We start from the raw sequence: 57,671 nt of genomic DNA, 5'->3' as shown, positions 1-57,671 counted from the left end.
CGTAGCCGATCCTGCTATATACGATCTGAATATGTTAAGTGCCGGATTGAGAAAATCCGCGCTTAACAAAATTTAGCAGTACAGGTAAAGTCTTTCTTTACCTTAAGCCAACAAACTCCACCGCGGCTATTCTTACTTTTGCGGCAATGCTTACAACATCTGCCATAACAACTCCGCAACTCAAAAACCAGCGAATTTCTACCGTACTGGCTTTTGCCTTGCTTCCGCTCTCCGGTTTTGCTACTGATATTTATATACCGTCATTACCCAGCATGGGTGCCGATATGCACATTAGCAGTATACAGGTACAATTAACCCTGACCCTGTTTCTGATCAGCTATGGCACCTCTCAACTTTTTTTAGGAAGCATCCTTGATTCTTATGGTCGGTATCGCTTTAGCATGGGTGCACTTGTGGTATTTATTTTGGCCAGTGTAGTTATTGCCATCACCCGTAATATTTATTTGATCTATGCCATGCGTATTATTCATGGTATCACCGTAGCCATGATTGTAGTGGCTAAACGCGCTTATTTTGTTGATGTTTATGAAGGCGATCAGCGAAAGCATTACCTCAGCATGTTTACCATTATCTGGTCGGCGGGCCCTATTGTTGCGCCTTTTTTGGGCGGATATTTTCAAAATACCTGGGGCTGGCAATCAAACTTCTATTTCCTGGCTGCTATGGCCTTTGTGATTATGGTGCTGGAAATAATTTATAGTGGCGAAACCATCAAAACCCCTGCGGAATTTCATTTGAAAAAGATAGCTAAGCTATACGCAGAAATGATCAAAACAACAACCTTTAGTCTGGGTATACTCATGTTAAGTTTTGCTTACTCCATGGTAATTATGTATAACATGACAGGGCCTTTCATCATCGAACATCATTTTAAATTTACCCCGGTTGTGGCAGGTTATTGCTCATTGATACTGGGTTTAGCCTGGATGATAGGCGGATTTATTGGCAAGGCATTGATTAACCGGCCTTTTGTAGGTAAATTATTTGTCAACATCTTATTGCAGCTGGCTTTTGTGGTGATAATGATTATAAGCTTTAGGTTTATCAGCAACCTGTATGCTATGGTGTTCTTCGCCTTCCTGATACATGTAGGCGCGGGCTTTACTTACAATAATTATTTTACCTATTGCCTGGGGCGTTTTCCTAAAAATGCGGCTATGTCAGGCGGTTTAACCGGTGGAATGGTGTACGTTATTCTGTCGTTACTTACTTATATCGTTGTAGCGGTTATTCCCGCCAAAGACGAACATAATTTAAGTTATAGCTACCTGGTGTTTATCCTTTTATCGGTGGTGGTAATGCTGGTATTATTCAGGTTGAACAAAAAGCCATCAGCAGAGATCTAATTAAATTTGACAGCAGGTTCAGGGCGCTGGAAGTGGCGGTATGGTATTCCTGATGGAATCGACGCCTTTCCATATCACTGCGGCAATCTCTCGCATACCTTTATTGCTGGGGTGGAATTGAACATCGGGGTTAGGATACAAGCCCCAGGAATAATTACTCATGTCTTCGCCTAATTTACTTAAAGACACAAACGCCGAATACTTTTTCATGACGTTATCTATAGCCGTTCTGCCTGTCCAGAATGAGCCTACTGCATAAATATGTACATCAGGATTACCTGTCTTGAAATAAGTGATCAGGTCTGAGTACCTTTTATTGAACACTACCGAGTCAAAATCTGCAGGCACGTCCTCACCTATCCTAATGATGATCAGGTCCGGCTTACTATCACGATAACTTCTCAAACTATCATCGATACTATAAGCCTCAGGGAATATTTCAAAACCGGCTATGTTTGTAGCCGCAGTATCGCACCTATTGTTTAGCGCCAAAAACTTTCTGCTTAATATGTGTACATAGTCGCTGTCTGCTACAGTCGCAGCCATTCCCCAATTACCTGTCCATGAATAGACGGGATCTGTTTTGGCGCGTGTTATACTATTGCCTAAAATAAGGACATTACTAAAATAATACTGGCGCTTAATAGCAGGTAATGTGGTCTTTTTACATGCTATTACAAAAAGTGTTACAACTACCAGAGGTATTATCTTTTTCAAATCATTAAAAACTTGATTAAAGGTAATTTTTCTGTGTGACATTACCCAATTATTTGCTTCCATCAAGCATAACAGACAGTATAGGTTGCTCATCATTTTGTTATTTGCCTATATTAGCCATTGCCAATTATCCATTAATTGCTTCCGGCAATATCGGACGCTTATATCTATATGAAAAAAAACCTCCTTAGTGTTCTATTCTTTATTATCGCTGCTATAACTCAGGCTCAAAATATTACCAATCCAACAGCGGCAGCTTTAAAAGCCGGGTTTCTTAATCCGCCTGCATCTGCCAAACCCGGCGTTTACTGGTATTTTATGGATGGCAATATGAATGCAGAGTCGATAACGAAAGATTTGGAGTCGATGAAAAAAGCGGGCATTGGCAATGTGATATTTTTAGAAGTAAATGTGGGCGTACCCCGTGGCAAAGTCGATTTTTTAAGTAACGAATGGCAGGAACTTTTTAAACACGCGGTGCGCGAAAGCGAGCGCCTGGGTATCACCATAACATTAGGCATAGGCCCCGGATGGACTGGCAGCGGCGGCCCCTGGGTAAAACCGGAGGAGTCCATGCAGCACCTGGTTTCAAGCGCTATCACGGTAAAGAGCGGCCAAAAAGATAAAATAATATTACCGGTACCATCACCCAAAGCGCCTTATTTTGGCGATGGCGCCTTCACGCCTGAGCTAAAAGCTCAATGGAATGCATTTTATGAGGATGTAGCCGTGTTGGCTTATCCCACACCCGCCGAAAGTAAAAAGATAGCTGACATTGACGAAAAAGCTTTGTATTACCGTGCGCCTTATTCGTCTGCACCTGGGGTAAAACAGTATTTGCCTTCACTGGCCGAATATTCTGCAGATAAACAAACGGCTGTCGACAAAAAACAGATTATCGATTTAACCAAATATTTAAAAGCCGACGGTACGCTGGATTGGGTACCGCCCAATGGTAATTGGACAATTATGCGGTTTGGCCGCCGTAACAATGGCGCCATTACCCGCCCTGCCCCGGTGCCGGGTTTAGGCTTCGAGTCGGACAAGTTTGACACAGTTGCATTGAATAACCATTTAGATAACTACATTGGCAAATTACTACGCAAAACCGGCGGCGCCAACCCCAAATTACAAGGCGGACTAAAACGCCTGCACATGGATAGCTGGGAAATGGGTTCGCAGAATTGGACGGGTAACTTCCGCGCCGAGTTTATGAAACGTCGCGGTTATGATCCACAGCCCTTCTACCCTGTTTATGCAGGTCAAATTGTAGATAACGAAGAAATAAGCGAACGATTTTTATGGGATCTGCGCCAAACATCGCAGGAATTGGTATTAGAATATCACGCGCAAGCGGTAAAAAAATATGCTCATAAAAACGGCATGACACTCTCTATTGAACCTTACGACATGAACCCCACTGCGGACCTGGAACTTGGCGCGGTGGCCGACGTACCGATGAGTGAATTCTGGAGCAAAGGTTTTGGCTTTAATTCGTCATTCAGCGTGGTTGAAGCTACTTCGATAGCCCACGTTAACGGGCGTTCGCTCACCCCTGCCGAATCATTCACTGCACAAAACGATGAAAGCTGGAAACAATTTCCCGGCTCCATGAAAAATCAGGGCGACTGGGCATTTGCTGCAGGCATTAATCAGTTTGTTTTTCACACGTTTGAGAATCAGTTTTTGGCCGACTCATTACGCCCCGGCGCTACGATGGGCCCATATGGTGTGCATTGGGACCGTAACCAAACCTGGTGGCCAATGGTAAGTGCCTATCATGAATATGTGAGCCGTTGCAGCTATATTTTACAACAAGGCAATACCGTTGCCGATGTTTTGTATTTAACACCCGAAGGATCGCCGCATGTTTTCAGGCCACCATTTTCTGCCTTGCAGGGTAATGACACTATCCCCGACCGTCGTGGTTATAATTTTGACGGATGTTCGCCGGGACTATTATACAAAGCGAGTGTAAAGAATGGCAAAGTTATTTTCCCGGGTGGTGCCAGCTATCGCATTTTGGTGCTGCCTTTGGTAGCAACAATGACACCGGCGCTCTTGACCAAAATTGAACAATTAGTTAAAGATGGTGCTACGATTGTTGGCATGCCGCCGATAAAATCGCCAAGCTTAGCTAACTACCCTGCATGCGATGCGCAGATCGCTCATCTGGTAGATGCTATTTGGGGTATTCATCACATACCGGCGGATGCGGCCACCTTTTATTATCGTAATTACGGAAAGGGCGAAGTGGTTTGGGGTGGCGGCCTGGCTTATCAACAAGACAATCTTTATCCAAATTATGGCGTGACTACCCGCATCCTTAAAAGTATGGGTGTCGCTGAAGATTTTAAGGCCGACGCTCCTATCCGTTACACGCATCGCGCTGGTGAAAATTGGGATGCTTATTTCATCGCCAATACAACAAATCAATCAGTTAATGCCGATGCAACTTTCAGAATTGCAAATGGTTCGCCGCAACTGTGGGATGCTGTAAGCGGTAAAATCATAACGCTACCAGAATTTAAACAAACCGCAGGGCGCACTACGATTCCCTTACAATTAGTGCCTTATCAAAGCTATTTTGTTGTCTTTGCTAAAAGCCCCGCTGTTGCATCTACCAGGCACAAAAACTTTGCTACAATAAACAAGGTAGCAACCTTAACCGGGCCATGGAATGTTTCTTTCGATCCGAAATGGGGCGGCCCGAAAAATATAGCATTTGATGCTTTAACAGATTGGACACAAAATGGTGATGCTGGTATCAAGTATTATTCGGGCACGGCGGTCTATAATAAAACATTTGACCTGCCCACTAGTATAAATCTGGCTAAAGGAGATAAATTATTGCTAAACCTGGGCGAAGTGTATGACCTTACCCGCGTAAAATTAAACGGCAAAGATCTTGGTGTTTTGTGGACAGCACCATGGGCAGTCGATATTTCATCGGCACACAAAAAAGGAAATAAACTGGAGATTGAAGTGATTAATCGCTGGCCTAACCGTTTAACCGGCGATAGGCAAGGCAATGGTAAGCATTATACGCATACCACTTATAATCCATACACCCAAAATTCGCCCTTGTATAAATCCGGGCTGTTAGGGCCGGTAACTATCGAGATGAGTCGTTAATTCTATAATTATAAAAACAATGTCAGCATCTAAAAATACACAACCGGTAAAAATTGGCCTTTTCGGCATTGGGTTGGATACTTATTGGGATCAGTTCGAGGGATTAGAACAACGCCTTCGCGGCTATGTCGACCTGGTGGGGAATAAATTAAATCAATTTGATATTGAAGTTGTAAATCTTGGTTTAATAGATAATGCACAAAAAGCTTTTGAAGCCGGCAGAACCTTTAAACGTGAAGATGTTGAGCTGATATTTTTGTACGTAACTACTTATGCTTTATCGTCAACAGTGTTGCCGGCAGTTAAAAAATCCGGGGTGCCGGTAATTGTTTTAAACCTGGCTCCTGAAGCAGCTATCGACTATAAAACTTTCAATAATTTAAATGACCGTACCAAAATGACAGGCGAATGGCTGGCCTACTGTTCTGCTTGCCCGGTGCCTGAAATTGCCAATGTATTTAAACGATCTGGTATTCCCTTTTACCAAATTACCGGGCTGCTGAATGATGACCCGCATGTGTGGCGCGAGGTTGAAGAATGGGTAGCTGCAACTAAAGTGGCTAATGCGATGTACTACAATACGTTGGGTGTAATGGGTAATTATTATGGTGGCATGCTGGACATCTACGCTAATCTTACGCTGCAATGCGCCACTTTTGGCGGGCATATTGAAATTATTGAGGTAGATGAGTTGTCGGGCCTGAAAGGTGATGTCACCCAAACGGAAATAACTGATAAGATTGCCACCATCCAAAAATGGTTTGATGTACAATCAGATTGCCCGGAGGATGAAGTGAAACGCGCTGCTTTGACGGCTGTAGCATTGGACAAACTTGTCTACAAATACAACCTTGGCTCCATTGCTTATTATCACAAAGGCAGCGGTAATGCAACTAATGAAGATACCATGAGTTCGGTGATTTTGGGCACCTCGTTGCTGACCGGTAACCATATCCCGGTAGCCGGCGAGTATGAGATCAAGAATGTGCAAGCCATGAAGATCATGGACAGCTTTGGCGCGGGCGGTTCATTTACCGAATACTATGCTATGGATTTTAACGACGATGTGGTTTTAATGGGTCATGACGGCCCCTGCCATCCCGCCATCGCCGAAGGCAAAATAAAAGTAAAACCGCTGCAGGTTTACCACGGCAAGGTAGGCAAAGGTTTGTCGGTCGAAATGTCGGTAAAGCATGGGCCGGTAACATTGCTATCGGTAGTCGAGACTGCAGACAATAAGATCATGTTGCTAATTGCTGAAGCTGAATCTGTGCCAGGACCTATTTTGGAGATCGGTAATACCAATAGCCGCTATAAATTTGCTATCGGTGCACGTGCTTTTGTGGAAAGCTGGAACGCGTATGGACCCGCCCATCATTGTGCCATTGGCAAAGGGCATATTGCCTCAAAAATTATGAAGCTGGGTAATTTGCTTAATTTGGAATCTATAAAAGTTTGTTAAATTTTTGAAAATGAAATGTAATCCTAATAATATTTGGCCTGTAACTAAGAAATTACTTTTAGTGGTTTTATTGTCTATCTCTGTTTTAACAGCTTCGGCTACCGACCTTAAGATCATCATACAAAAACAATATCTTAATATTCCCGTGGGCCGCCAGGCACGCATGAAACTGATCAAAATCAATGTCGGCGGCAAGAGTTTGCGCGAGTTCCCGGTGCAACTGGCCGAGGGTACCACAGATTATTGGATCTATATAGACGTAACCGAATTTAAAGGAAAAGCGGTTACATTATCGTGTCCTGCTAAGATAAAGGACATCAAACGGATTTACCAGGACGACAAAATAAACGGCAGCGACAGTTTGTACAAAGAAAGCTACCGTCCGCAATTTCATTTTACAGTTAAGCGTGGTTGGAGCAATGATATTAACGGATTAATTTATATCAATGGCACTTATCACATGTATTGGCAGGCATTCCCATTTGGTTTATCATGGAATACCGGCTATATGTATTGGGGCCATGCTACCAGTAAAGATATGCTGCACTGGACCGAACACGCGCCTGCGCTGATGTTGGATAGTCTTGGTTCTCCATGGTCAGGCTCATCGGTCATTGATAAAAACAATGATGGTGGATTTGGCAAAAACGCTTTGGTGATATATTATACAGCCTATGATCTCACATCCTTTAAGCAGGTGCAGTGCATCGCTTACAGTATCGATGGTGGCAAAACTTATCATCGATACAAAGGTAACCCAGTGTTGGACAGCAACTGGGATGTAGACAGCAAAGACACCCGCGATCCCAAGGTTTTTTATTATGAACCAACCCAAACCTGGGTAATGGTTTTATTTGAGCGCGATGGCCTGTCTATCTACAATTCAAAGGATATGAAGAGCTGGAAAAAGCAGAGCCATGTACAAGGGTTGTACGAATGCCCGGACTTTTTTGAGTTACCTGTTGATGGTAATATATCCAATAAGAAATGGGTGCTGCATGGTGGTAGCGCCGATTATATGATCGGCACTTTTGATGGAAAAACCTTTACCCCCGAAACGCCAAAAATGCGTTATGCCGAGGGCCGCTCCTGGGGCGGGGACGATATGTTGTACGCTACCAATTCGTTCTCGAATATGCCCGATGGCCGCCGTGTACAGATAGCCTGGGGCCGGGCGCAGCACCAGGGCATGCCCTTTACGCAGATGATGTTATTTCCAACTGAGTTTTCGATTACTACTGATGATGGCAAACTTAAGTTGGTAGCTAATCCCATCAAAGAAATTGAAAAACTGGATGCAAATACTATAACCTGGAAAAATATATCCGCCGAAACTGCCGATAAAAAATTGGCCGATATTAAATCCGGCTTGCTTCATGTAAAAGCCGATTTGAAAATTGAAAAAGGCCGCCGCTTGATGATCAGTTATAATGGTGAAGAACTACTAAACTTACCTGCGGCGGAGCTTAACCCGAATGATAATACTTTGGAAATATTGATCGATAAAACATCATCAGAAATATTTGTCAATCATGGCCGTCGTTATATCGTTAAAAACTTAAAGCCATCAACTAATAATACGGGCTTGTCTTTTGGCGACAAGGATGGTTTGAATATTAAGTTGTTAACCGTTTCTGAAGTACGTTCTGTTTGGAATAATTAAAACTAAATCAACAATGTCATCTTTTAAATCCATTCACTACTTCATTGCCTTAACAATTTGTTCAGTCGCAGTCTCTATCACCCAGGTTTGCGCACAAGATGTTTATGCCGCTTATCGCAAAGATTGGCTCAAAAAGGCCGAAGAGTTTAAACCGGTTTTACAAGAGACTATTAAGAAACCGATAGGCATAGTCCGCATGGAAAAAGATGCATCTGCTTTCCAGGGATGGAAGGCGGTTAGCGCGGGCGGCATGGATCAACTATACAATTCATCGTTTAACAAAAAGAATAGCGGCATTGTGGTTGATTTTGGCGAACATTTGACTGGCTATTGCACCATTACCCTAAAAACCCGCCGCAGCGATATGGATGCACCGTTAAGGTTAAAACTAACTTTCGGCGAAGTGCCCGCAGAGTTGATGACGCCCTTTGATCCTTATCCCGGAGGCTTGAGCCGCGCCTGGCTGCAGGACGAAACTATTACCGTTACTGTTTTACCTGCGACTATAACTATCCCCCGCAGGGTTGCTTTCAGGTATTTAAAGATCGACTGGCTGGGTTCATCGTCTAATTTTGAATTCGGTATTGCTGATATTAGTTTTAAAGCAAGCACGTCAGTTACCGTTACACCTTCTGCCCTTTCGGCCAGCACCTCACCTGTAATTAAAGATATTGACAGGGTTGGTTTAAACACCTTAAAAGAATGCATGCAAACGGTTTATGAAGACGGCCCCAAGCGCGACCGTCGCTTATGGATTGGCGATACTTACCTGGAATCGCTGGCCAATAATTATTCGTTTCATAACGATAAGCTCACTAAACGTTGCCTTTACATGTTAGCGGGATTAGCTAATGATGATGGTTTACTAAATGCCGATGTTTTTGAGTACCCCGAACCACATGCGCAGAAAACCGATTTGCTTGATTATTGCTTTTTGTATAATGTGGCGCTAAAAGAATATGTAGCCGCTACCGGCGACAAACAAACCGGGCTTGACCTTTGGCCCGTCGCTAAAAAACAATTGGATATAGCCCGAAAATATGCCTTGCCTGATGGCATGATGGATTACGAAAAAGCTAACCGCGAATGGTGGGTGTTTTTTGATTGGAAAGATGGCCTTGATAAGCAGGCGCCCTTACAGGGTATTACTATTTTCACCCTTAACCAAACTTATGAGTTGGCTAAACTATTAGGTAAAGAATCAGAAGTGGCCGATCTTCCTGCTTTCGCGAAAAAATTAAAAGATGCAGCGCACAAGAACTTGTATGATAAAAGTTCAGGACTGTTTGTAAGTGGAAAGGATAAACAAATCTCCTACGGCAGCCAGGCCTGGATGATATTGAGCGGAGTTGCTTCAAAACCCGAAGCGCAGCGCGCATTAAAAGCTTTACCAGGCGTCAGTAATGCGGTTAAACCCGGCGCGCCTTACATGTATCACTATTATATAGCTGCGCTGATTGCGAGCGGCTTAGATGCCGAAGCTAAACAAGCCATGATTGATTATTGGGGTGGGATGATAAAAAAAGGTGCTGATACGTTCTGGGAAGTATATGATCCTAACGATGACTTTAAATCGCCTTACGGCTTCTTCCCTGTTAACAGTTACTGTCATGCCTGGAGCTGTACGCCTGTATATTTCATCCGTAAGTATCCGGAAATCTTTCAGCGGTAGTTCGGTTAAGTCATCAATCAAAATAAATTAGCGTAGTTCAACACAAATTTTTATTTTGTGTTCATGAAAACTGATCTTACTTATCGTAAAAACTATCGCTTAAAAATCGGCCTCGCTATAGCCGGTATTTTTATTGGAAGCGCATCCTTTGCACAATCACCACAATCTGTCGTTGATGGCATTATGCAGGAAGAAACAAACAATTCACAATTACAAAAATTAGCTCAAGAACTTTTCGACGGCGTAGGCCCGCGCCTGGTGGGTACGCCTCAAATGGATAAGGCCGGCGATTGGGCCGTAGCTAAATACAAAAGCTGGGACATTGCTGCCAAAAAAGAAAACTGGGGTGTATGGCGCGGCTGGGAACGTGGCATTAGCCATATCGACATGATCTCGCCGCGGGTAAAATCTCTGGAAGGCACCCAATTGTGCTGGAGTCCGGGTATGGGCAAGAAGACAGTAACTGCAGAGACTATTATTATTCCTGACCTGGCGGATTCTACCGCTTTTCAAAAATGGCTGCCTAATGTTAAAGGCAAAATCGTGTTAATCTCGATGTGCCAGCCAACCGGCCGCCCGGACGATAACTGGAAGGAGTTTGGTTTGAAAGAGTCTATCGACAAAATGAATAATAACCGCAAAGCTATGGCTACGGCATGGACGGCCCGTATCAAAAAAACTGGCTATACTTCGCGTACGTTGCCTGTTGCATTAGAAAACGCAGGCGCTGTTGGTATTATCAGCAATTATTGGTCGGCCGGTTTTGGAGTCGATAAAATATTTAGCGCTTATACTAAAAAAGTGCCTACGGTTGATGTTGCATTAGAGGATTACGGCGTGCTTTACCGTTTAACAGAAGCCGGCACTCCTCCTACCCTTAGTTTACATACCGAATCAAAAGAATTAGGCGAAGTGCCAACCTTTAACACCATTGCCGAAATTAAAGGAACCGAAAAACCCGATGAATATGTAATGCTATCTGCACATTTCGACTCTTGGGATGGCGGCACAGGCGCTACTGATAATGGTACCGGAACGTTAACCATGATGGAAGCCATGCGTTTGTTGAAGAAGTTTTACCCGCACCCAAAACGCACCATTTTGGTAGGTCACTGGGCCAGCGAAGAAGAGGGCTTAAACGGCTCGCGCGCTTTTGTTGAGGATCATCCCGAAATAGTTAAAAACCTGCAGGTTCTTTTTAACCAGGATAATGGTACCGGGCGGGTTATGAATATATCCGGAGCAGGTTATGAGGATTCTAAAGATTTCTTCACCCGTTGGTTAGCGCCGGTGCCTGATACTATTAAAAATAGAATTAAGTTAGACTTTCCGGGTAAGCCAGGTGGTGGCGGGTCTGACTTTGCCTCGTTTGACGCGGTTGGTGCCCCGGGATTTGAATTAAGCTCGTTAAATTGGTCCTACGGTGCTTATACCTGGCATACCAATCGCGATACTTATGATAAGTTGGTTTTTGATGATCTGAGAAACAATGCTATCCTGACAGCCATACTGGTATACATGGCTAGCGAAGATCCTGAGAAAACCAAGAATATTAAGGTTCAGGGCATTAAATGGCCCGAACCTGTTAAAGCTAATCGTCGCGGTGGGCTGGATAAGTAGCCCTAAGGAGCTAAAACAAGAAGCCGTTCCGGAAATCCGAAACGGCTTTCTTGTTTTATATCATAATCTAATTAGAAAAACCAAGCTTTGCCTTTACCAGCTCAAACACAAACGCGGGGCCGTAGTAAAGGTATCTTTTAGCCATACGTTTAGGTTCTTTTGCCAATCTAACGGCCCACTCTAATCCCAGGTTTACCCAAAAATCAGAGGGACGGGTTATGGTCTCGGCATAGAAATCAAATACTGCACCTATAGCACATATAATCGTTGTATCTAATTGATCTTTAAATCTATATGACCATTTTTCTTGCTTTGGCGCAGTCATCCCCACAAATAAAACTTTTGGTTTAAAAGCGTTTACAGCATCAATCATGCCCTGGTTCTCTTCGTCGCTAAACTCGGCTTTAAAAGGCGGAGAATAAGAGCCCACTTTAATCTTTGGATAGTCTTTAGCCAAACGTTTCTTGATCAGCTCTAAAGTACTTTCTGAGGCTCCCAGGTAAAAACAACTTGCACCTTCCTGGTTAAGTTTTTGTAAAAGATATTGATGGATATCGGCCCCCGCAATTTTCTTTACGTTATCACCGGTCATCATTTTTGCAGCGGCAACTATACCCACGCCGTCGGGCAGTAATATATCAGAACCGATAAGCGCTTTTTTGAAATCTTCGTCTTTTTCGGCAATCATATAAGAGTACTGATTAACCGTGGTTATCAGGGTCTTTTTATCAAAATTAAGCTTACTGAGACTACTGTTAAAGATCGAATAATCTAATACGTCTACTGTAGAATATTTTAAGACATCATCAAGATTATATCCTGCCATATTTAGCGGTTGGTTGTTTATTACGATATGGGCAAAAACAGCACCTAAGTTAAACAAACTAATTTTAGTTAGCCAAGTAAAACATAGAATATTTAGCTAGTGTTTTTAATAAAAAAAGCGCCCCTGTATTACTTGAGGGCGCTCTGATCGTTATATATAAGTTTTATCAGGCAATGGCATGCGGGCGCACAACGCTATGTTTGCGGGCGCCCGGCTTATGAAAAACCGACGTTAGTTTGGCCTTAAATAACTCGTACACAAATAAGGGCCCGTAGTAAAGGTAACGTCTGGCCATACGTTTGGGTTCTTTGGCCAAACGCACAGCCCACTCAAGTCCCAGATTGATCCAGAACTCTGAGGGGCGTGTTACTGTTTCGGCATAAAAATCAAATACAGCGCCTATGGCACAAATAACAGTAGCATCTAATTGGTCTTTGTACTTAGCGGCCCATTTTTCTTGTTTAGGAGCGGTCATGCCAATAAACAGTACCTGTGGTTTAAAAGCATTAACCGCATCAATCATTGCAGCATCCTCTTCGGCGTTAAATTCGGCCTTAAAGGGCGGCGAATAACTGCCTACTTTAATTTTAGGGTATTCTGTTGAAAGGCGTTTTTTTATTAACGCCAACGTATTTTCAGAAGCACCTAAATAAAAGCAGCTACCTCCCTCCTCATTTAGCTTTTGTAATAAGTGTTGATGGATGTCGGCACCGGCAATTTTCTTTACTGTTTCACCATTCAACATCTTTGCAGCTGCAACGATGCCAACACCATCGGGTAATAATATGTCAGAAGATATCAGCGCTTTTTTAAATGCTTCATCTTTTTCGGCAACCATATATGAGTATTGATTAACCGTAGATATCAGGCATTTTGTGTCGAAATTGATTTTGTTAAGGCTGCTATTAAAAACAGCATAGTCCAAAACGTCTACAGTTGAATATTTTAAAATGTCTTCTAAAACAAACGGTGCCATAATTAGGGGTGTTAAGTATATTGCTTGTAAGGCAAATACTACACCTAAATTATATCAATGTATTAAATAGCTTAAAAACAGCATTTTAAGCTGTAATTTATGTACATTTTTTTGCAGTGTGGGAATTAACCAAAGGTTTACTTCCACAAAGTGTGGAATTGTTTCCCACAAGTTTGTTACATAGTGGCGGGTGTGGGTTATTTGCACCGATAAAGATCGAATGATTTCTAGGTGTCAAATCAAGTTATACAGAATGTCTCGCACCGTGATTTGATATCGCGGCAAGCATAGATACCATTAAACAACACGCATTTACGTATATATTCTTATTTACTGTTGTGGTATAAAAAATAAGAGGTTACGATAACTCCAAGCGCCGAGATAACGGCCAAAGTGGTGTTCAATGAACGATATCCCAAATCAAGCGGAGCGTATTTGATACGATCAGGCTCAACGTATATCACGTCGTTATTTCGTAAATAATAATAGGGCGATGAAAAAATATTTTTCGATGTAAGGTCTATCGGCAAGTATTGACGTTTGCCATCAACTTCTCTTATTAATAATACGTTCTTACGTTTAGCGGTGATATTCAGGTCGCCGGCAAGGCCAAGTGCCTCCATAATAGTGATACGCTCGTTTTGTACACTAAATACATCCGGCCTAAGCACATCGCCCAAAACAGAAACTTTAAAATTTAATACACGGACACTCACTACCGGTTGTTTAAGATATTGCTCTAATTGCGGGGCCAGTTTGGCAGCAATCTCATCAGTAGTCATCCCGCTTACTTTTAGTTTACCTAAGTAAGGGACAACGATCTCGCCGTCCTGGTTAACTCTATACCCATAAACCGGATTTGGATTTGCATTATCAGTACCTTGTGGAACATTAGCCCTGGAGGTACTTGCATTGGGTAAGTTGGTGCCTGTAATACGTTCATTAGTGTTAAACTCGTTTTCGGGAGTTAAACTGGCAACGGTAATGCCCAGCAGATCGCCGCCTTGTATCTTAAACGGCGAGTAATTATTAATGCTTTCTTCTGATATTTTTTTATGGTCAAGATCCTGAAAATAAGGTAATTTACTGTAGTTAGAGCATGAAAAACAGAACAGCATTAGTACCAAAAAAAATACTTTATTTAGGTTAGATCTCATCGTCTGCAAGCATTAAATATAGCTGTTTCGAAATTAGCAATTACTTTGGTACTGTCTATTGGATTTTATTAACAAAACCGCATTTAATTAACACTTGTATAAACCCATGAAAAACAGATAAAGATCCTCCGCCATTTATTCATCATGATTTAATCTGTAAATTTGAATAACGATTTATCATTGACCGCCCATGAAACCAACCATAACCATTGAATATTGCCCAAAATGCCATTGGCTGTTACGTGCAGCTTATATGGCGCAAGAACTACTTACCACTTTTGAGGACGATTTGTATGGCGTAACCTTACACCCCAGTGAAATTGCCGGGCGTTATAATATCAGCATCAATAACGAAAAATTGTTTGACCGTAAAGAACAAGGGCGTTTCCCCGAGGTCAAAGAATTGAAACAGCTGGTGCGCGATAAAGTTAACCCTAACAAGAGTTTAGGTCACTCTGATTCAATTGTAAAATAAGTATAGTAAATCGGTATTCTTAATTCCATTAGTTATATTTGCGGGTTATTAAATTTAAAAATGCTATCGAAAAAAACTAAATATGCTATCAAAGCATTAGTGATCCTTGGGAAGAACATGGACAAACCTCCTATGCAGATCTCGAAAATTGCAGAACAAGAACGTATACCAAAAAAATTTCTTGAACAAATATTGCTCGATATGCGTAACGCCGGCTTTCTATACAGTAAAAAAGGCGCCGGAGGCGGTTACGCTTTAAATAAAGATCCAAAAGATATTTACCTGGTAAGTATTCTGCGCATTACTGACGGACCGGTGGCTATGTTGCCTTGCGCCAGTTTAAATTTTTATCATAAGTGCGACGAATGCCACTCTGAGGTTAGTTGTGGCATACGCGATGTGTTTGTTGATGTGCGCGATGCCACGCTTAAAATACTGTCAGAAACCAGTATTGCCGATGTGATTGCCCGCGAAACCAAGCTGATCAACGTTTAAGTTGATTATTCATCTGATTGTTAAAATTCACGTTTTTTAAATTATATTCTACCAGTTCCATATACTATAGGTATATTTGGAAAGTAATAAATACCTCGTTCCGGTTATGAACAGAGGCCTTAATTTTATACCAGATTTAAGTCTATGCAAAGCTTTAGAACAGAGCTCGAAAATCCAGTTGTTGAACAAGATATAATCAATCTTGAAAAGAAGATCCGCGAATTTCGTGAAGGAAAAATTAATGATGAGAAATTTAGAAGTTTACGTTTAGCCAGGGGGATCTATGGCCAACGCCAGCCGGGCGTACAGATGGTGCGCATTAAGCTACCGTTTGGAAAAGTAACCTTTAAACAACTACTGCGCATTGCTGAAGTATCAGACGAATATGCAAGCCGCAACCTGCACTTAACTACCCGCCAGGATATACAAATACACTACGTTAGTTTAGACAGAACGCCCCAACTTTGGGCCGATCTTGAAAAAGACGATGTAACACTTCGCGAAGCTTGCGGTAATACCGTACGTAATGTTACAGCCTCTCCTACTGCCGGTATCGACCCGAATGAGCCATTTGACGTTTCGCCATATGCTTACGGTACTTTTGATTATTTATTACGCAATCCGGTTAACCAGGATATGCCGCGTAAATTCAAAATTTCTTTCTCGGCAAATGATCAGGATACCGCGTTCTCATTTATACATGATCTGGGCTTTATCCCTAAGATAAATGAAAAAGGCGAGCGTGGTTTTAAAGTGATGCTGGGCGGTGGCCTGGGTGCACAACCTATCCTGGCTAATATCGTTGAAGAATTTTTACCTGAAGATCAGTTGATTCCTTATACAGAGTCAGCTATCCGTGTGTTTGACCGTTATGGTGAGCGTAATAACCGTAATAAAGCGCGTTTTAAATATGTTATCCAGAAATATGGTTTGGAGGAAGTATTGCGCTTAATGCAGGTTGAAAGAACAGCAAACAAAACAAAATCTTACAAAATAGATATTGAAGCGGTTGAAGTGCCTGCTTTACCTGCCGAGCAACAATTTGGCGATGTAACCATCAGTAATCCGCTGGGTTATGAGCAATGGTTGGCTACCAACGTATTTGAGCAAAAGCAAAAAGGTTTTTACGGTGTGTACATCAAAGTACAAACCGGCGATATCCCAACTGATAAAGCCCGCAAACTAGTTGCCTTATTGCAACCTTTAGCCGGCGACGAGATCCGCGTTACGCAGAACCAGGGTTTATTGTTAAAGTATGTTCGTAAAGAGGCATTTGCAACCCTATATAACGGCCTGGCCGAACTAGGCATGGCTGCTCCGGGTTTTGACAGCGTTGCCGATGTAACCACCTGCCCGGGTACCGATACCTGTAACCTTGGTATCTCCAACAGTATGACTTTTGCACGTGTATTGGAAGATCTGATCTATAACGAATATGAAGATCTGATTTATAATCGCGATATTACTATAAAAATAAGCGGCTGTATGAATTCATGCGGTCAGCATAGCATGGCGCATATTGGTTTCCATGGCAGCTCATTAAAAGCCGGTGCTAAGGTATTGCCGTCAATGCAGGTAATGCTGGGCGGTGGTGTTGTTGGCGATGGCGTTGGCCGTGCCGGCGACCGTGTGATCAAGATCCCTGCAAAACGTGCTACACAAGTATTAAGAGATCTGTTAGATGATTATAAAGCTAATTCTATAGAGAACGAACTTTTTAATGACTATTACGACCGCCAGGGTAAAGACTATTTCTATCAAATGCTGAAACCATTGGCAGATCTGACCACCTTAACCGATGAAGATTTTGTGGACTGGGGCCATGTAGAAAGCTATGAAAAAGCAATTGGTGTAGGCGAATGTGCCGGCGTAGTAATTGACCTGGTAGCTACTTTGCTTTATGAAAGTGACGAGAAATTAGAATGGGCAAATGAATCTTTCAAAGGTGGTGCCTGGGCAGATGCTATTTACCACTCATACAACGTATTTATTAACTCGGCAAAAGCGTTATTGTTAGATAAGGGCGTTAACTCCAGCACACAGATTGGTATCATGAAAGAGTTTGATGCTCAATATGTTGCTACCGGGGAGTTTGCTTTGAACGGCGACAACTTTAACGAGTTAGTTACTCAAATTAACCAACACGAACCATCTGAAGAATTTGCTACCCGTTACAAAGCTTTGGCTACAGAATTTTTGGCTAACGTAAAAGCTAAAAGAGAAACTGTATTGCAATCGTAATAAATCATTTATATGGCGTTGCTATCAGAAAATAACGAAACGATTACAGTGCAGGACGAGAAAAACAGCGGCAACCAGTTGTTCCCGGTTTTTTTAAAATTGAATAAGTTGCATACCGTACTGATCGGTGCCGGCAATGTTGGCCTGGAAAAGCTGAACGCTATTTTACATAATAGCCAGCAAGCGCGCGTAACCATTATTGCCAAATCTGTAATTCAAGGCGTTTATGACCTATCAGCAACTTATCCTGCTATAAAAATTATTGAAAAAGCTTTCAGTGATGATGATCTGGACACTGCGGACCTGGTTATTGCCGCTACGGATGATTCTATACTAAACGCCTATATCCGCGATTCTGCGCATCAGCGTAAACTGTTAATCAACGTAGCAGACAAACCTGACTTATGCGATTTTTACCTGGGTTCTATCGTCCAAAAAGGCGACCTAAAAATCGGTATCTCGACCAATGGTAAATCGCCTACTATAGCTAAACGCTTACGCGAAGTATTGGACGAAAGCATCCCTCAGGAATTGGACGACTCGTTAAAGCATATGAGTCAGCTACGCGAAACGCTATCGGGTGATTTTACCGATAAAGTAAAAAAGCTAAATAAAGCAACGTCTGTACTGGTTGAACGGCAAAACAAACCAAAGAACTTGAAGTGGTTAATCTGGCTATCGCTGGTGTTTGCCATTGCTGTAGCAGGCACAGCATTATGGTTCAACGAGCCTGCGTTTAAAACTTACGTTCAGCATATCAACCCTATATTTTATTATTTCTTAGCCGCTGGCTTTGTATTTGGGTTGATTGACGGCGCTATTGGTATGTCCTACGGTGTTACTTCAACCACATTTTCATTATCAATGGGCATCCCTCCCGCTTCAGCAAGTATGGGTGTGCATTTGTCAGAGATTATGAGCAACGGCATTGCCGGTTGGATGCATTACCGCATGGGCAACATTAACTGGAAGTTGTTTTGGCTGTTACTTGTACCCGGTATCATAGGTGCGGTAAGCGGTGCCTATATATTATCATCACTTGAACATTACAGTGCTTATTCGAAACCATTTGTGTCGCTATACACGCTTATTTTGGGTGTGGTAATTTTCTTTAAAGCGATTAATCTAAAACGTAAAAGAACAGAACGCCCAAAGAAAATCAAGCGAATAAGGTTATTAGGTTTTGGCGGCGGATTTATTGACGCGGTTGGCGGTGGTGGCTGGGGCTCTATTGTATTATCAGCGCTGATAGCCGGTGGCCGTAATGCACGTTTCTCATTAGGTACTGTTAAGCTATCGCGATTTTTTATCGCTTTAATGAGCTCGCTTACGTTCATCACCATGCTAAACGGCAAACATTGGGAAGCAGTAGCCGGATTAGTATTTGGTAGCGCTTTGGCGTCGCCTATAGCAGCTAAGATCTCTAACAAAATTTCAACTAAAGCTATTATGATATCGGTAGCGGTTATAGTTGTTCTGATAAGTTTAAAAAGCATTGTTACCTTTGCAATGAAGATTATATAATGAGCACCCAGGCAGAAAATATCAAACAGTTAACAGCAGGTCTTGATCCTATTGCTGCGTTAACTAAATTAGCCGATGAGTTTCCGGGGCAAGTTGTTTTTTCGAGCAGCTTCGGCTGGGAAGATCAGGCTATAACGCACATGATCTTCGCCAATAACCTGCCTATCAAAGTATTCACTTTGGAAACTGGCCGTATTTTCCCGGAGACCTATTATGTGTGGAACCGCACCATGGAAATCTATGGCAAGACTATTTTTGCTTACTATCCGCAGCATGAAGCTGTTGAGAAAATGCTGAATGAGAAAGGCCCAAGCAGTTTTTATGAATCGGTAGAGAATCGTAAAGAGTGCTGTGGTATCCGTAAAGTTGAACCTTTAAACCGGGCGCTTGCGGGCAATAAAGTTTGGATTACCGGTATCCGTGCCGAGCAGTCTGTTAACCGTCACGACATGCATAATGTAGAATGGGACGAGCCACATAACCTGGTAAAGTTCCACCCTGTTTTTGACTGGACTTTAGCCGATGTAAAAGCATACATCAAACAATATAACATACCTTACAATACACTGCATGACCGCGGTTTCCCAAGTATTGGGTGCCAACCATGCACAAGAGCGATACAAGAGGGCGAAGATTTTAGAGCAGGACGCTGGTGGTGGGAAGACCAATCCAAAAAAGAATGCGGACTGCACGAGTTAATAATTGATAATAAGTAATTATTGTATAAGCGACTGTAAACGCTTATGTAATAACTGTAACCAACCAACATGAGTAAACATAATCAGCTGGACTATTTAGACCAACTTGAAGCAGAAGCAATACACATTCTGCGCGAAGTAGCCGGCCAGTTTGAGCGCCCTGCGCTATTATTTTCAGGAGGAAAAGATTCGATCACTTTAGTACGTTTGGCTGAGAAAGCTTTCCGTCCGGGTAAATTTCCTTTTCCGCTGGTACATATTGATACCGGCCACAATTTTGTTGAGACTATCGAATACCGCGATGCCATGGTTAAACGCTTAGGCGAAAGGCTGATTGTGGGCAACGTGCAGGATTCTATTGATCAAGGTAAAGTTGTAGAGCAAAAAGGCAAGAATGCAAGCCGTAATGCTTTGCAAACTGTTACGTTGTTAGATACTATTGCCGAACATAAGTTTGATGCTTGTATAGGCGGCGCCCGTCGCGATGAGGAAAAGGCCCGTGCTAAAGAACGTATTTTTTCAGTACGCGATGAGTTTGGCCAATGGGATCCAAAACGCCAGCGTCCTGAACTTTGGGATGTCTATAATGGCAAAATCCATAAAGGCGAAAACGTTCGTGTGTTCCCTATAAGTAACTGGACCGAGTTAGACGTTTGGAATTACATCCGCAGAGAAAATATAGAGCTACCATCAATCTATTTTGCGCATGAGCGCGATACCATTATCCGTAACGGTCAGTTAATGGCAGCCAACGAGGTATTGAATATGGATGCTGATGATGTGATTGAGCGTCGCACTGTGCGTTTCCGCACCGTAGGCGACATGACTTGCACCGCAGCCGTAGCATCTGACGCATTTTTGATTGATGATATCATTGACGAAATAAGCGCTTCTAAAATAAGCGAACGCGGCGCCCGTATGGACGACAAAGTTTCGGAAGCTGCGATGGAAGATCGCAAAAAGGGCGGTTATTTTTAGGCCTCCTGCCCTTCTAGGGCAATTAATACTGTAACAAACCAACCAAATAATAGTATGACGTCGCGCAAGCGGCGTCGAGAGAGTTCATGGATATATTAAAATTTTTAACCGCAGGCAGTGTCGACGACGGTAAGAGCACGTTGATTGGTCGTTTATTGTACGATAGCGATTCTATCCTGCTTGACCAATTAGAGGCATTACAGGCGTCAAACCGTAAAAACGACGACGGCACCATTGATCTTGCCATTTTAACCGACGGCCTTAAAGCTGAGCGCGAGCAAGGTATCACTATCGATGTTGCTTACAAGTATTTTCAGACTGATAAACGCAAGTTCATCATAGCCGATACCCCGGGGCATATCCAGTATACCCGTAACATGGTAACCGGCGCCTCGAACGCTAACCTGGCCATAATTTTGGTTGATGCGCGTAAAGGTGTTATTGAGCAAACTATACGTCACTCTTTCCTGGTGTCTTTACTGGGGATTCAGCAGGTAGTGTTAGCCATTAACAAAATGGACATGGTAGACTATAGCGAAGAAACCTACAACAAAATAGTAGCCGACTACAAAGTACTAGCCGGCAAGGTAGGTTTAAAGAACGTGCATTATTTGCCTGTAAGCGCACTTAAAGGCGACAACATTGTAAACAATTCAACCAATATGCCTTGGTACAGCGGCGAGAGCCTGCTGCACTTCCTGGAAACGGTTGAACTAGCCGTTGACACCAGCACAGAACACGCACGTTTCCCGGTGCAATGGGTGGTACGCCCGCAGACAGACGAATTGCATGATTATCGTGGTTATGCAGGTCGCGTTTCAAGCGGATCATTCAAGGTAAATGATAAAGTGACCGTATTGCCATCCGGCTTTACATCGACTATCAGCAAGATTGAGGTGTTTGAAAATGAGCCGGAAGAGGCTACTGCAGGTATGTCTATCACGATGCACCTGGCGGACGAGATTGACATAAGCCGCGGCGATATACTGGTTAACAGCAATTACCAGCCGTTGGTTTCGCAGCTTATTGAGGCCGATCTATGCTGGATGGATACCCGCGCTTTGGATACCACGCATACCTACTTTATACAACATAATAGCAAGGTAACGCGCTGCAAGATCCAGGAGACGCTTTACAAGGTGAATATTAATACCCTTGAAAAAGAGAGTGCTGAAGATTTTAAACTAAACGACATAGGCCGGATCATCATCAAGACTGCCGACCCAATAGCCTTTGATCCTTACGAAGAAAACAAAGCCAACGGTGGCGCCATCATTATTGACAGCCGTACCAACGTTACCGTTGGTGCCGTGATGTTTCGCAACGTAGCAGACTAACCAATCAAATACATATATTTTTTTAAGGCCCGGGGATTTATTCCGGGCCTTTTTTTGTTTATACACTATGTACTCCACGTCATTGCGAGCGAGGAACGAGCGTGGCAATCTCCGGCTCGCTGACATTATCATCATAAAATTAACCTTTATCAAACGGTTAATATTTAATATCGAATAAATTAAATTAAAAAGACACTTTTCCTGATATTTGAATATCTATCTGCGTATATGAAAATGTCTCTCTTAAAAATTGCCGGCTTTGTGTTGGTTATTGTTAGCGGCGTAAGCAATAGCTACGGCCAGGCGCGAAGTAACGTAAGTTTTGGTTATAGTATCAACAAGCCATACTCCGGCGATTATGAGTTTGGCCGTGGATTTATATTTCAGGGCACTATTGCCATCTCGGATAAATTAGCGATAGTACCCGCATTGGGTTATGACCATTTGGGGATTGACCGCTCGAAAAACGAGATCTCAGGCAGCTATACCAGAAAAAGCAGCATTGATTTGTTCTATTTGAGCGCATCGGTCAAATATTATTTCTACCAGGACTTTTTTGCAAAGGCAGGGCCTGTTTTGTTCGCAGCCGGCGGCAATGAAGATCTCGCTAATGCCGGTTTGGGCGGCGCGGGAGCTGTTGGATATAATCTTAATCTAGATAATCACAGCACGCTTGAATTTACCTTAAACACTACCATTATCGACATCCCTCCTCAAACCGGCAACGGAACAACAGCCATTGCCAGTTTCAAAATAGCTTATGCATTTAACTTCCGGAGGTTAAATAGATAACGGCAAAATCTGTTGATGCCCTTGCTGGTATTGTCACCAACAAGCTGTGTACCTGTTTTTGATGGGTACAGCGGTGGACTCACCCCGACTACGCTGCGCGACCCTCTCTTCACCGTTGGCGGAAAGAGGGTGAAAAATTCTTGTCATTGCGAGCGTAGCGTGGCAATCGCAAGGAGGACGGCTTAAACGCGTGCGATTGCTTCGTCGTTCCTCCTCGCAATGACAATATCTTTTATAACCCTCTTTCCGCTTGCGGAAGAGAGGGTGGTCGAGCGAAGCAAAGACTGGGTGAGTCCCCGCGTTAGGGATTGAAATGGATACCGGCCATGCGCCTAATGCCTCGCAGGCGTATGAATGAAAAGCCCGGCCGCAGGCAACGCCATTATTAGCATAAAATAAACCAGTATTCAATCAGCAAAAAAGCGGGCCGGAATTAAATCCGGACCCGCTTAACATTTAACCTACGTAAAAGAAAAGTTCTTTTGCTTAGCTACTATAATACGTAGCGTAAGGTGATACCATATGTTCTTTGATCGCCAAGTACACCTGCGTATTGGCCGGCGTTACCTGTAGCAGGTAATAATTGCTCGTAGTAGTTTTGGTTGAATATGTTACGACCCCATATGTAAGCAGAGATACCATGGGCGGCTCTGAAGCCTAAACGGGCATTAACCAAAGTGTAACCGGCAATGTTCAAATATTTTGAAGGTGTCGGGCTTGAAGAGAAACGGGTACGGAAATAGTCATCTAAACCAACAAAGAATTTAGAGTCGTCGCTGATGAATTTCGCATCGGTAGAATACTCACCACCTGCCGAAGTTGTCCATTTTGAAACCCCAGGAAGCTGTGTGCCAGAAATATCTTCATAGTAAACAGCTGTACCGTTTACGGTTAAGCCTGTTTGCTCTAAAGGAAGCGGTGCGTTGGTAAACTTAACGTATTTAGCATCGGTATAAGCACCAGAAGCATAGAACGCAAAGTTTCTGTTGGCCTGGTAATTTGCGTCTAACTCTACGCCTTTTACGTTGACCTTCTCGGCAGTAGCTAAATAACCACGGTTCACACCCGGATCTGGTGTTTGAACGTTAGTCTGGTAATCTTTAATATCAGAGTTATGGAACGTGATGTTTAAAGTAAAGTTGTCAGCCGGATTGGTTTTAGCGCCAAATTCATAGTGTTGCGTTTTTTCCGGTTTAATTACCGCCAGATCAAGTGCAGGTGCATTATTAATAACCGGCAAGCCGCCTACGTTAACACCTGATGGTTTGTAGCTGGTTGAATAAGTAGCAAACGCATTAATGGTTTTATTTGGACGATAAGAAGCCGTTACCTGGTAGGTAAAGTTCTTCTCGTCAAAGTTAGTAGTATAGAACTGGCTGCTGTACAAAGCGTTTCTGAAACCAAGAAGCGTAGGGTCGGTTATAGTAATACCGCCATTTGCTACCCTGTTATAGTAAACGTCTTTTTTATCGTAGTTGATACGAACTCCCGGGTCAATATGGAAAGCATCGCCAATTTTCCAGTCTAAGTTACCAAATACGGCAGCAGTTTGAGATTTGATCCAAGAATTGGTTGATATGCCGTAACCTTCAAACAGACCTGGTGTTTTCCATTGCGCAGTATTAGTAGTGCTTTGTGCAAAGCGCCATTCTGCCGAACCGGCTTCTTCTCTACCCGTGGTAGTGACTTTTTGATCCAGATAATATAAACCAATTACGCCGCTCAAATGATCAGTTAAATCGCCGGCATAACGAATCTCTTCAGACTCCTGGTGTTGTGTTGATGGATTTTGAGATTTGGTTAACACCGGTAAGCCGGTAAAGTCGCGGTCATTAGATGGGTTCCAATCCCAAAAGCGCCATGCAGTAGTGGTAGTTAATGTACCACCTCCTATTTTAAAATCACCATTTAAGGCTACACCACCTAATTTGTTACCAGATCTCCATGGAGCATCCTGGTCTACAATACGCGAAAACGGATTTGTTGTAGGTAGTTTATAACCTAAATCAGCAATAATTGAGTTGAACTGACGATAGCCTGCTCGCAATGTTGGTGCAACACCTGCAACTACCTGCGCATAGCCATTCGGATTTTGATTCGACAAATCGCCTGTTAAAGTAATAGTAGCTTTGTCAGACGGTTGGAAAAGCACCTGCGCACGGCCACCTAAATTATTGATATCATTCAATGGCACCTGTGTTTTAACATTTTGTATCAAACCATCGCGTTGTGTACCTGAGAAAGACAGGCGTAATGCAAACTCTTTGTTTAAAGGGCCTGTAACCGATGCTTTTGTTTGCACGTAGCCATAGTTACCAAAGCTACTTTCTAATGAGATACCCGGTGTAAAGCTGGCTTTACGGGTGGTAATGTTAATAGCACCGGCAGCAGTGTTTTTACCAAACAAGGTTCCTTGAGGGCCGCGTAATACTTCTATATTATCAACGTCGATAAAATCAAGCGTTGCAGCAGCAGGGCGCGCATAGTACACACCGTCTACATAAAAACCAACGCCCGGATCTAAACCGTCATTAGTTAAACCAAATGGTGAACCAATACCACGAATGTTGATACCTGTATTACGTGGGTTAGAAGTATATAACTGCAAAGACGGTACTAGCTCTTTCACACGGTTAACGTTAAACGCACCTGCTTTATCAATCTGCGCACCACCAATTACTGAAATGGGGATAGGTACATCTTGCAAAAGCTCCTGGCGTCTTCTTGATACTACTACAATTTCTTGTAACTGATCATCGCCTACCAGGGTAAACTCGACAGTAGTGCTTTGAACGCTCAATATTTGGAAATCCTGCGGTTTAAAACCAACAGAGCTAATTCTGATATAAAACGGCGCATCTACAGTAGGTTTTAAAGTAAATTGACCGTTTTCGTCTGCGCTTACGCCGGTGTTAGTACCTCTTATGATTACAGAAGCATGTGGTACAACAGCACCTTTGCTGTCTTTAACCACACCTGTTAGGGTATTCTGCGCAAATGCCGCAGACGTAGAAATTAAGAGAATGATGAGTAGAAGTTTTCTCATATGGATTATAAGTTTCATCTTGAGTTTATAAAGTGTTTGTTGGGTTGAAAAATTAATAATTAAAAAATGAGGAATATTGAATAAGTATTCAATCGACAATTAACAACAACAGGCTTGTTGTATGTAGTTAACGATGTGTTGAGGCGAAGTAGTTAAAATCATAAATAACATAAAGTCTATAGAATAAGTAGACAAAAGTATTAAAAATAATTTACCACCAAATTTTTTTTGAAAAAAAGTTTTTAAGCGATAGATACCTTCTCTTGTTGCTACCTTACATTTAACCAAAAAAAGACTTACTTTACGATATTTTAGCTCATTTTATTCACTTTTAAATGATTTACATTAAGAAATTGGCCAAAGTGATTCACTTTCATATTACAATCGTGTAAAATGAATGACATTTAACTAAATTATATATACAAACACGGAAAAATCTATTTAAAAATCCAATATTTGCATATATTTCTATCAAATACTATGTCTTTTAACTATAAACGTATCGTTGTGAAAATTGGATCAAATGTCTTGACGCAGAGCAATGGTCTCCCAGACCAGCGCCGTATCAGTCAGTTGGTTACCCAAATCAGCGCACTAAAGAAACAAGGCATAGAAGTTATCCTGGTGTCATCGGGCGCTGTAGCAGCAGGACGAAGCCTTATCACGGTTTCTGATAAGTACGATGCTATTGCTACGCGCCAGCTCCTCGCTTCCATCGGCCAGGTTAAGCTCATCAACAATTACGCGCAACTATTTGAGCAGCATGATATCCTTTGTTCACAGGTATTGGTAACTACCGAGGATTTTAAAGGCCGCCAGCACTATCTCAACATGAAAAACTGCCTGGAGATTTTATTACAACACCAGGTTATCCCTATAGTTAATGAGAATGACGTAGTATCTGTTACCGAGTTGATGTTTACCGATAATGATGAACTAGCCGGCTTGATTGCATCCATGTTAAATGCGCAGGCACTCATCATATTGACCAATGTCAATGGTATTTACACCAGCAACCCGAGCGACGCAGGGTCAGAATTAATTACCGAGGTGACAGATAACGGCGTCGACTTTGCTTCTTTTGTCTCTTCAGGCAAGTCGCAGTTTGGCCGAGGTGGCATGATCACCAAATCACACATGGCGCAAAAAACGGCGAAACTAGGCATAGCGGTACATATCGCCAACGGCACAAAAGAAAATATACTGATAGATGTATTGAATAACACCGCTGCCCATACCCGTTTTATCCCGGACAAAACCGCATCGGGCAAAAAGAAATGGTTGGCTCATTCAGAAAAATCGGCCACTGGTGTTGTGCAGATCAACGAGGGCGCTAAAATAGCGCTGACTTCAAATAAAGCTACCAGCCTGTTACCTGTTGGTTTAGTTGATGTATTGACTGATTTTAAGAAAGGCGAGATCATTAAGCTTATTGATGAGCAAAAAAAGGTAGTAGCCTTAGGCATTGCCGAATATGGTGCCGACAAAGCTAAAGAAAGCATCGGCCAAAAAAACCAAAAGCCGCTGGTACACTATGATTACCTTTACTTGTTAAGCTAATTGCCATGAGTTATACTACCTATTTTGAAAATGCGCAACTGGCGTCAAGAAATTTCAACTTATCTGAGGATGCTATTAATTTGCTGCTGACCGACCTGGCTGCAGAAACATTGTCGCAAACCCATTATTTGCTGCGCGAAAATCAAAAGGATCTGGACAATATGGATCCGGCCAATCCAAATTACGACAGGCTGCAATTAACCGTCAGCCGCATACGCGATATTGTAAACCATATTATTGATGTATCGCGTTTAGAAAACCCGTTGGGTCACATCCTCTCAGAAAAGACAATGCCAAACGGGCTGCATATATCAAAAGTTTCGGTTCCGCTAGGCGTTGTTGGTGTAATTTATGAGGCCCGCCCTAACGTAACTTTTGATGTTTTTGTCTTGTGTTTTAAAACCGGGAACGTGTGTGTATTGAAAGGTGGAAGCGATGCTGCTTATTCTAATCAGGCAATCATTGGCATTATTCATAAAGTATTAAGCCGCCACAACGTCAATGTAAATGTAGCTACCCTACTACCCAAAGAGCGCGATGCAGCCGAAGCATTGATGCAAGCAGTTGGGTACGTAGATGTAATTATTCCGCGTGGCAGCCAGGGATTGATCAACAGCGTACGCAAAAACAGCAAAGTGCCGGTAATTGAAACCGGCGCTGGCATAGTACATGTGTACTTTGATCAATCTGGCGATTTGCAGATGGCTACCAATATTGTTTTTAACTCAAAAACCCGGCGGGTAAGCGTTTGTAACGCTTTAGATTGTTTGATTATACATGCCGCGCGTTTAAAAGATCTGCCTGAATTAACAGTGCCTTTAGCGAAAGCCGGCGTTGAGATCTTTGCAGACGAACAATCATATGATCAACTTCAGGTTCATTACCCTTCCAATCTACTACATAAAGCGGGTCCTGAACATTTCGGCATAGAATTTTTGTCTATGAAAATGGCCATTAAAACTATTGACAGTTTTGAGGATGCGCTTGAACACATTGCCAGCCACAGTTCAAAACATAGTGAAGCTATTATTGCGGAAGACGCGGCTGTAACCGAAGAATTTTTGAACCGTGTAGACGCGGCTGCAGTTTATGTAAATGCAGCCACGTCATTTACAGATGGTGCGCAATTTGGCCTGGGGGCAGAAATTGGTATCAGCACCCAAAAACTACACGCACGGGGGCCTATGGGTCTGCAAGAACTGACCAGTTATAAATGGTTAATAAAAGGCAACGGACAAACTCGTTCGTAGCTTTTATCTAAAAAAAATCTCGGATTAAAACTTGATGTAATTGACTATGGCTACTACAAATATTATAAATAATATTACAGCTTGTAGTTTCTGCTCAATTGACAGGCGGGCTATTGTTTTCATGTTAATTTTAATTAGGGTATCTCAAAAATATCATCTGCCACCAATTTTACAATACCTTTAAATATTTTTATCATTATATTAACAATTAGCACTTTAGGATATCGCAAATACATCTTTTTTGTTGTTTTTTTTATATAATGATAACCAAACGTTTCATTTGGTATAATTGTGATATTTAAGGACTTACCCCGAGTATTCTCAAATTGTTTAAAAAGCAAATTATCTCCGTCATTTTTTTCGTACGCAGCTGCAAATAGCATTTACTGCTCCCATTTTGACTTATTCTTTCGTTAAAGAAAAATACTTGTTATCTGGGTAAACAGATATTATCATATTACGGCACAACCAAATTATATTTACCTGTTACTGACCAAAATCCGGCAGTCAAATAAAATTGAAAGCTGTATCTTTGCACGCAATATGAGTAAGCACGGAAGAATATTAGTGGCGATGAGTGGCGGCGTGGACAGTTCGGTAGCAGCAGTAATGTTGCACGAGCAAGGTTACGAGGTTATTGGCCTTACTATGAAAACGTGGGATTATGCTTCAGCTGGTGGTAGTTCAAAAGAAACCGGTTGCTGCAGCCTGGACAGCATCAATGATGCGCGTGCTTTGGCGGTTGGTTATGGTTTCCCTCATTATATATTAGATATCCGCAGCGAGTTTGGCGATTTTGTGATTGACAACTTTGTGGACGAATATCTTGCCGGCCGTACTCCTAACCCATGTGTGTTATGCAATACACATATAAAATGGGAGGCTTTATTGAAACGTGCCGATAAACTGGATTGTGAATTTATTGCAACCGGTCATTATGCCAACATTCGCTTACAGGATAGTGGCCGCTACGTAATATCAAAAGGTAAAGACGAAAACAAAGATCAATCTTATGTACTTTGGGGCGTATCACAACAAAACCTGGCGCGTACTAAATTTCCTTTAGGTAGTTTTTCCAAGCCCGAAATCAGGCAAATGGCGCTTGACATGGGCCAGGTTGAACTAGCTGGTAAAAGCGAAAGCTACGAAATATGCTTTGTGCCTGATAACGACTATAGGGCCTTTCTAAGGCATAAGGTTGAAGATCTGGAGCAACGTGTTGCCGGCGGCAATTTCACGCTGACAGACGGCACCATAGTAGGCAAACACCAGGGTTATCCTTTTTATACTATAGGTCAACGCCGCGGTTTGGGCATTGCTTTGGGTCAACCCATGTTTGTTACCAAAATTGACCCGGTTACTAACACGGTTGTTTTAGGTACCGAAGATGAATTGCAACGCAAACAGGCTTGGGTGCGCAACGTTAACCTGGTTAAATATGCAAGTATTACCGAACCATTAAATGCTATCACCAAAATAAGATACAAAGATGCCGGTGCCGAAAGCACCATTTTACAAATGGGCGAACACATGAAGGTTGACTTTCCGCATATGGTATCGGGCGTGGCACCCGGGCAATCGGCTGTATTTTATGAAGGAAACGACCTCTTGGGCGGCGGTTTCCTGATGTAACTTTTCATGCCTTATCCGGGCTTTTTAATCAAATCATTCTAATTAAAGGGAGGTTAAAGTTTGCGTTTCGCTTACTTTATCCTTTATTTGCAAAAAATAAAGTACTAAATGGCTAAAAATTTACTCATAGTAGAATCACCGGCAAAAGCTAAGACCATAGAGGGGTATCTGGGCAAGGACTTTACAGTGAAGTCAAGCTACGGTCATATCCGTGACCTGGTCAAGTCGGAAGATGCGATAGATATAGCCAATAATTTTAAACAAACCTATGAGGTTCCTGCCGATAAAAAGCAGATAGTTAGCGAGTTAAAGAAATTAGCTAAAGAAGCCGACATGGTTTGGCTAGCATCCGATGAGGACCGCGAGGGAGAAGCCATATCATGGCACTTGTTTGATACCTTAAATTTAAAAGACGCTACTACCAAACGTATTGTTTTTCATGAAATTACCAAGCCGGCTATTATGGCCGCTATTGATAATCCCCGCAAAATAAACTACGACCTTGTAAATGCACAGCAAGCACGCCGTGTGTTGGATAGATTAGTGGGCTTTGAACTTTCGCCCGTTTTGTGGAAGAAAGTTAAGCCGTCGCTTTCTGCCGGTCGTGTGCAGTCGGTAGCCGTACGTATAATTGTTGAGCGCGAGCGCGAGATCAATAAGTTTCAATCAGAAGCTGCGTTTAGAATTGTCGCCATATTTGGAACCGGTAAACAAGCTTTTAAAGCCGAGTTGGCAGAACGCTACAGCAAGCAGGAAGACGCCGAAAAATTCTTACAGGATTGCATTGGCGCCGATTTCGATATTAAATCACTAGAAACCAAGCCAGCTAAACGCTCGCCTGCTGCACCGTTTACTACTTCAACTTTACAACAAGAGGCTAGCCGTAAATTGGGTTATTCGGTATCGCGTACCATGCAAATCGCCCAGAAACTGTATGAGTCCGGACATATCACCTATATGCGTACCGACTCGGTAAACCTGTCTGAGACTGCATTAAACGCAGCGGCAAGCGAGATTACCAGCGCTTATGGTGATAAATACCATCAACATAGAAAATATAAAACTAAATCGGCAGGCGCGCAGGAAGCTCACGAGGCCATCCGCCCTACTTATTTTAACAACCATACCATTGAAGGCGATAATAGCGAGAAACGCTTGTATGAGCTGATCTGGAAACGTGCCATCGCGTCACAAATGAGTGAAGCGCAATTTGAGAAAACAACCGCAAAGATCAGTATATCAACCCGTAAGGAAGAATTGGTAGCTAATGGCGAGGTAATGAAGTTTGATGGTTTTCTTAAAGTTTACCTGGAATCGAACGACGAAGAGGATGATACGCAGACCGAGGATGCCGACAACGCTATCCTACCGCCATTAACTAAAGGCCAGCGTTTGGATCTGAGAGAAATGACTGCCACAGAACGTTATTCTCGTCCACCGGCAAGATATACTGAGGCCAGTTTAGTTAAGAAATTGGAAGAACTAGGCATCGGCCGACCGTCTACCTATGCCCCCACTATCTCGACTATCCAAAACCGTGGTTACGCGGTTAAAGAAGAGCGCGAGGGCAAACAAAGAAAATTCAGAGTATTGACGCTTAAAGGCGATAATATAGTTAAAGAAGAACGCATCGAAAATACCGGTGCAGAGCGTGGCAAGCTGTTTCCTACCGATATTGGCGCCGTAGTAAACGACTTCCTGGTGCAACACTTTAATGGCATTGTCGACTTTAATTTTACTGCTAAAGTTGAGAAGCAGTTTGACGAGATTGCTGCCGGATTGGAAGAATGGACGACCATGATCGGTAATTTTTACACGCCGTTTCATGCTGATGTACAAAGCACCATAGAAACTGCTGACAAGGCTACTGGGGTGCGCGATTTAGGTGTTCACCCGGAAAAAGGTGAGAAAGTATCGGTACGTATTGGCCGTTATGGACCTTTTGTACAAATTGGCGAGAATGCCAGCGACGATAATAAAGATTACAAACCCGCTTATGCCAGTTTAAGAACCGGTCAAAGCATCGAGACCATTACTTTAGAGGAAGCGCTGGAGCTATTCAAATTACCTAAAGTTGTGGGTGAGTTTGAAGGTAAACCGATGAAGGTTGCCATTGGTCGTTTCGGTCCTTACATTAGCCATAACAGTGCATTTGTATCGTTGCCAAAAGAAATTGATCCGTTGGATGTTACCGAGGAGCAAGCCATTACTTTGATTGAAGAAAAGCGTAAAAAAGACGCAGAAAAACTGATCAAGGCATTTGATGAAGATCCAACTGTTAAGGTATTGAACGGACGTTGGGGGCCTTATATTGAGTTTGGCAAACAAAATGTTAAAATCCCTAAAGATAAAGACCCGCTAACACTGACTTTTGCCGAGTGCAAAACCCTGGCCGATGCGGACAGCAAAGCCCCTAAAAAAGGCGGTAAGAAATTTGCTAAGAAAAAGTAGTAATAGGTTTTACGTTGTAAGTTATACGTTTTACGTGATTTTATACTTGAAACATTAACGTACAACGTTTAACGTCAAACGTATAACGTAATGATCAAAGATCTCCCCGAAAATAATGTAACCGATATTGCCGTGGCTGTGGCTTTAGAGGGTGAGAATATAGAAACAAAAATATTCCATGTATATCTCATCAACCTAAAAAATGAGGCCATTGAGAATGTGCTCATTACCTCTAAAGGTTATGGCGAAAAGGATGGCGAAAAAGTAAAAACCTCTACCCTGCGCCATATGTTCCCACTGGTTGAAGCAGGCTCTTACAAACAGATAGAATTAATAGACGAGCAAACTTTTGGCTTAAATAATGAGTACTGGTTAAGCTACTACATTGGCAGCCAGATCTACGATAAGAAATTCATCTTCCTGCCCGAAAGTATTATTGATAGTAACTTTATTAAGCTGCCCGTGGTTAATAAGCCCGGGGTGATGATTAAGTAGTCGATAGTCCATAGACAATGGTCGATGGTTTTATAGCAGCGATTTGAAGGATAACTATGGCCTATGGGCTATAGACCATGGACTAATTATTAAGCGTCAAACTTCTCCAACAACTTTAATAGCGTTTCAAAATCTTTAGGATATGGAGCGTGGATAGTTATCGATTCCCCATCCATCTTTTTAAACGTAACCTGGTAAGCATGCAAAGCAAAACGTTTCATAATAGGTAACTCTTCCTGATCTTTACCTAAATGGTATTTGCGTTTTATGGCCGACAGAAAAACCGGTTTACCTTTATACATTTCATCCCCTGATATGGATGCACGCTGTGTAGCCAGATGTATGCGGATCTGGTGCATGCGGCCGGTAACCGGGCGACACTCAACCAATGTGTAATGTTTAAAAAATCTAATAGATTGAAACCAGGTCTCGGCGCGCTTTCCCTCCTGCCTGCTAATGGTTACATTACCTTTGCCAACATTCAATATCGGTAAATCAACCAATAACTTATCAAATACATGGGTACCGTCAATTACTGCGTGGTAAACCTTGTTAACCTGGCGTTTTTCAAACTGCATAGACACCGTACGGTAAGCTTCGGGGTTCTTGGCTATTATAAGGGCACCTGAAGTCTCTTTGTCCAGGCGGTGGCATATTTGCGCATCGTCACTATATTCTTTAGCCAATCGCAAGATATTGATCTCACCGCCCTCACGCTCATCAAGCGAGCTAATGAAAGCAGGCTTGTTAATGACGATCAGATCATCATCTTCAAAAAGTATCAGGTCGGCAAATTTTGGAATCTTCATGTATAAAATAATAGTCGGCAAAAGTACGGTTTTTAAAACGTAAACGCTACACTTTGGCGCGTCCGAAGCGAGCAAACCGCTTAAAACGGCCATTGGTGCGGTTATTGTATTTTAAAAAACACATTATATATCTAACTATAAAAACATCATGAGTGATAAAGCAACCAAACCTGAAGAAAAGGGATTTTTCGAAAAGGTAAAAGAAACCATTGAAGAACTTTGGGACGGAACCAAAGACAAAGCCGAAGACATAAAAGACGCAGCCGAAGACAAATATAAAGACATCACTAAAAAAGCGGCCCCTGCAAAAAGAGCCGCAAGCCGTAAAGTTAGCGCTGCTACACGCACCGTTAAAGCTAAAGCGGCAGATGTTTCATCAAAAGTGAAAGCCGTTGCTAAAGACACTAAAGCGAAAGCTGAAACAAAAGTGAAAGAAGCAAAAGCTAAAGTGGCCGAGGTGAAAACTAAGGCAGATGCAAAAGCAAAAGACATCACCGCTAAAGCAAAAAAAGAAGCGACTGATGTAAAAGCAAAGGCCGATACGAAAGTTAAAGCCGTTACTGCGAAAGCAAAAACAACAACGGCTAAAAGAAAACCTGTATTATAAACTTAAATTTAATACAGCATGACAAAGGCCCCTTTCGGGGCCTTGTTATTCTATTTAAGCTGCTTCAAACTTGTAGCCTACACCTTTTACGGTAGCCACAATATCATCGCCCAACTTCTCACGTAACTTGCGTATGTGTACATCAATAGTACGGTTAGTTACCACTACAGAATCTTCCCAAATGTTCTTCAGGATCACCTCGCGGGTATAAACTTTACCTGGTTTTGATGCCAACAGGTATAACAGTTCAAATTCTTTTTTGGCTAATACTACCTTCTCGCCTTTTTGGAAAACCAGGTAAGCTTCGCGGTCAATTACCAGGTCGCCTATTTCCAGTTTGTTATCGCTTGCTTCTTCGGCAGGCGCATTTCTGCGCAGTATGGCATTGATACGGCTAACCAAAGCGCGTGGCTTGATAGGCTTAGCTATATAATCATCGGCGCCTACATTAAAGCCGGCTATTTCTGAGTACTCTTCGCTCCTTGCGGTTAAGAATACCATAAAGGTATTTTTAAACTCGGGCATGGTACGCATAATGCGGCAAGCCTCAATGCCGTCCATTTTAGGCATCATAATATCCAGCACTATCAGATCAGGTAATGATCTTTTTGCTTCGGTGACAGCTTCCTGGCCGTTGCGTGCTAAAAATACCTGGTAGCCTTCTTTTTTTAAGTTGTACTCAATAAGCTCTAAAATATCAGGCTCATCGTCAACTATTAAAATTTTTTGTTTGGTAGAGGTGCTCATGTACTATCGTTAAATTTGTTATAAAAGTATGTACTTAAAAAAAGCTTATAGTAAACTTAATATTAACAAATTGTTAATAGATACAATTGACTTAACATTCTATTTAGCCTTATTAAAGGTCTTGTTTAAAAAGTCTTCAAGCGCCTCACCTTGAACGTTTTTAGCTACAATAATTCCCTGCGGATCAATAATAAAGTTAGACGGAATGCCTTCAATATGGTACAAATGCTCTGTCGGACCATCAAAACGCTCCAAATCCGAGCCGTGTTTCCACGTTAACTTATCAGTTTCGATAGCTCTTTGCCATTCAGGCTTGTTTAAGTCTAACGATATGCCCAGGATATTGAAACCTTTATCTTTATAAGCCGCATAAGCTTTTACCACATTTGGGTTTTCGGCACGGCAAGGCCCGCACCATGACGCCCAAAAATCAAGCATCACATATTTACCTTTATAGTCTGATAGCTTAATAGGCTTACCGTCAAGATCTTTGATAGTAAAATCAGGCGCTTTATGGCCCAACGAAGTTGATTTTAACGCTTCCATATCGGTTACAAAACGCTGTACCGCTGGGTTATCACTAAATTTATGTGATTGTTTAACCTCGTCTGCATAATTGATCATTTGTTGCTCATAACGAATCTGATCCAGTGAAGACAGCGCATAAAATGAGGCCAGCGAGCTTTTGTTCTCATTAACAAATTTTAAAACAGCCTGCGCATAACCTTCCATGTTTGCCATTATTAATGGGCGATATTTGGCAATCAAAGAATCTGTTTCTTTACCGATCGCTTCAACCTTAGCCTGATACTCATCAGTTACTATTCTGTTTTTTTCTAACCAGGTGCCACTAATTTTGTTAAACTCCTGTATTTTTCCAGAATTTTCAGACCCTGTGATTTGATAAGTTGGTATTTTGTCCTTTAAATCCGTAGTGAAAGTAATTACTTCTCCGTCTTTAGCAATAAGGTCAAAAATAGCTGTGCCGATGCGTAATTTGTAAAGGTTTTCGTAAGCTGCCGGATGTTTAATCTCAAATTTACCATCGGCGCCAAGAGCTACCGAGTCAACCACATTAATCTGCGTGGTATCTGCCTCTAATAAGAAAACCTTTTTAGCATCACCGGGGTTATTTACTGTACCTACTATCTTAAATTTCGATCCGTCTTTACATGCGGCTAGTACTAATACCGCAGCAACTGCGCTGTACGCTAATAATTTTATCTTCATTTTGATTCTAATTCTTTGATTAACAGTTTATTGGTAGCTTGTGGATCAATCTTGCCTTTAGAGCTTTTCATAATCTCGCCCATAAACAAACCCAAAACGCCTTTTTTGCCTTTTTGGTATTCGATTACCTTATCCGGGAACTTGGCTAAAGCGTCCTGGATGTATTTGGTTACATCATCGCTATCAGCAGTAATCAGCAAGTTAAGCTCGCCAGCCAGTTGTTCAGCAGTTTTTTCCGGCGATTTGACCATAGCCGGGAATAATTTATGCGATGCCACGGTATTGTTGATAGAACCCGCTTCAACTAACCGAATTAAACCGGCAAGATTAACAGGTTCAATTTGCAAGTCGGTTATATGTGCGCCACTTTCATTTAGGTACGATTTTACCGCCCCCATCATTAAATGCGCTGCGGCTTTATAATTTTTAGTGTGGTTGATCAACTCTTCAAAATAAAGGGCCACTTCCTTATCAGCCGTCAATACCGAAGCATCATAGTCTGACAAACCCAACTCCAGGTATTTTTCATACAACTGGCTTGGTAAGGCGGGTAATGATTGACGGATATTTTCGACATAAGCATGATCAAGTACCAAAGGCATCAAATCCGGCTCAGGAAAATAACGGTAATCATTGGCCATTTCTTTAGAGCGTAATACCGATGTTTCGCCGGTATCGGCATTAAAGTTTAAGGTATTTTGATCAATATGACCGCCGGCTTCTATGATTTCTATCTGGCGCACAAATTCATGCTCGATGGCACGCTGCACATTACGGATAGAGTTCAAGTTCTTTACCTCACAACGGTTACCATATTCGGTAGCGCCTTTTAAACGCACAGAGATATTAGCGTCGCAGCGCATGCTGCCTTCTTCCATATTACCATCACAGATATCGAGGTAACGCAAAATTTTACGTATCTCTGTCAGGAACAGACCAGCTTCTTCGCTGCTGCGCATATCAGGCTGGGTTACAATCTCTAGTAAGGGTACTCCTGCTCTATTCAGGTCAATAAGCGAATCGGCATGATGATTATCGTGCATACTTTTGCCGGCATCCTCTTCCATATGGATATGGTGTATAGCTAAGCTTTTAGTATTACCGTTTGACAGTTTGACGGTGATATTGCCGCCTAAGCAAATAGGCTGTTTATCCTGGGTGATCTGGTATCCTTTCGGCAGATCGGCATAGAAGTAATTTTTACGATCAAAATTATTGTTCAAATTGATGGTGCAATTACAGGCTAAACCCATTTTTACAGCATACTCAACCGCGCGTTTGTTGATACGTGGCAAGGTACCCGGATGCCCTAAAGATATAGCGCTGATATGATGATTAGGTTCGGCGCCAAAAGCGGCAGAATCTGACGAGAAGGCTTTACTTAAAGTAGATAACTGTGCGTGGACCTCTAAACCTACAACTAATTCGTACTTGTCGCTCACTGTTTTTTCCAAAACGGACATATTGTAAAATTCGGATTTAAAACTCTATTGATCCTGCCAAATATAAGGTTAATATTAAATAGACCAAGATTTAATGAATGGCATTAAATCTATTAATTGTCGTTGCGAGCGAGGAACGAGCGTGGCAATCGCACGCTGCAAAGCTTTTCTCCTTGCGATTGCCACGCTACGCTCGCAATGACAAAAATTATTTTATAAAATCTCTCGCTTTGTCCAGGACTCTTGGTAAACCAGCCACATCTTTGCCACCCGCGGTAGCAAAAAACGGCTGACCGCCACCACCACCCTGGATCTCTTTAGCCAGTTCACGCACGATATTGCCGGCATTCAGGCCTTTGTCTTTAACCAGGTTATCAGATACCATCACCGTAATATTGGGTTTACCATCTATAACAGCAGTTAGCACCAGGAACAGATCAGATACTATATCTTTCAAGTTATAAGCCAGATTTTTAATCGCGTCGGCATTAGGTAGCTCTACCTGGGTAGCCAGAAAGTTCACACCATTAATGTTTTCAACTTTTTGAGCTAGTTCATCTTTTAATCCTGCTGATTTTTCTAAAACACTTTTCTCGATCTCTTTTTTCAGGCGAATATTTTCGGCCAATAGATCTTCAATGCTTTTAGTGATGTCTTTCGGATTTTTAAGCAACTCTTTAACCTGCGATACCAATTTTGTTTGCTCATTGATGAATAGTTCGGCAGCAATACCACTGATAGCCTCTATACGGCGCACACCTGCAGCCACAGCACTCTCAGCCACTATTTTAAAGTACCCAATAGCACCGGTAGCTTTTACGTGCGTACCACCACAAAGCTCTTTCGAGAATTTTTCATCGAAGGTAATTACGCGTACAAAGTCGCCATATTTCTCCCCAAATAATGCGGTGACACCACTGCTGATGGCTATATCATAAGGTACGTTACGCTCTTCTTTTAAGGCGATATTTTCGCGCACTTTTTCATTAACAATAGCTTCTATCTGAGCCAGTTCCTCATCAGTAACTTTAGCGAAATGCGAAAAGTCGAAACGCAGGTAATCCGCATTAACTAACGAGCCTTTTTGGTTTACATGCGTACCCAGTACCTGTTTCATTGCGGCATGCAGTAAGTGCGTGGCGCTATGGTTATTCATGATGTTATTACGACGGCTTTGGTCAACAATAGCGGTTAAAGCATCATCGATATCATCAGGCAGTTTGTCGACATAATGAACAATCAGGCCGTTCTCTTTTTTTGTATCAGTAACATTAATAACCTCACCATCCGGGAAGATCAGTTCGCCGGTATCTCCTACCTGGCCACCGCTTTCGGCATAGAAGGGTGTTTTATCTAATACCAACTGGAATTGATCTTTTCCTTTAGCGGTTACCTTTCGGTATTTAGTTATGTGTGCAACGGTTTCGGTTTCATCGTAACCGGTAAAAGTGGTGTCTTCGTCTTTCAAAGTAACCCAGTCGCCGGTATCAACCGCTGACGCAGCGCGAGAACGTGTTTTTTGTTCTTGTAATGAAGTTTCAAAGCCAGCGGTGTCAACATCCAGTCCCTTTTCCCGGGCCATTAGTTCGGTTAGATCTAATGGAAAACCGTAGGTATCAGACAACTCAAATGCAAACGCGCCGGCTATTTGCGTTCCTTTTTGGTCACCGATGTAATTATTGAAACGGTTAATACCGTTTTCTAGGGTACGCAAGAAAGAAGCCTCCTCTTCCAATATCACTTTCTGTACAAAATCTTTTTGGCTCCAAAGCTCATCAAACACACCATGAAACTGCTCTGCCAACAACGGCACCAGCTGATTTAAGAAAGGCTCTTTAAAACCTAAATATTGATACTGATAACGCACCGCCCTGCGTAAAATACGGCGGATAACATATCCCGCTTTGTTGTTAGATGGTAGCTGACCATCAGAAATAGCGAAACTCACTGCGCGGATATGATCGGCCAAAACGCGCATAGCAACAGCCGGGCTCCAATCGGCATCACCCGGAACAGCTTCGGCATTATATTTTTTACCAGATTTTTCGGCGATGAAATCAATCATCGGCGTAAACACGTCGGTATCGTAGTTACTAAATTTACCCTGAATTACACGCACCAAACGTTCGAAGCCCATACCTGTATCCACATGTTGAGCCGGCAATGGTTGCAATGACCCGTTTTTCAACCGATTAAACTGCATGAACACGTTGTTCCAGATCTCAATAACCTGCGGGTCGTCGGCATTTACCAATGTAACCCCCGATACTTTGGCTCTCTCAGCATCGCTGCGGTTATCATAGTGGATCTCAGAGCACGGGCCGCAGGGACCGGTTTCGCCCATCTCCCAAAAATTATCTTTTTTATTTCCTAGAAGGATATGATCTTCAGGTACAAAAGCTTTCCAGAAATCGAAAGCTTCCTGGTCTCTTGGTAAACCTTCTTTTTCGTCGCCTTCAAATATGGTTACGTATAAGCGGTCTTTGTCTATTTTATAGACTTCGGTCAACAATTCCCAACTCCAGGCAATGGCTTCTTTTTTAAAGTAGTCGCCAAAGCTCCAGTTGCCCAGCATCTCGAACATGGTGTGGTGATAGGTATCAATACCCACCTCTTCTAAATCATTATGTTTACCTGACACACGCAGACAACGCTGCGTATCGGCAACACGCGGCGATGTTGCGGGTGCTTCGCCCAGAAAGATATCCTTGAACTGATTCATTCCGGCATTGGTGAACATCAGTGTCGGGTCGTTCTTCACCACGATGGGTGCAGACGAAACTATAGTATGGCCTTTAGAGGCAAAAAAATCAAGAAAAGCTTGTCGTATTTGATTAGCAGTCATATCAATTATTAATAGCGGTTATTTAACCGCTTATTGCTGCAAAAATGTGAAAATTAGTGTAAAAAACCGTATAAAAGTGTATATTTCTGTTTAATAAACTACATTTGTATATGTCTATTGACGAACGCGAGATCACTAAAATGTATTACACCATGGGCGAGGTGACGGTCATGTTTGGCGTCAATCCGTCGATGATACGTTTTTATGAAAAAGAGTTCGATATCCTTAAACCCAAAAAGAATAAAAAAGGCAATCGCCTATTTACGCCCGAGGATATAGAGAACCTAAAAATCATTTTCCATTTGATCCGGGATAAAGGTTATACACTTCAGGGCGCGAAAGATTATCTCAAAAACAACATTGGCGACAGCAAAGGCAGCCAAAAGGTTATCGATTCGCTGGAAAACCTGAAGAAATTCCTGCTCGAAGTAAGAGATCAATTGTAATTCATCCTTATTGCATTTCAAGATTATAAGATTAAATTAGCCATACCAAATCTTATAATGCAATCCCGTTGATAGCTAAGCATAAAGGTGAAATTCCATTTGTTATACTACTACTTCCCTTTTTACTGGGGATTTGGCTGGGATTGTCGTTCCCGTCTATCACCTTTATATATTGGACAACTATTCCTCTACTGTCTCTTAGTCTTGCATTCATCATATTAAACATCGGCTATGCCAAATTCAGTATATATAAATCAAGATGGATGGGCGGAGTACTCACCAATCTTATTCTTTTTTTTGCGGGATGGTTTTGTGTGATCGAAAATAACGAACTTAATCAGCCTGCGCATTTCTCTAAACAGCCTTCTCAATATTTGATAGCCAGGATAAACAGCGAACCTATCCTAAAAAATGATTTAGTACGATTTACAACTGCTATAGAACAAGAGGTTTCTGATAAACAACAGCATAAAGCTACCGGCACCTTATTGGTTGCTATCAAAGATACCGCAAGCCGGCAGCTAAAATATGGCGACGTGTTATTGCTGCCATCGAAATACACCAATGTCGATCCACCATTTAACCCGGCCGAGTTTAATTACAAGAAATACCTGGCCGGGCAAAACATCTATCAGCAGATCTATCTATATAAAGGCCAATACCATTTGTTGAGGCATGATAAAGGCAACCCATTTATAAGCTATGCACTCAAGCTTCGCCGACAGTTGATAGAAAAGCTTAAGTTGCATATGCGCGACACCTCGGCCATTAATGTAGCATCGACCTTAATATTAGGCTACAAAGCGGATTTGAGTAATGATTTACTGCAAGCTTACTCCAAAACGGGCACTATTCATATCCTATCTGTATCAGGCGGGCATGTAGCTATAATTTATTTAATGCTAAGTTTTTTGCTTGGTTTTCTGGACCGGTATAAACGCGGCAAACTAATTAAAGCAGTAATCATCGTTAGCCTGATCTGGTATTATTCATTATTGACCGGATTCTCGCCGGCGGTATGCCGCGCCGCGGTAATGATATCGTTAGTAATTATCGGCAAAACTTATAGTAGATACATCAATACACTAAACATATTGGCCGCCTCGGCTTTCTTCTTATTGTTATACAATCCGCTGTATATTGTCGATGTTGGCTTTCAACTTTCCTATTTATCAGTCGCCGGCATGGTTATATTGCAACCTTTGATTTACGAGTGGTTTAAATTCAAACAACCTTGGGCCGATAAGTTATGGGCAATCTGCTCGGTTTCTATTGCAGCGCAATTGATTACCTTTCCGCTAGGTGCTTTTTATTTCCACCAGTTCCCGGTTTACTTCCTCATCAGTAACTTATTTATTATCCTACCGGCAGAAGTGATTATTATTTTAGGCGCTACCTATCTTGCTTTGCCGCAAATGGCTTTTGTTTCGGCGACATTAGGCTGGTTATTAGAAAAGTCTATCCTGCTCATGAATAAGGTACTTACCATTATAGAGTACGCGCCGTTTGCCAGCATCGGCAAAATATGGTTTACTACCGCCGAATATATTTTGGTTTACGGCGTCATGATTTGCCTGTTCTATTTTTTGTTTAACCGTAAAGTCTGGTTGCTGAAAGCAAGTTTAGGTTTGATATTGATAGCGGGGCTAAGTACCAGTTTTAAGCGATTCGGTGCCATTAAAACCGACAGCATAACTTTTTTAAACCTGCGGAAGCATTCGGGTTTGATTTTTAAACATGCTGATAAAGCTTTTATTGTTACAGATCTACCTTATACGGATAAGAATTATCAATATAGTATACAGCCTTGCCTGGATAGTAATAAGGTAGCCGACACTTCGGTATTTAAGCCCAACCAAAACATCGTATCTCCATTTTTGGTAAAGCATGGCAATCTCATCCAATTCAATAAAGTTAAACTGCTGATTTTTAATAAAAACATCCAAAAGATTTCCCTACCGCAAAAACTAAAAGTCGATTATATCTATCTAACCGGTAACCCGCATATTACTCTCGTACAGCTCACCAATAATTACCTTTTTGCTACGTTAATTATAGATAGTAACAACAGCGATCATTCGGTGACCGAATGGGAGAAACAAGCAAATGATGCTCACGTAAAATATTACTCTTTAAAACGTAACAAATCGTTTATCGCACTATCTAATTAAGAATATTTATTAAGATGAAAGTTTGCTTAGTAAATGATAAACAGCTAAATTGTGCTTATAAAAAAACAAAACATGAATACTAAATTAAAAATTGCCCTGGGCCTGGCATTCACGGCCTTAGCTTTTACTGCTAATGCTCAAAAGTCTTACACAAGTGGTACCGCTACCTATACTTTAAAAACAGGCATGGGCGATACAGAATCAAAAATATATTTCACTGCCGATTCAAACGTATCTGTTACACAACAGGGGCCTGCTTTAATAAAGATATTAACTAATGCCAAAGCAACTTACATAGCTATTTTGGTTGACGTTCCGGTAGCTTCAATTAAAAAAGCGGCAATTTTAAGCCCTGACGAAATTGAGCAGGGTTTAGCAGCAGCGCCTAAGTTTACCTTTACCCCATCTGCAGAAACTAAAGTTATCAACGGTTTTAACTGTAAGAAAGTTGATGTTAAAGATTCAAAAAGCGGCAGCAGCTATGTGGCTTGGGTAACTAAAGATATTTCAGTGCCAACCAACATGTTAACCAGATATTTTGCTGAAGCCGGCGGCGTGCCTGTGCAGTTTACCACTATACAGCAAGGCCAGGCGGTTGACGTTACCTTAAAAAGTGTAACAGACGAGAAAGCTCCTGTGGGTAGCTTTGGTATTCCAGCTGGTTTTGACAAGATCTCGTTAGACGATCTGAAAGCCATGAGCGGCGGTAAATAGTCAGCGCTATAACATTTTTTTGAAGGCTTCTTAACCTTGCGGTAAATTAATTACTTTTGCGAACCAATGTTAAGAAGCCTTTATAGTTTTATACGGTTTTATATTTTTTGGCTACTGTTTTTTGCATTAAGCAGAGTAGTTTTTGAAATATACTTTCATGCCAAACTGCAAGGTGCAACCTTTGCCGACATATTAAAAACCTTTTTTTATGGCATCCGCATGGATGCGTCCGCTACGGCTTACATTGCCGCTATTCCGTTAATGGTATTCATTATCAACTGGTTTAGGGGTAGTAAAAAGCACATCAAACCCATCTGGCTTAAAGTTTATACCTGGTTCTGCCTTTTCTGTATCAGTCTAATAGCGGTCGTCGATCTTGGTATTTTTGTGGAATGGGGTGCCAAAGTTAACTTCAGGGCTTTTGATACTTTGTACAACTCCCCTGCTGAGTCAATGTCATCTACGGCCTCCTCGCCTATTGCATTGCATTTAACTATCATGGCTTGCCTTTTAATTGCCGGAATAGTATTATCTAATTATATCCTGGATTATACATTTAAAAAGCCAGTCGAAAGAACCCCTAATAAAGTTTTATGGTCGATTTTGTTATTGGGAATTAACTTTATTATTCTACGCGGCACCTTATCAGCCGATCCGATCAACCAAAGCGCCGGTTATTTCTCAGACAATCAACTGCTGGACCTATCTGCCCAAAATACCGAGTGGAACCTATTTAATAATGTATTTGAAAATCTACGCAAGCCTTATAACCCTTATTTATTTTTGCCTGCGGCAGATGCTAAGCAAATTGTTGCCGAAACATTTAAAGCTCCCAAAGACTCAACAATCCATGTGCTCAATACAGACAAACCCAACGTGGTTATCATCCAATTGGAAAGTTTTACCGCCGATTTAATTGAGTCTCTGGGTGGCGAAAAGGGCGATACCCCGAACTTTGAAAAGTTTATTAAAGAAGGTTTATTGTTCAACAATATTTACTCGGCCGGCGACCGTACCGATAAAGGCATCATAGCCATATTAAGTGGTTTCCCGTCGCAGGCTATCCGCACTATAGTCATAGATACCACCAAGCAAAGAAAGTTGCCATCATTAATGGCAGACTTTAATAAAGCGGGATATAACACCTCCTACTTTTATGGCGGCGGCAGCGAGTATATGAACTTTAACACGTACATGAATGATCATCATACTGATCAGATAATAGACCGTCATACCATGCCTGCCAGCGAGGTTGGCTCAACATGGGGCGCTTTTGATAATGTGTTATTTGGCAAACACATTGCGTACCTGGACAAACAAACCAAGCCATTCTTTTCCTTGTTGCAGACCTCTACTAACCACGAGCCGTTTGTATTACCCGTAAAAGGTCATTTTAAAGGAAATGATGTGACTAATCAGTTTAGAAGTACCGCCTGGTTTACAGATTCTTGCCTAAATGCTTATTTTGAAGAAGCTAAGAAACAGCCTTGGTATAAAAATACATTGTACATTTTAGTTGCCGATCATGGCCACCGTTTACCTAAGAGTACTGCTGGAGCATTTAGTCCGCAGAAATATCATATCCCTTTGTTATTTATGGGTGGTGCTTTGAAAGCTGAATATCGGGGTACAGTAATAAACAAATTGGGAAATCAGATCGATATAGCGGCTACACTACTAGCACAATTGAATATGCCGGCAGAAAAATTCGAATGGTCAAAAAACTTACTAAACCCTTATACACCACAGTTTTCATTTTTCGACTGGGATAATGGATTCGGCTATTTAACGCCGGAGCAGTTCGTCTCTTACGACAATTCCGGCCGCCGGATAATCTACACTAAAAATAAAAATGCAGATTCGGCTATAACCGAAAAAACCTTGCGTACCGGCAAGGCTTTTATGCAGCAAATATTTACTGAGTATCTGAATTATTAATATCGGGCTTAGTTTACTTCTTTGCCCAAGGCAATTACCCAGTCGTTAAACAATCTGGTTTCTATATTAATCGCTATATCCGCATGGCTTTGCCACTCCGGAGAAAAGCTCTTTAGTTGATTGATCATCTCTTCTAAATGGCCTTCTTCTTCTAAAATGATGGACTTAACGTTGATCTTACTCTTAGCAGCGTCCAATGCATCCTGATAAATTGGATACAGTTCATCGGCACGTACTTCAATTGCATAGGTAACCAGTAAGTATGCGGCAAAACGTAAATCTCTACCTAATAAATTTAATTCTTTTTTTAAGTAACGACTCACCTCAACATCCAGCATATTTAAGTAATACTTGCTGTAGTTTGAAGCTACCAGGTATTCGTCGGCATAAGTAGGGCAAAAGTTTTTACCTGTCTTTTCAATTTGCTTTTTCAGATAAAAAGCATGACGATGCTCTTCGGCAGCGTGTTTCAGAATGATATAGGTAACCGTAGTTGGGTCCTCACTGGCCGAGATCTTACGTGCACCAGTATTTTCCATTAGCGACAAAGTATTTAGCCAGCGTGCGTGTAATTGATTATCAGCAATTATGGTAGGTAGTATAGTGTTTAAAGTCGTCATAATATCATGTTTAAGCCCCCTCTAAATTTCCCCCGGTTGGGGAAACTTTTTTTGCTTGCCTTTTAAGTCCTCCCTACCGGGGAGGGTTTAAGAGGGGCCGGCTATATTTCTTCGAGCGCCTGCTCAATTTTGCTGTAAATGTAATTCAAGTCGGTGTCGGTTATGCAATATGGAGGTAAAATATAGAGAACGTTACCCAATGGGCGTAAAATTATACCGGCATCTAAAAAGTACTCATACAACCTGTCGCGCAGCGAACTAAAATAAGACGTATTATCGCCGGTCTCCCATTCCATAGCTATAATAGTTCCGGTTTGGCGTACATTTTTTATTTTAGGATGATGTTTAATACGCTCGGCAAATTGAGCATGTGCGTTTTTTATACGGTCGATATTTTCGGCTGTCGCCGGATCTAAAAACAAATCCATGCTCGCTAAAGCGGCAGAGCATGCTACCGGATTCGCCGTAAAAGAATGACCGTGAAACAAAGTCTTTAATTTATCGTCAGACAAGAACACATCGAAGATCTGTTGTGTACAAGTGGTCAATCCCAAAGCCATAGTGCCGCCGGTTAAGCCTTTAGAGAAACACATGATATCCGGCTGCTCGGTGATGTGATTGGCAGCAAACGGCTTCCCTGTGCGTCCAAAACCGGTGAATACTTCGTCATCTATAGTCAGTACATGTTCTTTTCGGCAATGGGCTACCAATTCGTTTAGATACTGCGCCTCGTACATGATCATACCGCTCGAACCCTGCACCAATGGCTCAAAAATAAAACATGCCAATTCAGATTTGAGATCTGAGATTCGAGATTTAAGATCTTCTATATTATCCTTTGTTGGGATGTCAATAAACTCTACATCAAACAACAATGTATCAAAAGCTGCGGTGAAGGCGCTCCTGCCGCTTACCGCCATCGCGCCAAAGGTGTCCCCATGATAAGCGTTTTTAAACGCCAGCATCCTGGTACGGCTTTGCCCCTGGTTATTCCAAAACTGCAGGCACATTTTAATGGCGACTTCGACGGCTGTCGAGCCATTATCAGAGTAAAATACCTTTTGTTGATTATCAGGCAATATAGCCAGTAAACGTTCGGCCAGTTCAACAGCTGCCGGATGTGTAAAGCCGGCAAATATTACGTGCTCCAGTTGCGATAACTGTTCTGCCACTTTTTTAGCGATGTAGGGGTGCGCATGCCCATGTATATTAACCCACCAGGATGATACTGCATCAATATATTTTTTTCCATTCTCATCAAAAAGTAGCGCGCCCTCTCCCCTTACAATGGGTATAGGCGGCTTGGCCGTTTTCATTTGAGTATACGGGTGCCATATAACTTTAAGATCGCGTTCAACTAAATTCATAAGCTTTGTATTAATAGGTTGGCCACATGCTGGTCAGTAGGAAACATAAAATCGCTTTCTTTTAATTCACTCAACTTTATCCAACGGAAAGATTGCAACGGCTCTATATCTCCATCAAAATCAAAAGGACTGGTTTTGATAACCAGGTTCACCGGCTCGATGTTTTTGACCACATAGTAAATACTAATGATCTGCGAATCGTTAAAAGCCGATTTAACAAAAAAATCAGTAGTATAAAAATGATTGATGATCTCGACGTTTAAATTACACTCTTCAACAAACTCTCGCTTCAATCCTTCGGTCATTCCCTCACCATATTCTAAACCTCCGCCGGGGAATTTGGTAAACTGCATACCGTATTCCTGCTCGTCGCTGATCAGAATTTCATGAGCATCGTTTATCAGCAGGCCATACACGCGTACGTTAAATAGATACATTACTCAAAGTGTTTTTTATTGCGGATAACCCGGTCCATTGTCCATTCAATATCCTCAGTTTTAGGCTCTGCACGAACAGGGCAATCGGGCATATTACAATAGTGGCAACATTCGGGCAAACATGGGTCGGCATGGATAAATAGCTCGGTGCGCATTTCATTAGCGTTGAGCATTTTATCCACGAGAGAAACTTCTTCGTGAACTTTATTCAAATCGAAATAATACGGCAGCGTCAGGTGACAATCGATATGCAGCTCATTACCATACTTTTGCGCCCTTAAATTGTGCACATCAATCCAGGCGTCGCGACGGTTATCACCTAAGTATTTAACTACATTTGCCACCACGTCAAAATCAGCTTCGTCCATTAAACCGGCTACAGATTTCCTGACCAGTTTATAGCCTGTAAAAACAATATAAGCACCTACGAGGATAGATAGTATACTATCCAGCAAAGCTATCTTAGTAAAATAGATCAACAACAAGCCAACCACCAGGCCGGCGCTGGTAACCATATCGGTAATCAAGTGATGGCCGTCAGCCTCTATGGTTATTGAAGGGATGGATTTCCCCTTACGCATCATATAAAATCCTAATGCGCCATTGATCACGCCGGTAGCGCCGATAATAACTGCACCGATTACCAGGTCATGTATTACGTTGGGATGAAAGATACCATAGGTTGATTTAACAATGATGCCTGCTCCTGCTATCAGGATCAATGCACCCTCGATAAAAACAGAGAAATACTCTACCTTACCATGGCCGTACGGATGATTTATATCCCTGGGCTGAGAAGCCAGATAAATACTAAAAAATGCAAAAGAGCTGGCTACAACATTCACCACACTTTCGGCAGCATCCGTCAATACAAAGTTGGAGTTGGTTATAAAGTAGGCGGTAAACTTTGCCAGCATTAGAATAATGCCGGTAACAAGCGACAGCAGGATTATTTTCTTTTGTTCTTGCAAAGCAGATGAATCAAGCGCCAAATTTAGGCTAATTATATAATAATGCCGAAGCTTAAAAAAAGAATTAAATAATCTGCTATCGCTTAAAGGTTTAATCTTCGGCTTCGGCCTTATTTTTTATATTTGCCGCAATAAATAAAAAACAACTATGAGTGCATTAAGTAACAGGATCAACAACCTGTCAGAATCAGCTACTATTAAAATGGCCAAAATGGGCCGTGAACTTGCCGCTAAAGGTGTAGATGTAATCAACCTTAGCTTTGGCGAACCGGATTTTAATACACCTAAGCATGTGAAGGAAGCAGCCAAGAAGGCAATGGACGATAATTATACCTATTATTCTCCGGTACCGGGCTACCCTGAACTGCGTAAAGCTGTTGCTGCCAAGCTTAAGAACGAGAATGGTTTGGATTATGATTTTAGCCAGATCGTAGTTTCAACCGGTGCTAAACAATCTATTGCTAACGTGTTGTTTTGTTTGGTTAACCCTAGAGACGAGGTGATCATCCCTACGCCATATTGGGTATCTTATTCAGAAGTTGTGAAATTGGTTGAAGGTGTATCGGTGTTTATTGATACTACTGTTGAGCAGAATTTTAAAATCACTCCAGAACAACTGGAAGCTGCCATTACGCCTAAAACTAAATTGTTCATGTTTTCATCGCCTTGTAATCCTACAGGCAGTGTTTACAGCAAAGACGAGTTAGCAGGCCTGGCTAAAGTATTTGAAAAATACCCGGAGATCTATATCATGTCTGACGAGATCTATGAGCATATCAACTTTGTTGACAAGCACGAGTCTATCGCTCAGTTCGACAGCATTAAAGATCGTGTGATCATTATCAATGGCTGGTCTAAAGGTTTTGCTATGACCGGCTGGCGTTTGGGCTACTCGGCTTCAAATAAAGAGGTTGCAGCCGCTATCGACAAACTACAGGGCCAGATTACTTCTGGTACTTCATCTATTACCCAGCGTGCTGGTTTGGCCGCTTACGAAGGTGGCTTAGAAACTGTTATTGAAATGCGCGAAGCTTTCAGAAAACGTCGCGATATCGTTTATAAATTATTGACAGAGGTTGACGGTGTTAAGGTAAACCTGCCTGATGGCGCGTTTTACTTCTTCCCGGATGTTACTTCATTCTTTGGTAAAAGCTACAATGGCAAAACCATTAATGATGCAGACGAACTGAGCATCTATCTTTTAGAAGAAGCACACGTATCAACCGTAGGTGGCGATTCATTTGGTGATAGAAAATCAATCCGTATGTCATACGCTGCATCAGAAGAAAAACTGGTTGAAGCGATGTCAAGAATCAAAGCTGCCCTGGCTAAATTGAGCTAAACGTTAAATTAAATAACAAAAAAGCCCCGACGCGTAATGCATCGGGGCTTTAATTTTTTAAGGTTTTGTTGTTCTTTGTTAGTTACAATCCAAAGCCATAAGCTAAACGCAGACCTACTAAGCCATAATTGGTGCTTTGACCTGAATAGTTTTCATAACGTACACCAACATCCCAATGTTTGCTCGCATAACCTACCGCTGGTGATAATATCAATTTGGTGTCTTTATTAGCAAACTTTTCATCTATACCTTGTGGTAAGAAAGTTTTAGTTTCAATACCTGCACCTGCTTCGGCACCAAAATAAAGATTATCGGTAAAGAAAGCCTTAATGCCTAATTTAATAGGCACCATACCTAACGACTGATATTTGGTATCAGTAGTAGGATCGTTTTTTCCGAAGAAATTATAATAACCTGATGTAAGGGTAATTGCGAGGTTTTTGTCTAAACCATATTGTAACCTAGCGGTACCACCCAATTCTACGTTAGAAAAGTTGTGTGCATATCCTGTAACAGCACCACCTTCAACACCTACGCCAAAACGAAATTTATCAGGGGTAATTGTTTGTGCATGCACATTTGTTCCGATGAATAGCGCAACACCCGTTAAAGCTGCTGCTGCTAATTTTGTTAAATTTTTCATTGTTGTGTTTCTCTTTAATTAATGATAGATATAAATATTAATACTGGCACTTAAACAAATACTCTGCCATTGTGCCAATTCTGCGGCTTTTTAACATTTACATGATTACATCCGGGATAGCCATTTATAGCTAATATTAACAAATGTTAGTAGCTTAACTACTGAAAATGAGTAAGAAAGAAGGTCCTGTAGAAATTTAGGTCCATTGTTAAGTTATCGTTAACTATCGATGTTAAATACTGTTAAAATTGCCCGATTTTGTAGGCAATTTGTATGGAGCAACGCGTTTTTAACTCTTTTTGAAGGTATTACAGTGTATGAATATCTATACAAAAACCTGATGCCGGTAATATAAAAAGGCCTTTAAACAAAAACGCCCTTAACATTTCTGCTAAGGGCGTTTCTAATTATTAAATTTTATTAATGAAGTTCGTCAGGATCTTCCTTGTAGTTTTTTTCCAGTTCTGCTAACTTCTCTTTGCCATAAGCAAATTTGGTTATCAGGTAAAACAAAACAGGCACTATAAATATAGCCAGCGATGTAGCGGCAAGCATACCGCCGAATACTGTCCAGCCAATAGTTTTACGAGCCTCGGCACCCGCACCCGCAGCAAACAACAATGGCGCAACGCCTAATATGAATGCCATCGAAGTCATAATAATAGGTCTTAAACGAAGCCTTACTGCCTCCAACGTAGCTTTCTCCAATTCCATACCCTTATCCACACGTTCCTTAGCAAACTCCACAATCAGGATGGCGTTCTTGGCCGCGAGACCAATGAGCGTTATTAAACCTATCTGCGCATAAATATTGTCAACCAACGATTTATTAAGCGTCAGGAACAATATCGCCCCAAATGCGCCTAATGGTACAGCCAACAATACCGAGAACGGTACAGACCAACTCTCGTATAGTGCCGCCAGGAACAAGAATACGAAACCTATAGATAATGCAAAGATGTATATGGTTTTAGAACCAGACAGCTTCTCTTCGCGGCTCAAGCCAGAAAACTCATAACCATAACCCTGCGGTAAGGTTTGGGCAGCTACTTCTTCCAAAGCATTTAAAGCGTCGCCGCTACTATAGCCGTCTTTAGGGTTACCGTCAATCTCGGCAGAACGGAATAAGTTATAATGCGATATCAACGGCGCGTTCTCAATCATTTTGTACGATGTTAAGGTACTTAATGGAACCATCGCCCCTGCTGAGTTCTTTACGAAGTATTGCCCCAGGTTATACATATTGGTACGATAGTTTGTATCGGCTTGTGCTAATACGTGGAAGTTACGCCCATATATAGTAAAATCATTAATAAATGCGCTACCCATATAGGTTTGTAAAGCGTTGTTTACGTCAGACAATTGAACACCTAAACGTTTTGTTTTTTCACGATCAATAGTTAACTGATAAGCAGGCGTACGAGCGGTAAAAAAAGAGAACGCTTTACCAATTTCGGGGCGCTTATTAACCGCCGCAATAAAATTGCGCATTACGTTTTCAAAATTCTTGATATCGCCTCCGGCTTGTTTTTCTTCCAGGATGAAAGAGAAACCGGCAGTACTACCCAAACCAGGGATAGCAGGTGGCGGGATTACAACCACGCTGGCCTCTTTAAACTTAGCCAGCTTGGCTTGTAGTTTAGGTACCAATTGCAGCGATGTTATACTACGTTTATCCCAATCTTTTAACTGAACAAATATGGTGGCGCTGTTCGATTTCGTCGCGAAACTTACCACGTTCAAGCCACCCAAGGCTGCATAGTGAGCTATCTCTGGTACTTTATCTAAAGTATCCATCATTTCGTGCAATACTTTTACGGTACGTTCTGTTGAGGATGCTTCAGGTAAATCGTAAGTGATATAGATCCGGCCCTCATCCTCGGTAGGGATGAATCCCGTAGGCTTACCTTTAAAGAGTAATATCGTACCTATCACAATACAAACTAATATAATAATGACAAACTTGGAGTTCTTGATCCCCTTATCAACACCATTACGATATTTACCGGTAACTCTTTCAAACCAGCCGTTAAACGCAGCGAAGAATTTATCTAACCAATTCTTCTTCTTTTTAGGATCATTCGGCTTTAACAATATGGTACATAATGCCGGTGTTAATGACAATGCCACAAACGCCGAAATTAATACCGATATAGCAATGGTTATAGCGAATTGCTGATATAATCGGCCTACAATGCCTGGTATAAAACCAACCGGCACAAATACCGCCGCTAAAATCAATGCTATAGCAATTACCGGGGCTGATATATCGCGCATGGCATGCAAAGTTGCATCGGTTGGCGACATGTTCTTCTCTTCCATGTAATGCTGCACCGCCTCAACCACCACAATGGCATCATCCACTACAATACCAATGGCCAGCACGAAACCAAATAAGGTAAGCGTATTAATAGTAAAGTGCAAGGGGATGAAGAAAATAAATGTACCTATAATTGATACCGGGATAGCCAATACCGGGATCAAAGTAGTACGCCAGCTCTGTAAGAATAAAAACACTACTACAATTACCAGGAATAGGGCGATAACCAACGTCTGAACCACCTCATGTACTGACACCTTAACCACAGTTACAGACTCAAACGGAACTACATAATCAACGTCAGCAGGGAATGCCTGTTTAAGTTGTTTCATGGTCTCGTACACATTATCTGCAGTTTCTATAGCGTTTGCGCTTGGCGCCTGGTATATCAACAGGTAAGAAGCTCTCTTACCGTCAACAAAAGAGTTACCGGCGTAGTTAAATTTACCTAACTCAACACGGGCAACATCTTTCAAGTGCACTACAGCACCTGTGCCTGGTTGGGTACGTACAATAACGTTCCCAAATTCTTCGGGCGTTACTAAACGCCCCTTTACAATTACAGAGTACTCAAAAGTCTGACCGGTTTCTTGCGGGGTTGCACCTACAGTACCCGCTGCAACTTGCGCGTTCTGCTCATTTAAAGCAGCCGTAATATCAGCAGCGGTCATACCAAAGGAAGCTAGTTTATCTGGTTTCAACCAGATCCGCATGCTAAAGTCATCCGCACGCGATACCACGTCGCCTACACCTTTTGTACGTAGCAATGCATCTTTTAAGAATATGTTGGCATAGTTGTCCAAATAAGTAACCGCGTGGCTACCCTTAGGCGAATACAATGCAACCAACATCAATATACTCGGGTTTCTCTTTCTAACGGTCAGACCCAAACGTTGCACTTCTTGCGGTAATGTCGGCGTAGCAATACCTACCCGGTTTTGCACATCAAGCGCTGCAATATTAATATCGGTACCTACTTCAAAGTTGGCTGTCATACTCAAAGCACCGTTGTTAGTGCTATTACTTTGCAGGTATGTCATGCCAGGTGTACCGTTAACCTGTGTTTCAATAGGTGTGGCAACAGTTTGCTCAACCGTTAGCGCGTCGGCACCCGTATAGGTACCGGTTATAGTTACCGTAGGCGGCGTAATTTCCGGATACTGCCCTATTGGTAAGCTGGTCATAGCTAAAATCCCGACTATAACAATTACCAGGGATATAACGATGGCCGTAACGGGTCTTTTTATAAAGGTTTCTGCAATCATTTAAAATATATTTAAGTACCCGATAAATTAGTTTTTAGCTGGTTTGCCACCGCCTGCGCCAGTTGCACCCGCTGCCGGAGCCGGAACGCCGGTAGTAACCATACCGCTGTCGCGTAAACGTTGGAAACCATCGGTAATCACCTTGTCTCCGGCTTTAATGCCCGACATAATTACCACACTGCTACCTAAACGCGGACCTAAAGCTACTTTATGCTGTAAGGCTATAGTATCTTTTTTCTCACCGCTATCTTTCGCTTTCATAGTTGTATCCTTCGTTATAAACACAAAGAACTCGCCCATTTGCTCGGTAACTGCTTTATAAGGTATAATAACCCTATCGCCAGATTGATTATTAAGCACTTTCAATACGGTGCTCATGCCATCTTTTAATAAAGAGTGCTCATTTTCAAATTGTACCCTTACTTTGATAGATCCGGTTTGGTTGTTAACCCCACGGTCTATTGCTAAAATTTTACCCGGTTTATCATAGGTGGTAACACCATCAGGCAATACCAGTTTAAAAGTTGTATCTGTACTTTTTCTTTGCAGCTCGTAAAAACGATTGATGTCTTGCTCATTGATCACCACATCGACACCTATCGGATTTTCGCTTGATACCGTATTTAATAAAGTGGTACCTGCACCAACTTGCGACCCTAATCTTACTTGTGATATACCTATACGGCCAGTAACCGGTGCCGTGATAGTAGCATAAGAAAGATCTGTTCTGGCAGATGCTAAAGCCGCTTTGGCTACGGCAACCTGCCCTTTACTAGTTTCATAAGTTGCGGTAGACTGGTCAACTGTTTGACGTGCAACCGCGTCGGCTTTTAACAGCATATCATAACGGTCAACGTCTTTTTTTGCTTTATCTAAATTGGCATTGGCATTAGCCAGATTGGCTTGGGCCTGCACTACTGCATCCTGAAACTTGCGTTTATCAATTTCATAAAGCGGCTGCCCCTTCTGTACAACATCTCCTTCCTTAAAAAAGATGCCGGTAATAAAGCCAGATACCTGTGCGCGCAGTTCTACATTATTTAATGACACAACGCTGCCCTGATATTGATCATAATAAACAGCATCGGCTACCTTTGCTTCTGCAAGATATACAGACGTTGCCGGTGGTGGCCCGTCTTGCTTTGCTTTATCGCTTTTACATGATGCCCATGCTAACATTGCAACGGGGGCTAACCAAAATATGTAACTTTTTTTCATTAGTATGGTGGTGTATTGTTGTGTATTCTTTATTATTAAATTTTATTGCTGTTGCAACTGATCGACTGTTAGCGTTCCTAACGATTTCTTTAAGTCGATTTTGCTTGACAATAATTGAAACAATGAGTTGTAATAATTCAATTCGGCTGTACGTAAATCAGATTGTGCCACAATAACATCAAGGTAGGTTTTTATCCCTTCGCGATATTGAAGGCTAACTACTTTGTAAACATCATTAGCCAGGCTAACGTTTTGCTTTACAATCTCCCAGGCTGTGTAATTGCTCTTGTAATTGGCCAATGCCTGCATATATTCTGTATTGATGGTGTTTTCACTGTTTACAATATCCAGGTCTCCGCGCTCAACCTGCAGTCTTGCTTTCGCCAGGTTTTGTAGACGTTTTGTTCCCTGGAAAATAGGTATTGATAATGATAACCCTGCATAACCGGTTGGATATGCGTTATCATATAAACCACCAAAATGAGTATTCAAATAAGCCAGGCTATAACTGCCGACAGCCGCAAGTGATGGTAGAAATCCCCAACGGTAATAGCTTACGTTAAGATTGTCGAGATTTTTACGGGTTAGTAGTTGTTGATATTCAATACGATTATTGAAGTTAACCGTTTGATTGGTATCTATGTAAGCCTCTTTCTCATAAGTAGTTGAATCGTATGCCAAAGTAAAATTGCTTTGTGGATTCACACCCATGATCTGTTTCAGGTAGGCTAGTTTAGCTTTGATAGCCTCAGAGGTTTGCTTACGGGCCGTAATTTCATTATTTAAAGCGATTGTAGCTTGTTTATAGTCGATCTTGTCGGCAACACCTGCCTGATATCTTGAATAGGCATCTTTCAAACTCCTCTGCAGGCGCACTATATCTTCATTAATAATATTGAGCTGTTTTTCTGATAAAAGCACATCAAAGAAGGCCTTACTAACATCGGACAAAACATTGATTTGCGTGCTG

Annotated in this window: 44 protein-coding genes (2 of these 44 only partly in view); 26 read left to right on the top strand and 18 right to left on the bottom strand. The window is 41.9% G+C overall.

All coding sequences use genetic code 11. The annotated features are described in order from the left end of the window. Positions 1-5, top strand: partial view of a cold shock domain-containing protein gene (locus HB679_RS03625; protein WP_214070569.1) — the 3' portion only. The gene continues 448 nt to the left of window position 1, outside the view; the window shows 5 of its 453 coding nt (coding positions 449-453); its start codon lies beyond the left edge, outside the window; its stop codon occupies positions 3-5. A 141-nt stretch (positions 6-146) separates the two neighbouring features. Beyond that, positions 147-1,367, top strand: coding sequence for an MFS transporter (locus HB679_RS03620; RefSeq protein ID WP_214070568.1), 1,221 nt, complete (start codon positions 147-149; stop codon positions 1,365-1,367). A gap of 18 nt (positions 1,368-1,385) precedes the next feature. On the opposite strand, the gene HB679_RS03615 is transcribed toward HB679_RS03620, so the two are convergent. Further along, entirely contained in the window at positions 1,386-2,126 is a 741-nt protein-coding gene (locus tag HB679_RS03615; protein ID WP_214070567.1) for an SGNH/GDSL hydrolase family protein, read from the bottom strand. 129 nt (positions 2,127-2,255) lie between these two features. On the opposite strand from HB679_RS03615, the gene HB679_RS03610 reads away from it, so the two are divergent. From HB679_RS03610 to HB679_RS03590, 5 genes are all read left to right on the top strand, one after another. Further along, on the top strand, positions 2,256-5,219 hold the full coding sequence (locus HB679_RS03610; RefSeq protein WP_214070566.1) for a glycosyl hydrolase: 2,964 nt from the start codon (positions 2,256-2,258) through the stop codon (positions 5,217-5,219). A 19-nt stretch (positions 5,220-5,238) separates the two neighbouring features. Beyond that, positions 5,239-6,681 carry an arabinose isomerase gene (locus HB679_RS03605; protein WP_214070565.1) on the top strand — a complete coding sequence of 481 codons (1,443 nt, stop codon included), beginning with the start codon at positions 5,239-5,241 and terminating at the stop codon, positions 6,679-6,681. Positions 6,682-6,691: 10 nt separating this feature from the next. Further along, positions 6,692-8,344: a DUF4980 domain-containing protein gene (locus HB679_RS03600; protein WP_214070564.1), complete on the top strand. Its 1,653-nt coding sequence runs from the start codon at positions 6,692-6,694 to the stop codon at positions 8,342-8,344. A 13-nt stretch (positions 8,345-8,357) separates the two neighbouring features. Next, on the top strand, positions 8,358-10,016 hold the full coding sequence (locus HB679_RS03595; protein WP_214070563.1) for a glycoside hydrolase: 1,659 nt from the start codon (positions 8,358-8,360) through the stop codon (positions 10,014-10,016). A 63-nt stretch (positions 10,017-10,079) separates the two neighbouring features. Continuing rightward, entirely contained in the window at positions 10,080-11,636 is a 1,557-nt protein-coding gene (locus tag HB679_RS03590; protein WP_214070562.1) for a M20/M25/M40 family metallo-hydrolase, read from the top strand. A gap of 67 nt (positions 11,637-11,703) precedes the next feature. Here HB679_RS03590 and HB679_RS03585 read toward each other — a convergent pair whose 3' ends face one another. The 3 genes from HB679_RS03585 to HB679_RS03575 form a co-directional block, all read right to left on the bottom strand. After that, complete coding sequence (locus HB679_RS03585; protein WP_214070561.1) at positions 11,704-12,462, bottom strand: WecB/TagA/CpsF family glycosyltransferase; 759 nt, start codon at positions 12,460-12,462, stop codon at positions 11,704-11,706. Positions 12,463-12,628: 166 nt separating this feature from the next. Then, a complete protein-coding gene (locus tag HB679_RS03580; protein WP_214070560.1) occupies positions 12,629-13,438 on the bottom strand; it encodes a WecB/TagA/CpsF family glycosyltransferase in 810 nt (269 codons plus the stop codon). Positions 13,439-13,764: 326 nt separating this feature from the next. Further along, complete coding sequence (locus tag HB679_RS03575) at positions 13,765-14,595, bottom strand: polysaccharide biosynthesis/export family protein (RefSeq protein ID WP_214070559.1); 831 nt, start codon at positions 14,593-14,595, stop codon at positions 13,765-13,767. Positions 14,596-14,785: 190 nt separating this feature from the next. On the opposite strand from HB679_RS03575, the gene HB679_RS03570 reads away from it, so the two are divergent. The 8 genes from HB679_RS03570 (at position 14,786) to HB679_RS03535 (ending at position 23,135) form a co-directional block, all read left to right on the top strand. After that, positions 14,786-15,070, top strand: a complete 285-nt coding sequence (locus tag HB679_RS03570; protein ID WP_214070558.1) for a SelT/SelW/SelH family protein — start codon at positions 14,786-14,788, stop codon at positions 15,068-15,070. A 60-nt stretch (positions 15,071-15,130) separates the two neighbouring features. Then, positions 15,131-15,565 (top strand): Rrf2 family transcriptional regulator, encoded by a 435-nt coding sequence (locus HB679_RS03565; protein WP_214070557.1) that lies wholly within the window; start codon positions 15,131-15,133, stop codon positions 15,563-15,565. 144 nt (positions 15,566-15,709) lie between these two features. Next, positions 15,710-17,806 (top strand): HEPN domain-containing protein, encoded by a 2,097-nt coding sequence (locus HB679_RS03560; RefSeq protein ID WP_214070556.1) that lies wholly within the window; start codon positions 15,710-15,712, stop codon positions 17,804-17,806. A gap of 12 nt (positions 17,807-17,818) precedes the next feature. Next, the gene (locus HB679_RS03555; RefSeq protein WP_214070555.1) at positions 17,819-19,330 is read left to right on the top strand and encodes a TSUP family transporter; all 1,512 of its coding nucleotides are present in this window, start codon (positions 17,819-17,821) and stop codon (positions 19,328-19,330) included. Next, positions 19,330-20,046: a phosphoadenylyl-sulfate reductase gene (locus HB679_RS03550; protein ID WP_214070554.1), complete on the top strand. Its 717-nt coding sequence runs from the start codon at positions 19,330-19,332 to the stop codon at positions 20,044-20,046. The genes HB679_RS03555 and HB679_RS03550 overlap by 1 nt, the downstream gene beginning before the upstream one ends. A 51-nt stretch (positions 20,047-20,097) precedes the next feature. Continuing rightward, positions 20,098-21,006 (top strand): sulfate adenylyltransferase subunit CysD, encoded by a 909-nt coding sequence (gene cysD / locus HB679_RS03545; protein ID WP_214070553.1) that lies wholly within the window; start codon positions 20,098-20,100, stop codon positions 21,004-21,006. Positions 21,007-21,092: 86 nt separating this feature from the next. Next, positions 21,093-22,343: a GTP-binding protein gene (locus HB679_RS03540; RefSeq protein ID WP_214070552.1), complete on the top strand. Its 1,251-nt coding sequence runs from the start codon at positions 21,093-21,095 to the stop codon at positions 22,341-22,343. 228 nt (positions 22,344-22,571) lie between these two features. Next, positions 22,572-23,135, top strand: a complete 564-nt coding sequence (locus HB679_RS03535) for a hypothetical protein (RefSeq protein ID WP_214070551.1) — start codon at positions 22,572-22,574, stop codon at positions 23,133-23,135. Positions 23,136-23,628: 493 nt separating this feature from the next. Here HB679_RS03535 and HB679_RS03530 read toward each other — a convergent pair whose 3' ends face one another. Continuing rightward, on the bottom strand, positions 23,629-26,181 hold the full coding sequence (locus tag HB679_RS03530; protein ID WP_214070550.1) for a TonB-dependent receptor: 2,553 nt from the start codon (positions 26,179-26,181) through the stop codon (positions 23,629-23,631). Positions 26,182-26,688: 507 nt separating this feature from the next. Between HB679_RS03530 and proB the strand changes: the two genes are divergently transcribed. The 5 genes from proB to HB679_RS03505 all read left to right on the top strand — a co-directional run bounded on the left by proB (position 26,689) and on the right by HB679_RS03505 (position 33,569). Then, positions 26,689-27,741: a glutamate 5-kinase gene (proB, locus tag HB679_RS03525; RefSeq protein ID WP_346345129.1), complete on the top strand. Its 1,053-nt coding sequence runs from the start codon at positions 26,689-26,691 to the stop codon at positions 27,739-27,741. Between the two features lie 5 nt (positions 27,742-27,746). Beyond that, a complete protein-coding gene (locus HB679_RS03520; protein ID WP_214070548.1) occupies positions 27,747-28,991 on the top strand; it encodes a glutamate-5-semialdehyde dehydrogenase in 1,245 nt (414 codons plus the stop codon). A gap of 543 nt (positions 28,992-29,534) precedes the next feature. Continuing rightward, entirely contained in the window at positions 29,535-30,623 is a 1,089-nt protein-coding gene (gene mnmA / locus HB679_RS03515; protein WP_214070547.1) for a tRNA 2-thiouridine(34) synthase MnmA, read from the top strand. 108 nt (positions 30,624-30,731) lie between these two features. Beyond that, positions 30,732-33,074 (top strand): type I DNA topoisomerase, encoded by a 2,343-nt coding sequence (gene topA / locus HB679_RS03510; RefSeq protein ID WP_214070546.1) that lies wholly within the window; start codon positions 30,732-30,734, stop codon positions 33,072-33,074. 90 nt (positions 33,075-33,164) lie between these two features. After that, positions 33,165-33,569, top strand: coding sequence for a hypothetical protein (locus HB679_RS03505; protein ID WP_214070545.1), 405 nt, complete (start codon positions 33,165-33,167; stop codon positions 33,567-33,569). Between the two features lie 89 nt (positions 33,570-33,658). Here HB679_RS03505 and HB679_RS03500 read toward each other — a convergent pair whose 3' ends face one another. Next, on the bottom strand, positions 33,659-34,378 hold the full coding sequence (locus HB679_RS03500) for a pseudouridine synthase (protein ID WP_214070544.1): 720 nt from the start codon (positions 34,376-34,378) through the stop codon (positions 33,659-33,661). Positions 34,379-34,526: 148 nt separating this feature from the next. Here HB679_RS03500 and HB679_RS03495 point away from each other — a divergent pair, with 148 nt between their 5' ends. After that, positions 34,527-34,985 carry a hypothetical protein gene (locus HB679_RS03495; RefSeq protein WP_214070543.1) on the top strand — a complete coding sequence of 153 codons (459 nt, stop codon included), beginning with the start codon at positions 34,527-34,529 and terminating at the stop codon, positions 34,983-34,985. Between the two features lie 54 nt (positions 34,986-35,039). On the opposite strand, the gene HB679_RS03490 is transcribed toward HB679_RS03495, so the two are convergent. From HB679_RS03490 to alaS, 4 genes are all read right to left on the bottom strand, one after another. Continuing rightward, positions 35,040-35,732, bottom strand: coding sequence for a response regulator transcription factor (locus tag HB679_RS03490; protein WP_214070542.1), 693 nt, complete (start codon positions 35,730-35,732; stop codon positions 35,040-35,042). A 99-nt stretch (positions 35,733-35,831) separates the two neighbouring features. Further along, positions 35,832-36,962 carry a TlpA disulfide reductase family protein gene (locus HB679_RS03485; RefSeq protein WP_214070541.1) on the bottom strand — a complete coding sequence of 377 codons (1,131 nt, stop codon included), beginning with the start codon at positions 36,960-36,962 and terminating at the stop codon, positions 35,832-35,834. Then, positions 36,959-38,425, bottom strand: a complete 1,467-nt coding sequence (gatB, locus tag HB679_RS03480; RefSeq protein ID WP_214070540.1) for an Asp-tRNA(Asn)/Glu-tRNA(Gln) amidotransferase subunit GatB — start codon at positions 38,423-38,425, stop codon at positions 36,959-36,961. Before gatB ends, HB679_RS03485 begins: the two co-directional genes overlap by 4 nt. A 187-nt stretch (positions 38,426-38,612) precedes the next feature. Continuing rightward, entirely contained in the window at positions 38,613-41,249 is a 2,637-nt protein-coding gene (gene alaS / locus HB679_RS03475) for an alanine--tRNA ligase (RefSeq protein ID WP_214070539.1), read from the bottom strand. 110 nt (positions 41,250-41,359) lie between these two features. On the opposite strand from alaS, the gene HB679_RS03470 reads away from it, so the two are divergent. The 4 genes from HB679_RS03470 (at position 41,360) to HB679_RS03455 (ending at position 46,518) form a co-directional block, all read left to right on the top strand. Next, positions 41,360-41,695, top strand: a complete 336-nt coding sequence (locus tag HB679_RS03470) for a MerR family transcriptional regulator (RefSeq protein ID WP_214070538.1) — start codon at positions 41,360-41,362, stop codon at positions 41,693-41,695. A 68-nt stretch (positions 41,696-41,763) separates the two neighbouring features. Continuing rightward, positions 41,764-43,866, top strand: coding sequence for a ComEC/Rec2 family competence protein (locus tag HB679_RS03465; RefSeq protein WP_214070537.1), 2,103 nt, complete (start codon positions 41,764-41,766; stop codon positions 43,864-43,866). A 72-nt stretch (positions 43,867-43,938) separates the two neighbouring features. Next, complete coding sequence (locus tag HB679_RS03460) at positions 43,939-44,580, top strand: hypothetical protein (RefSeq protein WP_214070536.1); 642 nt, start codon at positions 43,939-43,941, stop codon at positions 44,578-44,580. Between the two features lie 66 nt (positions 44,581-44,646). Further along, a complete protein-coding gene (locus tag HB679_RS03455) occupies positions 44,647-46,518 on the top strand; it encodes an alkaline phosphatase family protein (RefSeq protein WP_214070535.1) in 1,872 nt (623 codons plus the stop codon). 8 nt (positions 46,519-46,526) lie between these two features. On the opposite strand, the gene HB679_RS03450 is transcribed toward HB679_RS03455, so the two are convergent. From HB679_RS03450 to HB679_RS03435, 4 genes are all read right to left on the bottom strand, one after another. Continuing rightward, the gene (locus tag HB679_RS03450; protein ID WP_214070534.1) at positions 46,527-47,138 is read right to left on the bottom strand and encodes a hypothetical protein; all 612 of its coding nucleotides are present in this window, start codon (positions 47,136-47,138) and stop codon (positions 46,527-46,529) included. A gap of 101 nt (positions 47,139-47,239) precedes the next feature. After that, complete coding sequence (gene bioA / locus HB679_RS03445; RefSeq protein ID WP_214070533.1) at positions 47,240-48,505, bottom strand: adenosylmethionine--8-amino-7-oxononanoate transaminase; 1,266 nt, start codon at positions 48,503-48,505, stop codon at positions 47,240-47,242. Beyond that, positions 48,502-48,942 carry an NUDIX hydrolase gene (locus HB679_RS03440; protein WP_214070532.1) on the bottom strand — a complete coding sequence of 147 codons (441 nt, stop codon included), beginning with the start codon at positions 48,940-48,942 and terminating at the stop codon, positions 48,502-48,504. Before HB679_RS03440 ends, bioA begins: the two co-directional genes overlap by 4 nt. Next, positions 48,942-49,913: a cation diffusion facilitator family transporter gene (locus HB679_RS03435; RefSeq protein ID WP_214071245.1), complete on the bottom strand. Its 972-nt coding sequence runs from the start codon at positions 49,911-49,913 to the stop codon at positions 48,942-48,944. Before HB679_RS03435 ends, HB679_RS03440 begins: the two co-directional genes overlap by 1 nt. Positions 49,914-50,061: 148 nt before the next feature. On the opposite strand from HB679_RS03435, the gene HB679_RS03430 reads away from it, so the two are divergent. After that, entirely contained in the window at positions 50,062-51,255 is a 1,194-nt protein-coding gene (locus HB679_RS03430) for a pyridoxal phosphate-dependent aminotransferase (protein ID WP_214070531.1), read from the top strand. Positions 51,256-51,337: 82 nt separating this feature from the next. Here HB679_RS03430 and HB679_RS03425 read toward each other — a convergent pair whose 3' ends face one another. The 4 genes from HB679_RS03425 to HB679_RS03410 form a co-directional block, all read right to left on the bottom strand. After that, positions 51,338-51,898 (bottom strand): hypothetical protein, encoded by a 561-nt coding sequence (locus tag HB679_RS03425; RefSeq protein WP_214070530.1) that lies wholly within the window; start codon positions 51,896-51,898, stop codon positions 51,338-51,340. A gap of 420 nt (positions 51,899-52,318) precedes the next feature. Next, the gene (locus HB679_RS03420; RefSeq protein WP_214070529.1) at positions 52,319-55,483 is read right to left on the bottom strand and encodes a multidrug efflux RND transporter permease subunit; all 3,165 of its coding nucleotides are present in this window, start codon (positions 55,481-55,483) and stop codon (positions 52,319-52,321) included. A 27-nt stretch (positions 55,484-55,510) separates the two neighbouring features. Then, a complete protein-coding gene (locus HB679_RS03415) occupies positions 55,511-56,701 on the bottom strand; it encodes an efflux RND transporter periplasmic adaptor subunit (RefSeq protein WP_214070528.1) in 1,191 nt (396 codons plus the stop codon). Between the two features lie 42 nt (positions 56,702-56,743). After that, positions 56,744-57,671 carry the 3' portion of a TolC family protein gene (locus HB679_RS03410; protein ID WP_214070527.1) on the bottom strand. Its footprint extends 416 nt past the window's final position, so the window shows 928 of its 1,344 coding nt (coding positions 417-1,344); its start codon lies off the right edge, out of view — the gene reads right to left on this strand; its stop codon occupies positions 56,744-56,746.

Origin of the sequence: Mucilaginibacter sp. dw_454 (assembly GCF_018449775.1) — a bacterium.
In the GTDB taxonomy this organism is placed as follows: Bacteria; Bacteroidota; Bacteroidia; order Sphingobacteriales; family Sphingobacteriaceae; genus Mucilaginibacter.
This window is presented reverse-complemented; position numbering and strand designations above follow the sequence as displayed.

Bases quoted from the DNA above. Each gene is read 5' to 3' on its own strand.
- HB679_RS03620 (WP_214070568.1), top strand. From the start codon at position 147: ATGCTTACAACATCTGCCATAACAACTCCGCAACTCAAAAACCAGCGA.
- HB679_RS03615 (WP_214070567.1), bottom strand. From the start codon at position 2,126: ATGTCACACAGAAAAATTACCTTTAATCAAGTTTTTAATGATTTGAAA.
- HB679_RS03610 (WP_214070566.1), top strand. From the start codon at position 2,256: ATGAAAAAAAACCTCCTTAGTGTTCTATTCTTTATTATCGCTGCTATA.
- HB679_RS03605 (WP_214070565.1), top strand. From the start codon at position 5,239: ATGTCAGCATCTAAAAATACACAACCGGTAAAAATTGGCCTTTTCGGC.
- HB679_RS03600 (WP_214070564.1), top strand. From the start codon at position 6,692: ATGAAATGTAATCCTAATAATATTTGGCCTGTAACTAAGAAATTACTT.
- HB679_RS03595 (WP_214070563.1), top strand. From the start codon at position 8,358: ATGTCATCTTTTAAATCCATTCACTACTTCATTGCCTTAACAATTTGT.
- HB679_RS03590 (WP_214070562.1), top strand. From the start codon at position 10,080: ATGAAAACTGATCTTACTTATCGTAAAAACTATCGCTTAAAAATCGGC.
- HB679_RS03585 (WP_214070561.1), bottom strand. From the start codon at position 12,462: ATGGCAGGATATAATCTTGATGATGTCTTAAAATATTCTACAGTAGAC.
- HB679_RS03580 (WP_214070560.1), bottom strand. From the start codon at position 13,438: ATGGCACCGTTTGTTTTAGAAGACATTTTAAAATATTCAACTGTAGAC.
- HB679_RS03575 (WP_214070559.1), bottom strand. From the start codon at position 14,595: ATGAGATCTAACCTAAATAAAGTATTTTTTTTGGTACTAATGCTGTTC.
- HB679_RS03570 (WP_214070558.1), top strand. From the start codon at position 14,786: ATGAAACCAACCATAACCATTGAATATTGCCCAAAATGCCATTGGCTG.
- HB679_RS03565 (WP_214070557.1), top strand. From the start codon at position 15,131: ATGCTATCGAAAAAAACTAAATATGCTATCAAAGCATTAGTGATCCTT.
- HB679_RS03560 (WP_214070556.1), top strand. From the start codon at position 15,710: ATGCAAAGCTTTAGAACAGAGCTCGAAAATCCAGTTGTTGAACAAGAT.
- HB679_RS03555 (WP_214070555.1), top strand. From the start codon at position 17,819: ATGGCGTTGCTATCAGAAAATAACGAAACGATTACAGTGCAGGACGAG.
- HB679_RS03550 (WP_214070554.1), top strand. From the start codon at position 19,330: ATGAGCACCCAGGCAGAAAATATCAAACAGTTAACAGCAGGTCTTGAT.
- cysD (WP_214070553.1), top strand. From the start codon at position 20,098: ATGAGTAAACATAATCAGCTGGACTATTTAGACCAACTTGAAGCAGAA.
- HB679_RS03540 (WP_214070552.1), top strand. From the start codon at position 21,093: ATGGATATATTAAAATTTTTAACCGCAGGCAGTGTCGACGACGGTAAG.
- HB679_RS03535 (WP_214070551.1), top strand. From the start codon at position 22,572: ATGAAAATGTCTCTCTTAAAAATTGCCGGCTTTGTGTTGGTTATTGTT.
- HB679_RS03530 (WP_214070550.1), bottom strand. From the start codon at position 26,181: ATGAGAAAACTTCTACTCATCATTCTCTTAATTTCTACGTCTGCGGCA.
- HB679_RS03520 (WP_214070548.1), top strand. From the start codon at position 27,747: ATGAGTTATACTACCTATTTTGAAAATGCGCAACTGGCGTCAAGAAAT.
- mnmA (WP_214070547.1), top strand. From the start codon at position 29,535: ATGAGTAAGCACGGAAGAATATTAGTGGCGATGAGTGGCGGCGTGGAC.
- topA (WP_214070546.1), top strand. From the start codon at position 30,732: ATGGCTAAAAATTTACTCATAGTAGAATCACCGGCAAAAGCTAAGACC.
- HB679_RS03505 (WP_214070545.1), top strand. From the start codon at position 33,165: ATGATCAAAGATCTCCCCGAAAATAATGTAACCGATATTGCCGTGGCT.
- HB679_RS03500 (WP_214070544.1), bottom strand. From the start codon at position 34,378: ATGAAGATTCCAAAATTTGCCGACCTGATACTTTTTGAAGATGATGAT.
- HB679_RS03495 (WP_214070543.1), top strand. From the start codon at position 34,527: ATGAGTGATAAAGCAACCAAACCTGAAGAAAAGGGATTTTTCGAAAAG.
- HB679_RS03490 (WP_214070542.1), bottom strand. From the start codon at position 35,732: ATGAGCACCTCTACCAAACAAAAAATTTTAATAGTTGACGATGAGCCT.
- HB679_RS03485 (WP_214070541.1), bottom strand. From the start codon at position 36,962: ATGAAGATAAAATTATTAGCGTACAGCGCAGTTGCTGCGGTATTAGTA.
- gatB (WP_214070540.1), bottom strand. From the start codon at position 38,425: ATGTCCGTTTTGGAAAAAACAGTGAGCGACAAGTACGAATTAGTTGTA.
- alaS (WP_214070539.1), bottom strand. From the start codon at position 41,249: ATGACTGCTAATCAAATACGACAAGCTTTTCTTGATTTTTTTGCCTCT.
- HB679_RS03470 (WP_214070538.1), top strand. From the start codon at position 41,360: ATGTCTATTGACGAACGCGAGATCACTAAAATGTATTACACCATGGGC.
- HB679_RS03460 (WP_214070536.1), top strand. From the start codon at position 43,939: ATGAATACTAAATTAAAAATTGCCCTGGGCCTGGCATTCACGGCCTTA.
- HB679_RS03455 (WP_214070535.1), top strand. From the start codon at position 44,647: ATGTTAAGAAGCCTTTATAGTTTTATACGGTTTTATATTTTTTGGCTA.
- HB679_RS03450 (WP_214070534.1), bottom strand. From the start codon at position 47,138: ATGACGACTTTAAACACTATACTACCTACCATAATTGCTGATAATCAA.
- bioA (WP_214070533.1), bottom strand. From the start codon at position 48,505: ATGAATTTAGTTGAACGCGATCTTAAAGTTATATGGCACCCGTATACT.
- HB679_RS03440 (WP_214070532.1), bottom strand. From the start codon at position 48,942: ATGTATCTATTTAACGTACGCGTGTATGGCCTGCTGATAAACGATGCT.
- HB679_RS03430 (WP_214070531.1), top strand. From the start codon at position 50,062: ATGAGTGCATTAAGTAACAGGATCAACAACCTGTCAGAATCAGCTACT.
- HB679_RS03425 (WP_214070530.1), bottom strand. From the start codon at position 51,898: ATGAAAAATTTAACAAAATTAGCAGCAGCAGCTTTAACGGGTGTTGCG.
- HB679_RS03420 (WP_214070529.1), bottom strand. From the start codon at position 55,483: ATGATTGCAGAAACCTTTATAAAAAGACCCGTTACGGCCATCGTTATA.
- HB679_RS03415 (WP_214070528.1), bottom strand. From the start codon at position 56,701: ATGAAAAAAAGTTACATATTTTGGTTAGCCCCCGTTGCAATGTTAGCA.